The following is a 53593-nucleotide window of genomic DNA, read 5'->3' as shown; positions in this document are numbered from 1 at the left end:
CCTCGGCCGGGATCTGCTCACCCGCGGACGCCAACGCCTCGGCCATCCGGGCCACCGCCCGCTCCCGGACACCCGTCAGATACCCCTCGGTGAGCGCGGTACCCGGCAGACCGACCGCGGACAGGAAAGCCAGAACAGCGGGATCACCCTGCCGGGCGTCGACCCACCCGGCGAAAACCCGCTCGACGGGCACGGCAAGCCCGGCCATGCTCTTGCCCGCCCGAGCCACCCCGGCCAGCAGCCCACCGTAGCGGTCCACCAGATCCTGCTGGAACCGATACCACTGCTCGACCACCGGCGCACCAGCTGCCGCGACCCACTGCGGCGCCGGCGCACCCGGCATCGACATCGACGGCACCGACCACGACGGCACCGACGGGTCCAGGTTCGGCGTGCGCAGGTTCACTGCCGGCAGCGGCGGCGGCGTGGGCGGCGGCGTGGGCGGCGCGGCCTGCGTGCCGGCACCCACAGCCTTCGGATCGTCGACCCCGCTCTGGTAGCCCGTGGACGTGTCCCCACCAACCGGTGTCGACGCCACCGGCAGGACCGGCCTTCCGTCCGGCGTGAAATCGGTGCGAGGCACCTGCACCCGGGGCTGCATCACGGCGCGACTCAACACGAACCCGAGCGCGCTCGCGGCCGACCCCCCCGCCCCCGACAGCGCCCCGGAAACAAGATCCGCACCGACATTATCGAGGGTGACGTCCCCCAGCACCATCCCCTCGGAGCCGATACCGAAGATCACCTCCCCGCCGGTCTCCAGCACGGGCCGCGTCAGCAGATCGGTCAACAGAATCTTGGTGGCATCCGACACGCCCAGCTTGCTGACAGCGCCGGCGACAGCGCCAGCGACCTTGCCCAACGCCGGCCCCGCCACCGTGCTGAGGAACGCCACCGCCCCCGCGAACGCCGCCTGCTTACCGACCGCCGCCCAGTTCACCCCGGACTGCAGACCATCGGTCATCATCGACACCTCGGCCAGCAACGCAGAACCCGGCATGAACAACATCTGCACAGCCGTGCCGCTCGCCGCCGACCGGACCAACGCCGAACGCAGAACCGCCTGGATGATCGACCGTGTCTGGGCGACGTGTGCCGCCGCCCCCACCGGATTCCAGAACCACATCGCGGCCGCGACGGCAAACTCGGCCTGCATGAAGCTGAACATGGCCACCGCCGTACGCTTGCCGGTCTCCGTCTCGAGGAAGAACTTCTTCTCCGCCTCGATCACGGCGAGCAGCAGGTCGGCCGTCTCGGCCATCTTCCTCACGAACGGAACGGTCTGGGCCACGAACCGGTCGAAGACCTCGCCCTCACCCGCCTCACCGACCGCCTTGATCGTCTGCTCCAGCAACGGACCAAGCACCGTACGCACCCGATGCTCCAGCACTTCGGCCGTGCCGATGTCCTGCCACAACAACGGCAGCTTCGTCCGGGACAACTTGAACCCGGTGAACCCTTCCAAAACCCGCATCGCGCTCTCGTCGAGCTCAACGGTCGGAACGGCGGCAGCCAACGCGCAACGCTCCCTTCCCCGCCCCGAATCAGGGCACCCAGCGCGGATCAGTCAACCGCGCTGACCGCCACCCCAGCCCCCGACCACCTCGTCGGCGATGACCTCGGCACTGCCCCCACCCGGCGGCCGAGGCCCCAACTTCCCGCCCCGCAACCCGACCGACGCCTCCACCGCCACCCAAGATGTTGATCACCGAGAGCCACTAACCCCTCACCGTAAAGCGACGGTAGTCGACATCGGCGACACGAGCCATCCCCACCCACACGTGAACCACCACACATCCAGGCCAGCCGGCCGCCTGACCGCCCACCACACCACTCACACCGGCTCACGGCGCAGGTCACGGCCGGTTCTGTCAGCACACCCGCCGCCGGGACAGCCCCGGCCGGCCCGGCGGCGACCATCTGACCGCGAGCCGCCCTCCGCCCCTTCCGTCAGGGCTTCACCACGCCTTCACCACCGCGCACACCCGATCTCAGTGCGACAACAAAACTCCCATCTACGGTGACTCGTCATCACGAACCGGATGTTTGACCACCTGGGGAGCTATCCGCGGCATAGTGCCCGCAGTGCCGTCTTCCGAGATGGCGGGCCGCGGGTCGCTGTCTGCTCACCGAGCGGCGGCAACGTGAGTCGATCCTGATGGCGTACGTGGGTGGTGAGAATCGCCGACGTATGTCATGATGGCTGCTCCGTGTCCGCTCGGACGTCGGCGAACTGACGCGGACGTACGGGCACAAGCCCGGATATAGGACCTCCTTCGGAGGGCTCTTGGGTATCCACCAAGAGCAATATGGTGCCTGGACCTGCTAGGACTTGGCAGGTTGCGGCTGGACCCCGTCGGACGGGGCCGGACGCGTGAAGACCTTCGTAGCTAAGCGGATAGAGCATCTGGTACGGATCAGAAGGTTAGGGTTCGAGTCCCTTCGGGCGCACAAGATCATAAGAGCCTGACCTGCGGAAACGTAGGTCAGGCTCTTTGCTTGTTCGTCGCTTGTGGACGTGTGGCTGCTCGGTGGCTGCTCGTCCGACGAGCATCTCCTGTGTCGCGCCCGGTCCGGCGGGTTCCGGAAGGGGTCGGCCTGGTCCGGCAGGTGGCCGGACTGATGATCACTAAATCAATCGACAAACGTCAACGGCGTTGGGTGACGGAATCTACATGCCCGGGCGACGCGCCAGCAGCGCGCTCCGCGTGTCCCGAGTTGATCATTCCTCCACGCTCGAGGAATCCACGCAAGCAACGACACGTTACGCTGCTCCATCAGAGCATGATCGAAAGTCCCCGAGCTACCGGGGGAACCTCACTAACAAGGCACTACTAGGAACGGGCGCGAGACGACAACTTCGCCGGCCAAGCAGACTACAGGACAAGCCGGAGTCGCTCATGCTTTCGCCCAACGCAACAGACCCCGGCCATCTAACCGCAACCAAAATAGCGATCAGCGTCAATTGTTGATCGACGGTGCGAGCATGCGCCACGTAGACTGAGATTCAGGCCTTTCCCTGTCATCGGAGGGCGTTGTGAGCCTCACGTACTACCTTTACCTGTCGCAACTCAAGATCGGGCTCCTCGCGGCACAGGTCGTCTCCTCCGCACAGCACGAGACCGAGTTCGCCGTGGATCTGAAGGTCGTCCGCTACAGCCGCAAGGCGGTCCTGCCCGAGCGCCACGACCTCGACAAGCTGGAGAAGGTGATCCGGCACCTGCAGGACGCCGACCAGATCGGTACCGCCGCCGAGCCAGGCCCCTACTTTCAGGCATGCCTGGAGATGCGCTGGAAGGTCTTCCCGACCGCCGGGATCGTGGTCTTCGCGGGGACGCTCGACGACCAGGTCATCGTCCTGGGCGGGTCGGCGTCGCACGTGGTCGGCGGCGGCGATGCCGAACCGCTCGGATCGGTCCCGCCGTACCTGTTCCGCAAGCTTCAGGAACTGCAACCGGATCCGGGTGAATTCGACGACGAGCGCTTCCACGAATCGCTGTCGCAGATCGGGGCCGCGCTGCCGGGCCCGACGCAACGAGTCGAGTTCATCGCCAAGCGGCTGGCCGAGAAGTCCGGGCCGAACGGCACTCTGCTGGGCAGCCCGATCTACGTGGCGCTCGTCGACTAGGGCCTCGGTGTGAACGCGGAGCAGGTGATCCAGTGGCAACCGGGGGAGACCGTCCTCAACACATTCCGCATCGAGGAGGTCGTCGCGACGGGCGGCATGGGATTCGTGTACCGGGCCCATCACCTCGCCTGGGGCGTCGACCTCGCCGTGAAGACGCCCCGCCCCGACCTGGCCGTGGCACCCGGGATTCTCGACCTGCTCGCGCAGGAGGCGCAGGCCTGGACCGATCTCGACCCCCATCCCAACGTGGTCGGCTGCAACTACGTGCAGCGCGTCGGCGCGTACCCGGTGATCTTCGCAGAATGGGTCACGGGCGGCGACCTGACCGCGGCGGTGCGGGAGGGTCGGTGCCGCGACGTGCCGCGGGCCCTCGACGTGGCGATCCAGATGCTGCGTGGCATCGGGCACGCCCACGCGGCGGGTCTGGTGCACCAGGACATCAAGCCCTCCAACATCATGTACGACGGCGAGACGGCGAGGGTGACCGACTTCGGAACGGCCAAGGCGAAGGCGTCCGTCGTCCAACCCCCGCAGGGCGGTGCCGAGACCGCGTACGCGACGCTCGGCGGGTTCACGCCGCAGTACTGCTCGCCTGAACAGGTCGATCCGGACAGCAGGATCGGCCGGGCCAGCGACATGTGGTCCTGGGCGCTGACGGTGATTGAGTTGCTGCACGGGCGTCGGCTCTGGGAGTGGGGCCACGACGGTGCGGACGCGCTGGCGGCGCTGCGCGACGATCTCCCGTCGGCGCTGCGCGACCTCCTGACGGGCTGCCTCGCGCGCGATCCCCGGTCCCGGATCAGCGACACCGGTGAAGCGGAGGCGGTCCTCCTGGACGTGTACGCGGACCGTGCCGGGAGCCACTACCCGCATCCCAACCGGGTCTCGCCGTCCCTCAGGGCGGACGGTTTGTCCAACAAGGCGCTGTCGCTGTGGGACCTCGGCGAGCAGAGCCGGGCGATCGAGCTGTTCGAGCGGGCGAAGGCGATCGACCCGCACAACGTCCGCGCGGTCTACAACCACGGGATCATCAGGTGGGCCGACGGGCTCGTCACCGACGAGACGCTGTTGTCGGAACTGCACGCCACCGGCGACTCCTGGGAAGCGGACTACCTGGCCGCGATGGTGCACATGGAACGCGGCGACGGTGTCCTCGCGGCGCAACACCTGGCCGAGGCGAACCGGAAGCATCCGGGCTCGCCCGAGATCGCGGCCGCGAGCGAACGCTGCGCCCAGTTGGAGCCGAGGGGCACGCTCGAGGTGTTCGGGCAGGTGTCCGGCAAGGTCGTGGCGATGGCCTGCGACCACGACGCGACACACGTGGTGGTGGCCGAAAAGTCGGGCCGGGTGCGGATTTGGAACGCGTTCGAGGGCCGGGTTGTCGGTGAACTCGCCGATTCCGGTCGGACTCCCGTCGACGTCGCCATCGACCACGCCGGCGCCCGGGTCCTCGTCTGCTACCAGGATTCGCTGGTCGAGCGGTGGCGTCTCGCCGACGGGACCGCCGATCTCGAAGGCCGGCTGGAAGGAGGAACGGCCGTGGCGCTCAGCCCCGAGGGCGGCTTCGCGGCTGTGGGAACGGCCGACGGCCGCGTCCTCGTCTTCCGCACCGGCGGATGGGAGTCGGTCGTCGACATCCAGCCCCATGAGGGCAGGGTCACCCGGGTGATCCTCGGCCAGGACGCCGAGGTGTGCGTCTCCGCCTCGCTGGGGCTTCACAACTCCGACGTCGATCACCGGGTGGAGCAGTGGTGGCCCCTGCGTCGCACCAGGATGCGGGGCCTGTTCATACCTCCCGACAAGATGGATCTTGACGACCGGAAGGTCGCCCTGGCCGCGGACGGCTCAGTCGTCCTGAGGCTCGGTTTCCGCTCCATGATGATGGTGGACATGAGGGTCTGGGCCGAGCCACGACGGTGGGAGGTTCCCTGGCTCATGGGATGCCGCATGCTCGGCGTCTCGGGCCGTGCGGGTTGGGCCCTGCTCGACCCCGGGACCGGAGACCTCCAGGTCCTCGAGCTCGCCATCCGCCGGTGCGTCCGCACCTTCCCCAAGGACTGGGAGCGGGGTTCGCATCGCGACGCCACGGCGTTCAGCGGCGACTGCGGGTACGCCGTCATCGCCGAATCGGACGGCTACCACCGCGGCCAGACGTCGCTGTCCCGCCTCCCCATGCCGCTCAGCGGACATCTCGCCCCCTGGTCGTATGCGCCGCCCCGCCCGGTCGGTGCCCTCGCGCACGAGGAACGAGCCTTCGAGCAGGTCATGGAACGCATCGAAGGGATGATCGTGGCCGGGGAGGGTCGGCGTGCGGCCGACGCGATCCGCGAGGCGAGGGCCATTCCCGGCTATGACCGCCATCCTCGCCTGCGTCGGGCGTCACGGGCCGCAGGCCGGAACCTGCGGCGGACCGGATTGACCGGCATCTGGGTGGAGCAGGAGTTGTCCAATCTGATGCTCACCCGTGGAACCTTCGACGTCAGCGACTCCGGGCGACTGTTCGCCTTTCCCGCCAACGTCGACGAGGTCGAGATCTTCGACCTGGAGACGCTTGAGAAGGCGGGTTCGGTGATCCAGCAACGGAACCCCGCCACCACGCTGCACTTCGCCAGAGCCGGATGTGACCTGGTCATCGGCTACTCGGACGGGTCGGTCGCCTGCCACGACACCGTGACGTTCCGGCCGCGGTTCAGGGTCGCCGGCGCCCTGCCCCGCGACGAGGGGAACACGACGCTCGACCTCTCGGGCGACCTGCTGACGGTCGGATTCGGGCACGGGCTGGCGACGCTGTGGTCACTGGAGGCGGCGGCCTGCGTCGCGGCGATCCGCACCGGGCGCGGAACGATCGTCGGCGTCACGACCGACGAGAAGTCCCGCTTGATCGCCGTGCAACTGCGAACCGGCAATACGACCACCGTGGAAGTCCGGTCGATGGACACGGGAAAGTCCGTGAAGACCTTCACGCACGTCGACCCGCATACGGAGATCCGCTTCGCCTCCGGCGTGCTGTTGATGGCCGAGATGACCCGCCTCACCGCGTGGCGCCCGGGCGGCAGGCGCCCGCTGTACCACCTCGAGTGGGTCAAGCACAGCTCCTCGGCAAATCTGGCCTTCACCGACGCCCGTCGCCTTGCCGCCATCGCCGGTCTGAAGGGCTTCGTCGTCTGGAACGTCGCGAACGGAGATCTGGTGTTCGACGGGAGAATTCTCGATGATCCCGCCCATCCCACCTACGGGATCGAGGAGGTGGCGGTGTCTCCGGACGGAGGATTCGCCCTTGCCGGGGACCCGGGAGACCAGACCGTCGATGTCTGGAATCTGCGAACAGGACGCCGGATCCGGACGCTGCACGGCCATCCCGCCCGGGTGAACGCGGTACGCGCCGATGCCTCCTTCAGCACCGTCGTCACCGGCGACCACCAGGGCAATGTCCGTATCTGGGGCCTCGACTGGGATTACGGGGAGTGATCGACCGTGCTTAGACGCCGCCGTCAGCACGACGAACTGCGAGCGAAGTTCGTGGCCAACCGGGAACGCGTCAGATCCTGGCTGGAAACCTGGGAAATCCCCGAGGTCGTGTGGACCGACGAGTTCAACGAGATCCCCTCGCCCTGGGTTGTGCTGGAGCGGGACAGGGAGAGCTGGCTCAAGCGCCACGCGCCCTTCATGGATGCGTACGACTGGATGTTCTTCGGCCGGCCGCTGACCCCGGGCGTCCGTGAGGTGCGGGTACGGTGGCAGTTCGGGGCGGCGCACCGGTTCGAGGAGCTCGATCTGACGATCGTCAGCGTCTGCGACCCCGCATACCTGGCCGAGAAGCTGACCCTGGCGGTTCACCGCGCCCGGTTGAAAGGCTGGCGGGACGAGGACGCGCAACCGCTCCACCAGTGGCTCGTCGAGGGCGTGCGCACGACACCCCTCAACAACGCCGTGCGGGGCAGCAAGCGATCGGGATTCGTCCTGCTGAACTTCACCCGCTTCCCGACCTCCGACGGCGACGTGAGCGTGCAACTGACCGCCGTCGAGACCGACCGCGCACTGGACGGCTCGCCCCTCGACGGCGACGGCATCTCCATCCCTGACCAGTAGGCCAGCCGCGATCTACGGATCAGAAAGTTAGGGGTTCGAGTCCCTTCGGGCGCACAAGATCAAAATAGCCGAAAACGCGGGTCAGGCTCTTTGCTTTATCCGTCCGTTGACGGCGACGCGCCGATACCCCGCCGGACCGGGGGTCCACGACATCGGCTCCCGATGATTGATTCGGTGATCATTCAGCCCAGCGACCGCTGGACCGGACCGGAACCCCCCGGAATCCCCGGACAGGCCGGGACGTAGGGGACGCTCGTCGGATGAGCAGCCACCGAGCAGCCACACGTCCACAAGCCCGCCGGTAGACCAGAACCTGTGCATGATGCTGCCTCGACGGGTCACGCGGGCAGCCGCTCCACAAGAAGTGGAGCGGCCTCTTTCATTGGCCACGGACAGCTGACGGGGTCCTGTCGGAGGCAGGCAATCCCGCGCTGCGGAACGGCGAGGTCGCTGCAGCGGCCACGGGTGGATGATCCGGCCTGCCCTCTGCTGGGGTTTACAGCAACCCGTTTTGTCGAGTTCGCCCCACCCTGGCGTAGTACGGGCAAAATAGCCAATGGGAGACACGGGCGCGACTCGCGGAGGTCAACCACCGGTACCAGTCGGGTACTCGGGGCGTCTGCCTGGCCGCGAGCGGTGTGCCGGTCGTCGATGTCACAGCAGTGGAGGGAGGTGTGATCAATGTCGGAGCATGAGCCGCTGACTGCCGAGGACCTCCTAGAACTGGGATACGGCGACGACGAGTTCCTGCTGGAGGACCCGTCACTCTGCACGCTGTGCACGTGGACGATGCAGAGTGAGAAGGAATGAGTAGGGCGATGCGGTGGGGGGCTGCGGAGGCCGTCGTGCCAGATCCGCAGCCCGCCACCGTCCCCATCCGATCCGCCCCCGGTCTGGCCTGATCCTGCCCGAGACCTCACGGAGCCACCATGTCCATCGACGCCGGGCACCTCGTTGGCGACTCCGGCCACCTCGTCGACCCCGTGACCGACACCGCGCACCGCCTCGCTGTGGCGTGGGCCGACACCTACCAACTGCACGCAGACGCCGGCTGGTGGCACTTCGACGCCGTCACCGACCGGCGTCTGGCGCAGCAGGGCTGGAAGCTGCACGTCAGCGCGGTGCCGGTGCACGCCGCAGCCACCCTCCGTGCTGTCGCCGCGGCCGTGATGCCGGTACGGCTACGTTTCAAGGCCGCCCACTCCCTGTCGCAACTGGTGCGGCTGTGCACCCCACCGACGCCGCTGACGCAGGTTGGCAAGTTCATCACCGTCTACCTCGACACCGATGAGCTGCTGGCCACGCTCGCGCAGCAGCTGCACGAGGCGACCTGCCACTTCGACGCCCCCGTCGTGCCTGGTGACCGGCGCTACCAGCGCGGCAGCAACGTGTACCTGCGCTACGGGGCGTTCACCTCGAAGGTCGGGTTCACCGGGGCGCAGCAGCGGCGCAGTGGGTTCATCGTCGATCCGCAGGGTCGGCGGGTGCCCGACGAACGCGCCCCTGGGCGACACCGGCCCGCGTGGGTGGTGCCGCCAGCCGGCCTGGCCGACCCCGGGCCGTCCCACCGGCCCCGCGGCGCTCGCGGCGGCGGGCTGTTCGGTCGTGGCATCGCGATACACCAGGTGCTGCGCCAGTCGGCCAAGGGTGGCGTCTATCGGGGGGTGTGGCGCGGCCGGAAGGTGGTGGTCAAGGAAGGCCGCGCCGGCACCTGCCCCGACGTGCTGGGCCGCGACACCACCGCACGGCTGCGCAACGAATGGGTGATCCTGTGCCGTCTCGCCGGCACCGGCCTGGCACCGCAGCCGCTCAACCTGTTCGTCGAAGAGGGCAACGTCTACCTGGTGGAGGAGTTCCTGCCAGGCGTGACGCTGCGGCGCCGCATCGAGGACATCAACTACCGGCAGCCCGTGAGCGCGGCCGTGCTGCACCACATGTGTCGCCGGGTCGCCGAGTTGGCGCAAGGGCTGCGCGCCCACGGGGTCCACCCGCGTGACTTCACCCCGAACAACATCCTCGTCGACGGTGACCACTACCGTGCGATCGACGTGGAGCTGTTCGAGCTGACGGGCTCACCCGAGCCCCCCTTCGGGGGTTGGACACCGGGCTACGCCCGGCCACGCGGGCCCGGGCGTGACCCCGACAGCGGTGACCACGAGTACGCCTTGGCCGCAGTCACCCACTTCATCCTCACCGGCATCGACCCCTACCTGAGCCCGTCCGCCGGAATCGGCGGGCACGTCGACGCGATCCTCGACGCGTTCGGCCCCGACGACACGGGCTCCGTGGCTGCGGACCTGCAGTACGTCCGCGCCCACCTCGCCGGCCACGTGGCCCCCACGCGGCCGGTGCCAGAAACGTCACCGGAGCAGATCCTCACCGAGGCCGTCGAGGCCGGTGAGGAGCTCGTCGGCCGAGTGGAATGGGACAACAGGACCTGGCCATGGCCGCGGCCCTGGGCGTCGCGGGTGTTCCACCCCGCCTGCCTGCACTCCGGCACCGCCGGCATCGCCCGGTTCTACCTCGACCTGTGGGCGGCCACCGGGCAGCAGCGATGGCTCGGTCACACCGCCGAGTTGCTGGAATGGACCTACACCACCCACCCCTACCTGCCCGGGCAGACGCCAGCCGGCCTGCACTTCGGCCTCGGTGCGCTGCCGTGGCTGATGGATGAACTCGCCGTCGCCGATCCGCACCGGCGCGCCACCTGGCGGCGCCGCGCCGACGCACTGGCCGATGCGCTCGCCGCGCACGACCACGACGGCTTCGACATAACCCACGGCTGGGCCGGGATCGGCCTGACCCAGCTGGCGCTGCTCAGTCGGTGCGGGGAGCAACACCGCCGACGTGTCGTCGCCAGCATCGCAGGGCGGCTGCTCGACCGGGCCGAGGACCACGACGGTCTGCTGCTGTGGCCGAGGGACTCCGCCCTCAGCTACGGCTTCGCCCACGGCAGCGCCGGCATCGGTTATTTCCTGCTGCACGCGGGTGCCGCCACCGACGACACCGCCGCCGTGGACACCGCGTACCGTCTGGCCCACCACCTGCTGAAGCGGGCCGAACCCGTCGCCGGCGGGCGGGGCCTGTCCTGGCGACACGGCCCGCACACGGCCACTGCCTGGACCCACTGGTGCAACGGGGCGGCCGGCGTGGGTATCTTCCTGCTCGCCGCCGCCACCGCCACCGGCGACCCGCTGCTGCGCGACGCGGCAGCGCGTGCCGGACACGCCATCGCCGCCGGGCGTGCCTTCGGCAGCTGCTGCCGCTGCCACGGCCTGGCTGGCGACGGGGACTACCTGCTCGACCTCGCCGATGGCACCCGCGACGAGCAGTTCCACGCCGGTGCCCGCCGTATCGGCCACAAGCTCGACGCCCTCAAGATACGCAGCGGTTTCGCGTGGAAATGGCCGCAGGAAGGCGGCGGGCAGGCCCGACCCAGCTACATGCGCGGCTACCTGGGCGTGCACTCCTTCCGGCTGCGCCTGGCCGGCCTGCTGCCTCGAGCTCCGCTCAGTATCGCCACCACGCAGAGGAGCAAATTTTGACGGCCAGGACCGACACCCGGTCTGCAGGCCGGGCCGCGACGCGCCTGTCGGACGAGGTGAGCTTCGATCTCACCCCCTGCTGGTCGGGGAACACCTGGCAGCTGCGCGCCACCCGCGCCGCCGTCACCGTGTTCAGTGCCGTCGCCGTTCGTTCGTCACCCGAGCAGTGGATCCTCGAGGAGTGCCTGCCGCAACGTCGCGACGCCGCCGTGGCGGGGCTGCTCTGCCAGGCCGCGCGCTGGCTGGCCACCCACAACGGCGTCGGCGGGGTCGTGGCCATCCACCCCGCGTACTGGGACGCCGAACTCGCCGCCCGAGGCGTCCGCCCGCTGCACCGCATCAACGCCCTGGCGACCGTGCTCGACGCCGACCACCTGCGCCTGCATACCCGTACGCTGCCCGAAGGCCACCACACCACCACCCTGCGTGCCGCCCCTGACGAGGTCGACCGCCTGGTGCAGCTGAGCCCGGCGGGCGATCGCGACGGCGACCGGGCGGTGTGGCGCGACGTGCTCGGCGGCTGCTACGGCCCACTCATCTCCGACGCCAGTGCCACGATCAGCACCCAGGACGGTCCCTGCGCCGCCATCGCGGTCACGCAGTACCGGGGCCGGCCGCTTATCGGGCATCTCGTCACAGCCGCGTCGGTGCGCGGACAGGGACTGGGGCGGGCGTTGCTGGTACACAGCATGCAACAGCTGCACCGCGCCGGCTGGAGCGACTGTCGCCTGCAGGTTGTGGAGGACAACTGGATCGCCCACCGGCTCTACCGCTCGATCGGATTCAGCCGCTGTCAGCCGACGCTACGGGCCAGCTACCTCACTCGGGAGGCGCACATCGATGTCCACTGACCTGCGGCCCCTGCCCCGGCCCGTTACCAGTGCTACCGGAGCCGGGCAGCCGGACAGGCCGACGCTGCGCGTCATCGAGGCACCGTCGCCGCGCATCCACGCCATCACCGTCGAGGCGATGGCCGACATCCGCTGCGGCGCGGTGCGCCTGCACCTGTGGACCGGCGCTGACGGCATCGACCAACCTCTGTGGGTGGGCCCCGATGTGCGCCACGGTCACGCCTCGGGCGAAGACCCCGACGCCCGGCTGCTGTCCGCCGTGGAGTCGGTCCTGCACAGCCGCGAGCGACGCGAGGCCGCCGTCAACGACCACCTGGCCGCGATCGACACGTGGCTGGCCGGCACAGAGCCCTCTGCCGACGCCACCTTGATGGCCGAGGTGTTCGGTCCACTCACCCGTGACCAGATCGGCTTCCTGCGCGCCTGCGTGCAGCGGCTGCGCGGGCCCGGGGCCAACCGGCTGCGGCTGGTCCTGTTGCGCCACGCCACCCGCAGTGAACCCCCCGCTGGCGACTGCACCGGCGGGCATCGGCACACCGACGAGGTCCTCTACGCCCTGCACCTGGCCGGCGGCCACGTACCCGCCGCCGCGTTGCAGTCGTGTGCGGCTCAGCGGGGCTGGGACCACGACCACGTCGCCGCCCTCACCGCCCCCCGCACCCTGCACACCACGCAGGTGGTCACCTACGCCGGCATCCAGCAGTGGCGCCGAGCGCGCAGCGCACACACCAGGCTCACCGCGGCGCGCCGCGGTGAGCTGGCCGCCATGGTCACCGCCGCGCAGCCGAGCCCACCGCTACCCGCCGTCGCCGCCAGCGGAGACGCGGTGACGATGCTGGCCGCCCTCAACCGCGACACCTGTGCCACCGCCCGCACCCCCGATGTCCTCCTGGCGTACTGCCGCGCCCTGCTGGCCGCCGCCGCACGGCACGGCTGGCGGACTGTCGCCAAGAGCAGCGCCTACAGCCTCTTCCTGGCCGCGTTCATCGCCGCGCGTCCGCGCCTGTCGGCGCCGGCCGCCGCCAGGGTGCTGCGCATCGCCGAGCGCGCCGGTGTCAGCTCCGAGGCGCTGTCCCTGTTCGCCTACCACCTCGGACAGACCCTGGCCAGAGCCGCCCAGGCCGAGGCCCGTCAGGCCAGCCTGGGCCTCTTCTCCCTGTCCCGCGACTACGTGCGCGACCCCGCCTGGCGGCAACGCAGCGCCAGCCGCATTGCCGCCACCTTCAACGGCGAGGCCCTCGTCCGCTACCGGGACGGGGACCACCAGGCGGCCGTACACGCCGAACTGGCCGGCCTGGACGCCCTCACCGCCCCCAACGTGCCCGCCACCACCGCATTGACCGAGCAGCGTGTCCTGCTGCTGACCAACCTCGCCGCGGTTCACGCCCGTCAACCCGCCACCCGCACCGAGGCTCTGCACTGCTACCGGCAGGCGCTGCACCTCGCCACCGAAACCGACTCGCTACCCAGTCTGGTCTACGTCGTGCCGCCCATGGTTCGGGCGTTGCTGGCCGCCGGGAAGCTCACAGAGGCCGAACGGGTCGCCGAACGGCTGCTGCGCCGCTACGAAACCGACCCCGCGCCACGCCAACGTTTCGAACGCGCCGTGGTGGGGGTGTGCTGCCGGCTGGCCGCAGCCAGGCTGACGGCGGATGACACCCGCGCCGCCGCCGACTGGTACCTCGACGCGGCTCAGCGCATGCGCCAGAGCGCCCCCCAGGCGCTCCAGGCCATGATCGACACCCTACGGGTCCAGCCCGGCGAGCCCGTTGCGGCAGCCCTCACCCGTATGCAGGCGACCCTGGCCGCCCAGCGCGCGGTCCAGGCCGACCTTGCTCCGCTCGCCGCCCTGCCAGTGCGGCGGTGAGCAGGAATGCCCAGCGTCACCACCGGCGCGCCATGGGGTACGCCACCGCGCCACCTGTCCCTCGCCCCCGATCGCAGTCGCGCGGTGACCGTCCACCCCACGCGCGCCGCCACCACGACCGGCGGTCAGGCGCCACCAGGGGACACCTTGTATGTCCTCGCCTGCTGGGCGCTCAACCCAGACGGCACACCATGCCACTCCGTGCCGATCTGGACGGACGCTGACGCCCAGCCCGGATGGCGGATGCTGGGCTGGGCCGATCGCCACCACCTCGCGCGCTGGCGACGCGCCCACCGCAGCCTCGTCGAACTCGTCGACGCGCACACCGGCGCGGTTTCCGGCGCGAGCGTCGAGGTGCTCGGCCGTCCTGTGAGCTGTCGCACCAGCCACCGCGGACATCTCGAGGTCCTGGTGGCGTTGAACCGACCGCAGGGGGCCGCCCTCTACCTGTACCGCAGCGACACCGACTCCTACCTGCCGGTGCCCGACATCTCCCAGGTACGCGGTATCGACGCCTGGGACCCGGCCGCCGCGCTGTTCGCCGTCGGCCTGCTCGACGGCGACCCCACCGTACCCGCTGGCGTGCATCTCTACCGATACGACCACACCGGCTGCACCCCGGTCCCGCTGCCCACCACCGGCGGGATCCGCCCCGTCGCGGCCGCAGGGCAGCGCCACGGACTGCTCGCCCTTACCGGCCTCGACCCGGCCGACCAGCTGGTACCCGGGGTCTACGACACCATCAGCGGCGCCATGCGCTGGTTCGGCGAGCACGTCAAGGGCTCCAGCGTAGAGCTGGCACCGTCGGGTGCGGCGCTGCTCACCACCGCCTGGACCGACCAGCGTCACACCTATACGATTCTCGACCTCACCGGCCGCGCCACCGCCGCCCTGTACCCCGAGCCAGGCCTGGCCACCGACGTGCGCCTGTGCGCCGACGAGCGGCACCTGCTCGGCTGGTACCAGTCCCCGGCCGCAGCGCCGGCCTTCACCCGCTGGGCCCTGCCCACCGGCGAGGCCCGCCCCTGGCGGCCCGCCGCCCGCGCCCGGCGCGCCCCGGCCCTGCGCTGGCAGCACCGCACCATCCAGGACGGCGCCGTAGGCGAGCTGCCCGAATGGGTGTTCCAACCCACCGTCGACAGCCACGGCGGCATCGTGCTGTTCCTGCACGGCGGCCCACGCGGGCTGCTCAAGCAGGAGTACGACCCGGTCATCGCAGCCCTGACCCAGGCTGGCTGGACCGTCATCGGCCTGAACTATCCCGGCAGCTCCGGATACGGCCCTCACTTTCGCGAACGGAGTCGCGGCGACTGGGGCGGCGTCGACGCCGCAGCCGTGACACAGCGCCTGCACACCCTGCATCGGGAGGTTGCCGGACAACCGGTGTGTGTCTACGGGCAGAGCTACGGCGCGTACCTCGCGCTGCTGCTGGCCAGTGAGCAGCCGCACCTGCTGGCCGCTGCGGCGGTCTGGGCGCCGGTGACGGATCTGCCCGCACTCTGCGGCGCCGCACGCGGCGTACGTCAGCGCTGGCTCGCGGCCGAACTCGGCGAGCTACGCCTGGACCCGCAGCGTCTGTGGCAGCGCAGCCCGATCAGCCGCGCACAGGCCCTCGCCCGAACCCGCCTGCTCGTCGGGCACGGACGCCACGACGACCGTTGCCCCGTCGAGCAGTCGCACCGCCTCGTCGAACGCATCAGGGCGCTGCCGCACGCCGAGGGGTACCTCCGATACCTGGAGGACACCGGCGGGCACACGCCGGTGGACTGGCCAGGTTGGTGCGAGGCGGTGCTCACCCACTTCGCGCGCGCCCACATCCCCCGACCCGTCCTGGCCGAATCGGCCGCGCGCCCAGGACCCACCATGTCCCCTCCCGATCCTGCCGGTCAGCCCTGGCGTGGCGCGCCGCCCGCCGCTGGGCGCTGCTGACCCTGCGGTGGCGCGTCGCCGGCCGGCGGCGGCATGGCCGGCTGTGGTGGTTCCGTCCGTATGCGACCCCGGGCGGCTCCGTCATGCCGGGGCATGCGGGTTCGAGCATTGCCGGACGAGCCAGGAGGTCCACTGTTAGCCTCAGAACAGGCAAAGCTACCATTGGACATCTCACGGGCAAATAGCCCAAATGCCATTCGTAAACGTGAAGGAGGCGGAACATGAACACCGGCATGCCTGTGGGGCCATCAAGCGCCCGCGCTCTCGCCACCGCTCTCGCCGATGCTGTTGTGCGTCATCTGGACTCTGCGGCGTTGGCAAGCGCCGTGACTCGCCGGCTGGACCCTTCGGTGATGGCAGGTGTCGTGGCTCGTCGGATGGGGTCACCGGGTGTGATGCAGACGCCCGCTGGCGTCGGCGGACTGGACCCTTCGGCGCTGGCGAGTGCGGTGGCCCGTCGGTTGGCGACACCCGGTGGGCGGCAGGCGTTCGTCTCTCCTGGCGGGAGGGACCCTTCGGCGTTGGCAAGTGCCGTCGCTCGTCGGCTGGACCCTTCGTCGCTGGCACGTGTCGTGGCTCGTCGAATGGCGTCACGCGGAGAGGGTTAGTAGTGCTTTGTTAGGTTTGGACGAGTTGGCGGCAGAGGGAGCAGAACCCGAGCCAGGTCGCGAGTAGGTACTGCAGTTGCCGGAGGGCGGCTGGGCCTGACCCGTCTGCGGCTACCTGGTGCCGTCGCCGACCGACCGCACGCTGGAGTTCTTCGACGCCGCCGGCACCGCGTACGGGCGGCTGCGCCCCGACCAGGAGCGGGTGACCGCGTGGGAGGAGGACCCGGGACGGTCGGCCACGCTGGGTGCCGCGCCGAGGCGGTTCCTGCCGAACCCCGACCTGGGCCGTTTCGCCGACGGACTGCTGGCGGCCGACAACGCGCTCGCCGCCGCCGGACGCGACGTGCGCGCCGCAGGCGTCGGGCAGAGCGCCTTGGAGGCGCTGCTGCGGGCGTTGGACACGACCCGGTGGACGGTGGACCTGACCGGCCGCTCCGGTGACGAGCACCTCGCGCTGCTGCTGGGCCGCCCGGTCGCGGTCGTGCGCGCGTACGTGCCGTTCCCCTCGTAGCGTGGAGGCCAGAGCTTGAGGGATAGAGGTTCATGGCTGAGACGCGACGGCAGTTCGATCCGGAGTTCCGGGCCGGTGCGGTGCGCATCGTGCGTGAGACGGGTAAGTCGATCGCTCAGGTCGCCCGTGACCTGGGGATCAACAGCGGGACCCTGGCCAACTGGGTGAAGTACAACAATACGGCAGTCAAGGCCTGACCACGGCGAGGATGTGGAGCGGCCCGGACCATCCGCAACAAGGCCCGGGCCGCCAGTTCAGGGCGGCTCAGTCCGTGCCGGTGATCGGCCGCCGCGCCCACCACAGGTGCTTGCACCGACAGGTGCCCGTGCAGCCTTCCGAGCACGGCCAGCTGGTCTGTTGCTTCCGGCCCTCAGTGTCAGTGATATCTCGGTGTCTACGTCCGGGCTCGGCGCGGTGGCCGCCCCTGGGCCAGGCCCGCACCGAGAGCATCAGCCGCCTGCACACCCCTGCTGGAACTCGTGTCAGGCGGGGCGAAGGAATGTCTGTCCGCCCCGCAGGCCCGCTCCCTGCTGAACACGGTCCGCCCGCGCGACATCGTCGGCCGTACCGGACGGCAGTTGGCCTCCGAGTTGATCACCGAACTCGCGGTCTTCGACAAGAAGAAGGTGCCAAGGAAGGTGGTCAGCTGCTCAGCGGTCCACACGGCCACGGCGGGCCGCTCGCCATCCTGTTTCCATTGTTCGACGCGGGCGTCGATCCACACCTTGGCGTGAGGCTGCTGGTAGTGCCCGACGGGAACGGCCAGTGCTCCGACCGCCTGCCCGTCGGTGAGTGACCTCGACCGGTTGTCGGCGCGCGCCCCGGAGTGCCCAGTGTCGTGCCGCCGAGTCCTGGCCATCTTGCCAGCTCGATCGGTCAGGACTCGCGACGACAGCGTGCCGCTGCAGGAACGACGCGCGCAACGGCGGCTGCGGCTGAGACTCGTGTCCGCTGGCTGGCCTGTAGGGTGCCCAAAACTCGGTTCCAGTTGCTGACCTGCGAATTCAAAGATCCGGTTAAGCGGCCCGGTGGTACTCGTTGATGACCCCGCCCAGTCGTCGTCGGCGTCGGACAACGCCGTCGATCGGCATCACGATGCCCGGCTCACGGTTGGGTGGTACCTGCCCGCGCCCCTGGTGCGGCCGATGGTGATTGAAGTGTCGGACGTACTCGGTCAGTACCACCCTGACATGCCGCTGGCCGTAGATCAGGACGTGGTCGGTGCACTCCTCGCGCATGCTGCGGCCCCATCGTTCGACGAAACAGTTCGCCTTCGGTGTGCGCGGCGGTGTCTTCACCACCTGTACGCCCTCATCGGCGAGTGCGGCGTCGAACGATGCGGCGTATTTGGTGTCGCGGTCGCGGATCATGAACCGGAAGTCGCTGGTGCGTTCTCCGAGGTCCATGAGCAGGTTGCGGGCCTGCTGGGTCACCCACGCCTGGGTCGGGTGCTCGGTCACGCCGAGCAGGTGGACCCGGCGGGTGGCGATCTCCATGACGACCAGCACGTACAGGCGGCGCAGCCATACGGTATCGACGTGGAAGAAGTCGGCGGCCAGCAGGCCGGTGGCCTGGGTACGCAGGAATGTCCGCCAGGTGGTGTCGGTGTCGCGAGGTGCGGGGCCGAGGCGGCCACGGGCCAGGACTCGGCGGATGGTGCCGAGACCGACGCGGTGGCCAGTCCGAGCAGTTCGCCCTGGATTCTCTTGTGGCCGCGGGGGTTGTCCCGGGCCATTCGGCGGATGAGCTGGCGGGTCTCGTCGCTGACGGGCGGTCGGCCGCCGCGGTGGGGGTAGGTCCAGCGACGTTGGACCAGCCGGCGGTGCCAGGCCAGCAGGGTCGCCGGGGCCACGATCCGGTGGGCGCGGACCGCACGGGGCAGCCGCCGGGCCAGCGCGGACAGGATCGCCCGGTCTGGCCAGGACAGGCGTGGTCGGCCGTGGACCTGGCGGCGCAGCACCGCGACCTCATGGCGAAGGGCCAGCAGTTCCGCGAGCACGACGTTGTCACTTCGGGCCGCGCGCAGCAGGGCGTCGAGCACGCGGATCGTGACCAGATAGATCAATCGAAACACCATGGTCACGAAGGTGCCCCGAACTCACGAAGCCCTAGCTCACACCAGGTGCGACAGGTATTGGCACCGTACAGGTTCGAGTCCCTTCGGGCGCACAAGATCGTAAGGGCCTGACCTGCGGAAACGCGGGTCAGGCTCTTTGCTTGTCCGTCCCTTGTGGACGTGTGGCTGCTCGGTGGCTGCTCGTCCGACGAACATGCCAGGCGTCCTGCCCGGTCCCGTGAGTCCCTGGGTGTCCGATCCGGTCCAGTGGGCGCAGAGGCTAACGACCATCGACTCAATTGATGATTGTAGATGATAGGTGTGGGTGTGTGGACGCTGACCTCTGGGATGGAGGTCGCCTCGGCGCGCCTGATCCTGAACCCGCAGGCCAATCTCGCCGTAGTCCTGGCGGCGTCCCGGCAGACGTTGCAGGGTCGCTTCTCCATTGGGCATGCCAATCTGTAGGCCGAACCCGCCGGCGCTGACGGCGTCTGCGACGGCGCACAGTGGTGACCCGGCCGGGAACCATCTGCCGCCCGCCAACGATTACCTGACGAGTCGTTGCCCTTCCGGGAGTTGTTCGTGAACCGCCCATACTGTTTGTCCATTGCTGCCCGAGTGGCGGCCGGGTGTTGCCTCGCCCTTGCCATCCTCGTGGTTCCGGCTGCGCCGGTGTGGGCGCACAACGCCCTGCGGGAATCCACGCCCGCGCAGGGGGGCCGGTTGGCGTCCGCGCCCGAGCGGGTGGAGTTGGTCTTCGCCGAACGGCTTGATGCCACCTTCACCACGGTCGCGGTGACCGCCGAAGGCGGCGCCCCGGTGACCGCCGGGAAGCCGACAGTGACCGGCGTCAGGGCCACCCAGCCCCTGGCCGGCGGGCTGGCGGCAGGGACGTACACGGTGGCGTACCGGGTGGTGTCCGTCGACGGGCACCCGGTGCAGGGCTCCTACGACTTCACGGTCACCGCCGCGCCTACCGGCACGGCGTCCTCGTCCCCGTCGTCCGCGCCGACCGGCGACGCTCCGTCGGCTGCGGCGGCGCCCTCCCTGGCCGCTGCCGACGGCCGGGGCGGAGGAGTGAGCCTCGCTGTGGTCGGGGCGCTGGTGGCTGCGGTACTGGCGGGCGGGGTCCTGGTGTTGCGGCGGGTGCGGGCGGGCCGGCGATGAACGTGGGTGCGATCCTGCGGAGGCCGGTGCTGGTGCCGGGCGCCGCCGTGCTGGTCGCCGCGGGTGTCGGCGCCGCATCGCTGTGGTGGGGCGGCGCTGCGGTGTCGAAAACGCAGCCTGGGTTGCCCGACCCGGGGCCGGCCACGGCGTGGCTGCTGCCCACCGCCAGGTTGGGCGTGCAGGTCGGCGCGGTCACCACGGTCGGGCTGCTGCTGGCGGTGGTACTGCTGTCGCCTCGCGACGACGGCGGCAGGTTGTCCCCGGTGGGCTACCGGCGGTTGCGCGCCGCAGCGGCCAGCGCCGGGCTGTGGGCGCTGGCTGCGGCAGTGGTGGTCTGCTACACCCTGGTCGATCTGTTCGGTCTGCCCGCCTCGCAGGTGCTGTCGGTCCGGGCGGTGCTGAACTTCGCGTTCACCATCCCGCTCGGGCAGGCCCTGGCGCTCAGCGGCGCCCTCGCGTCGGTGGCGTCGGTGGTCGCGGCGAGGAGCCTGCGCCCCGGCGGCGCCGCGGTGGCGTTGGTGCTTGCCCTCGCCGCGGTGGTGCCGCCGGTGTTCACCGGGCACGCCGCCGCGGCCAGCAACCACCAACTGGCGGTGTCCGGGCTGTTGCTGCACGTTCTGCCGGTCACCGTGTGGGCTGGTGGGCTGCTCGCTTTGGCCGTCACCGCTCGCGGCAGCACCGCCGATCTGGCCGTGGCGGTGCGTCGCTTCTCACCCCTCGCCCTGGCCAGTCTCGTCTGCGTCTCTGCGTCCGGGGTGTTGTCGGCCGCCGTCCGGCTGAACGGTCCCGCTGACCTGCTGAGCACCCGCTATGGGCAACTGCTGCTGGTCAAGGCCGCCGCCCTCGCCGCGATCGCCGTGACCGGGCTGGCGCACCGCCGCGGGGCGATTCCCGCCCTGGCAGCCGGGCGGCGGATGCCGTTCCTGCGGGTCGCGGTCGTGGAGACGCTGCTGTTCGCCGCAGCCGTCGGCGCCGCCGTGGCACTGTCGCGCACGCCCGCCCCCCTCGGCGACGGCGAGGAGAACCCGCGACGGCCCTGCTCGGATTCCCGATGCCACCACCGTTGAACATCGGCACACTGGCCACCGCGTGGCTGCCGGAGCCACTGATCATCGCCGCAGTCCTGGCCGCCGCCGGCCTGTACGTGGCCGGGGTGTGGCGGCTGCGCCGCCGCGGCGACACCTGGCCGCTCGCGCGCACAGCACTGTGGCTGGCCGGCTGTGCGGTGATCGTCGTGGCGACCTCCAGCGGTCTGGCCCGCTACGGTCCGGTGCTGTTCTCGGTTCACATGGTCCAGCACCTGCTGCTGATGATGGTCGCGCCGATCCTGCTCGTGCTCGCCGGACCGGTCACCCTCGCCCTGCGCGCCCTGTCCCCGTCGACGGACCCGCGCTGGCCAGGCCCCCGCGAGTGGCTGCAGGCCGCCCTGCACTCCCCGGTCTCCCGCACGATGACCCACCCGGTCGTGGCGCTGACCCTCTACGTCGCCAGCCTGTACGTGCTGTACTTCACCGGCCTGTACGAACTGGCGGTCCGCTCGCACGCCGCGCACCTGGCCATGGTCACGCACTTCCTCGGCGTCGGCTACCTGTTCTTCTGGGTGGTCATCGGCACCGACCCCGCCCCTCGGCGCGTCCCGCACCCGCTGAAGCTGGTCTTGGTGCTCATCAGCATGGTGTTGCACGCGTTCCTCGGCGTCGCGCTGATGCAGTCCACCGCCCTGGTCGCCGGGGACTGGTGGATCGCCCTGGCTCGCCCCTGGGGACCCACTCCCCTGGAAGACCAGCGCGTCGTGGGCGGCGTCGCCTGGTCCTTCGGTGAGCTGCCCACCGTCCTTGTGCTGGGCGCGCTGATGCGCCAGTGGATCCAGGTCGACCAGCGGGAAGCACGCCGCCGCGACCGGGCGGCCGACCGCGCCGAAGCCGAAGGACGCGAGGACGCCGAACTTGCCGCGTACAACCGAATGCTGGCCGCCCTGGCCGAACGCGACCGCCAGCATCAGGGGTGAGGACCCGGCTCGGCGCTGGTTCGCTACGCGGTCCAAGGCCCCTATAGCCCCGAGGGCGGGCGTTGTGGTGTCCCAGCCCAAGCCCGCCCGCCCCCGGTGCTCCTTGTACTCCAAGGAGCGTCACCAAGTGTCTCCCATCTGGCACCCGATCGTCACCATCGTCGGCGGTCCCCTTGACGGGTCTCGCCCCTTGTCGATGGTTCTGGCCAACCTGGTCCCGGACCTATTCCCTCCTAGTCATCACAATCCCTTCGGCGTGGCGTCACTACGCCGGGCCGTCTGCTCGCTGTGGTCCTTCGGCCGCGCACTCGTTCCCGAGCTGGACGCAGGTGGCCGGGCCAAGGTCGTTTGGGTGGTCCGGGCGGGCTGGTGGCTGGCCCTGACCCACCTCGCCGTTGGCGTCGCGCTGCCTCACCACATCGGGATTCCGTTCGCCGTCGCCGATTTCACGCTCGTCGCCGCTGGCTTCTAGGCCGCGTTTCAGAAGCGGGGTGGCCGCTCGTTGATCGCTGCGCCTGCACGGCTGCGTCAGCCTCTACTGGCTGACCAGATGGAAGTCCGGACATTCCGATTGAACGGACATGGACGTCACGCTCGCCGAGACTGTCCGTACCGCGAGTCAACAGCGCAGGTAGGTGAGGTCTTGGCGAACGTCGTATCGATTGTGTTGCTGGCGTTCCTGGCTGCGGCATATCGACGAGGTGTGAACGAGCTGTGGCGCCGGCGGGGTGTCGGCGCGTTCGTGCCGGCTTGGCGCATGCTCGCCTTCACCATCGGCATTGTGTCGCTTATTGCGGTCCAGCTTCCTGCCGTGGAAGGGTTGGCACAAGGCTCGTTGACCGGTCACATGGCTCAGCACATGATTCTGCTGCTGCTCGCCGGTCCGCTGCTGGCGGCGGGTGCCGCCGGACTGCCGCTGGCCTTGTCGGTGCCGGTCTCACTGCGTCGCAGGTTAGCCGGTGCGCGGGCGAGGCCGGTGGCACGATGGCTACGCCGTCCGGTGATCCTCGCCGTTGTGGCGGCCGCCGCACATGCCGCCGTGGTGTGGGCCTGGCACCTGCCCTCCCTGTACATGCTCGCGCTCACCAATTCAAGCGCCCATGTCGCCGAGCATGCCAGCTTCGTCGCGGCGGCCTGGCTGCTGTGGTCGCTCGTGCTGGGCCGCGCACCGCACCGGCTTGCCGGCCCCGTCGCCTTCCTGCTGCTGTTCGCCACGATGATGCCGGCGTCCGCACTCGCCGCTGTGTTCACCTTCGCGCCGACCACCATCTACCCCGTCGAAGTGGTGGCGGCACAAGGCGGGGATCCGCTGATCGACCAGCAACTCGCTGGCCTGGTGATGTGGGTCCCGATGGACGTGGCGGTCCTGACCGTCGGAACGGCCGTGCTCCTGCGGTGGCTGCGCCAGCTCGAGCGGACGATGCCCTCAGGACAGAACCTGGTGCCGCAGGGTGGACCAGCGCAGACAGGCCCGTGAGAAGTGCGTCGCGCTCGGTGCGGGCTGCTCGTCGTTGTCCTCGCCGGCGGCCCGTTGCTCGCCTGTCGTCTCCTGTGCGTTGGGGTGGCGTCGGCGCTCGGTGACCTGAGCCTCGTCGTCGCCCACGAAATCGCCGCTGACGCCGAACACCAGCTCACCCACGCCGTGCCGCGACTCACCACCGTCACCGTGCACGCCGATCCGGACAGCCATCCCGGGGTCCATCACCACGCCGATCTGTCCCACCAACGCCGCAACCTGCCGCCGACGAGCTGAACGGCGGGGATCGCCATCGAGGTGACTAGCCTTCCCTGAGCACGTACGACGGGAAGGCGGTCGAGGAATGGGCGCAGCCCACGAGCATGGGGATACACGACCGGCGTCCCGGCGGGTACGCCGAATCGTCGCGGCGGTGATTGCCCCGATGTTGGTGGCGACCGTGGTCGCCCTGGTGGCATTGTGGCCGCGCGAAGCCACCCCGACCGACCCGTCCGGCGCGAACGACCGCAGGCTCGGTACCGTCACCGCCCTTCAGGTGCGCGAGTGCGCACCGGACGAGGTCGTAGAGGCCCCGTCCGGCCTGACGGTGAGCCGCTGCGGAACCGTGACCGTCCGCATCACCGAAGGCCCCGAGGCTGGCCGTACCGTGCAGACCTCGGTGCCCGACGGGCCCGGCGCCCCGCGCGTGGACGTCGGCGACGACGTGGTGGTGCTGGTGCTGACCGATCCGGCCGATCCGTCCAGCCAGCAGTACACGATCAGCGACCACCAACGAGGCGTCCCGTTGGCCTGGCTCACGGTGCTGGTCGCCGTCGCGGTGATCGGCTTCGGCCGGCTGCGCGGCGCCGCCGCCCTCGCCGGGCTGGCGGTGACCTTCGCCGTGGTGCTGCTGTTCGTCCTGCCCGCCATCCTCGCCGGCCAGCCGCCCCTGCTGGTGGCGGTGGTCGGCTCCGCCACGATCATGTTCGTGGTGCTGTACCTGACCCACGGAGTGTCGGTGCGTACCTCCGTGGCGGTGCTGGGCACCCTGGCCAGCCTGGTTCTGACCGGGGTGATGGCGATGCTCGCGATGGACCTCACCCACATGACCGGGTACGGCAGCGAGGACGCCAGCACCCTGGGCATCTTCTATCAGAACGTCGACCTGCACGGCTTGTTGCTGGCTGGCATCATCATCGGCTCCCTCGGTGTGCTCGATGACATCACCGTCACCCAGGCGGAGACCGTGGCGGCACTTGCGGCGGCCAACCCCGCCATGTCCCGGATACGGCTCTACCGCGCGGCCACGAGGGTCGGCCGAGCACACATCGCCTCGGTGGTCAACACCATCGTCCTGGCGTACGCGGGAGCCTCGCTGCCCGTCCTGGTCCTGATCCTCGGCAGCGGCCGGGGGATCGCGGATACGCTCAACAGCGAGTTCATCGCCCAGGAGATCGTCCGGTCCCTGGTCGGCACCCTCGGCCTGGTCGCCGCGGTGCCGCTGACCACCGCCCTGGCCGCTCTCGTCACGGCCAACCCCGGTCCGAAGCCGCTGGCCGCCCCGCCACGGGAGACGCCGCCACGCCCCCGCCCCGCGGAGCCGGACCAGCCCGCCGCCGGCGTCGATCGCGCGCGACTGGCCAACCCCTGGGACGAGCCCGAACAACGCGAGACCGCTTGGCAATGAACGTTGGCGGGTCGACGATGCCGCCGTGGCGACCGTCACCGGGTGGCGGGAACCAACCGCGACCGCCAACTACCAGAAGGAGACCTGGCGTCGCCGCGTCCCGCGCGGCATCAAGAAGGGACCCTCGTGGTGCGAGGATGGACGAGGACCGGCCTGCTGGCTGGCGGCGCGGTCGCGGCGTTACTGCTGACGACGGGGCCCGCGTCGGCGCACGTGGAGGTGTCGGCGGACAAGGCAAGGGCCGGCGCCACTGACAGCGTGCTGACCTTCGTCGCCGAGTCGGAGTCGACGACTGCAGGCATCACCGCCCTGCGCGTGATCCTGCCGGCCGGTATCGCACCGACGGACGTGACCTGGGTCAGCGGGCCCACCGGGTGGGCCCTCAAGACCGGCGCCGATGGCTACACCGTCTCCGGTCCGGCGGTGCCTGCCGGCCGGGACGCCGAGTATGCCGTCCGGATCCGCCAGCTGCCGACCGATAGCCGTCAGCTGGTGTTCAAGACGTTGCAGACCTACAGCGACGGCCGTGTGGACCGGTGGATCGAGGCACCGAACCCCGCAGGCGCCGAGCCGGAGAACCCGGCACCGGTGCTGACCGTGGCCGCCGCGCCCGCAGGCACCGTGACTTCCCCGTCCACCGCACCCACCCCGAGCGCTGCGCCGACCACCGAGGCGGCTGCGACCGCGTCCCCCACCCCGGCCGCCGCTCAGGACGAGCAGGACTCCGGAACCTCGGCATGGGTGTGGCTCCTCGTGGTGGCGGTCGCCGCCGCGGCGTTCGGCGGACTGTGGTGGGTCCTGCGTCGGCGACGCGCATGACTTGTACCGGCCGGGCGGCCCGTGCGACCCCGCCCTCAAGCGAGTCCTGAGCTGAGGGCGCCGTGCATGCGGGCGAGGCAGGCCGGCGAGCCCGCCTGGCTGTTCAGCTCGCCGTGCGGGCTCGCCTGGCCGCCATGCGGTGGCCGCCAGGTCGACGGCGGGGAAGGCGAGGAGGGGGGACGCCGCGCAGCGGCATCGCCCAACCGTTGGTGACGACCAGTACGCCGATGGCGATGCCTCAGATGGGTAGCCGCTGCAGCCTCCGCGGAGAGGCCTTGTAACGGGACAAGTTGCTCGTCCTCCGCGGCGGCCTCGGCCCGCTTCCGCGCGTGCGATAACCGGATCACGTTGGTCAGGCCGCCCACCGGTCAGGGGAACGGGCGGAACCGGGATACGGCGGGAGCACGCGCAGCGCCGGTGGAGAGACGTCCTCCTCGGCGGGCAGACGCCAGCCGGACCGATTCGTCCGGTTACGGCGGGACGGATCGTCGGGCCTCAAACGAGGGCGGGTCAACGCGACCACGATCGCGTACCCGGCGAGCAGGAAACCGTGGCTGACCAGACGGCTGGTGTCGACTCGCCCAGTCAGCAGGTCGTTGACCGACAGCAGCACCAGCGTCCCGACGAACGCGCTCAACATCGGCACCAGGCCGGTCGGGGGCGTGCGTCGCGCCGCCACGAACAGGAACCCCGTACCGACGGCCACGTTCCATGCCGCCGACTCATGCCAGAGGTGCCCTGAGGTGAAGGTTCCGAGGTGGTCGTGCCCACCGGCCGGACCGCGGCCGACTTGCGCCAGACCCAGTACAAGCTGCAGCGCCCCGATCAGTCCCAACAGCGCACGCAGGCTGAGCGCGATTCGGCGCCGCAGGCGGTGCGGTGCCGGCGCGGGTAGGGCGGAAAGGATGACATCGGTAAGGTCGTCCCTGGCAGGCGCCACGGACAGCCGCGCCCGGCGGGTCACTGCGGCGGCCGCATGGAACCACGCACGGCAGTCGTCACATCCGCTCAGGTGAGCATCCGCCGCCGTGCGCTCGGCCGTGGTCTCCTCCCCGTCCAACTGGGCGGAGAGCACCTCACGCCACTGTTCACACCCCATGTTCCGGTAGTCGGTCCGCCGACCGTGTTAGTTCCCGCCAGGGTCCATGATCAGCTTTGTTGGCCTGTTCATCGGCGACGCCGCGTTGCCCGGAGAAAGTCACCGTGATTCCGTCGGTGAACTGTCCCCAGACGGACGGTCAGCCGCCGACGCAGCGACGGCGGGGCGAGCGGGAACGGAGGTTGTGCGTTCGGCGAAGCCGGTCGGCCAATCCTACGACCGTTCTGGGCAGGGCCGGCGCGGTGGCGATCCGATCAGGTGACGCACGAGCGAGTGCTGTCTGGGGATCTTGAAAGCGCAGGGCGATGCCGGGGAACTTTTCCGGCTCGGGCGGCGACTACCCGATACCACCGCGGCGGGCGGGTGCCGTGCCTCCACGACCGGGGCATAGGTGAGGAAGGGGCGAGGCGATGTCAACGGCAGGCCAGCGAACGGCAACGGTAACTGCGGCGGTGATCACATGCCTCGTCGTGGCGCCCGGCGTCGCCTGGGCGCACGGTGTCGGCGGATCGAGCGACACGGTCGGGGGATTCGTCTGGCTGGGCACCAAGCACATGCTCGCCGGCTGGGACCACCTGCTGTTCGTCGGTGGGATCCTGCTGCTCGCGCGTGAGGTGCGGCGAGCGGCGAAGCTGATCTCCCTGTTCGCGCTCGGGCACAGTGTCACCCTGTTCACCGCGACGATCGCCGACTGGCACGTCAACCCGGTGCTGGTGGACATCGTGGTGGCGTTGAGCCTGGTGTTCGTCGGCGTGGTTGGCCTGCTCGCACGGCCGAAGAACTGGACATGGTTCGCTGCGGCGGTGCTCGGCTTCGGTCTCGTGCACGGGCTGGGCCTGTCCACCCGCCTGCAGGAACTCGGGCTGCCGTCCGACGGGCTGATCCCCCGGGTGCTGGCCTTCAACATCGGGGTGGAGATCGGGCAACTCGTCGCCGTGGTCGGCATGTTCATGCTCGGTGACGTTCTGCGCCACTATGTTCCCCGGCTGCGGGATGCCCGCCTGTCCCACGGGGTGCTCGTCGCTGCGGGTCTGGTGGCCGCGGCGGTGCTGGTGATCACCGCAGGCGGTGACGTGCTGCGACCGGTCCAGGCCCAGGCGGAAACCACCGGCGGCTGCGAGGTCCGAAACCGCACCGAGGCTTTTCCGGCCGGCGGCAGCCACCCCTTGAAGGACTTCTTCGAACCGGGCGAGACGGTGCCCGAGACGTCGTTCGGGCATGTCATCGGTGACGGGTTCGTGATCGTGCAGTACGCCCCAGGTCTGCCCGCCGACCAGGTCGCCCAGCTCCGCGAGTTCGTCACCGACCCCGCCTCGGGCCGGGTCGTCGGCGGCCCCGCCCTCAACCAGAGCGAGACGGTCAAGGCGGTCAACGCCTACCGCACCGTCACCTGCGACATCCTCGACGTCGACGCGTTGCGCCAGTTCACCCGGGACTGGTTCGACGACCCCCGGTCCAAGCCCGCCGAGTAGCCACGACCGCTCATCCGCTCGAAATCCCGGCGCCTTCAGCAGGCCGGGCACGAGTGCCCGGCCGTGTGCAGCGATCGCTTGCCGGAAGGGGCACATGTCCGCCGGCTGTCCCGGCGAGGCCGCTGCTGCGGCGACGCGCCGGCCGGCGCCTGCCGCCAGTGGTCCAATGCCCAGCGGCGCGCAGGATGACGTGCAGGCCAGGGCAGAGCAGTGCGGCGACGGCGGCGGTGCCGACGAAGGGACGATCGCTGCGGCGGCCGGAGTTGCGGCGAGCAGGGCGGACAGCGCCGGGCTGTTGACCATGCTCAGCATGCTGGCCCCACCACCGTATTGCGGCCGGCGTAACCACGGTTACAGTATCCGGGTTGGGGAGGGGGTCGTGGTGGACGAGGCCGGAGAGGAGCCGGGGTGGTGGGTGCTGCTGGCGTACCGGATCCCGCGGGAGCCGTCGCGGCCCCGGATCGCCGTGTGGCGCAAGCTGGAGCGCCTCGGTGTGGCCCGGCTCGGTGACGGGCTGGTGGCGCTGCCCGCGGACGCGCGGACCCGGGAGCAGTTCGACTGGCTCGCCGAGGAGATCGGTGAGGCGGGCGGGTCGGCCACCGTGTGGTTGTCCGTGCCCTCGACGCTGGCGCAGGAACGCGAGATCGTCGTGGCGATGCGCGACGCCCGCGCGGCCGAGTACCAGGCGGTGCTCGCCGAGGCCGCCGCTGCGGCGACGGCCGGCGAGGCGGAGCAGGTGCGGGTGGTACGCCGGCTGCGTGGCGAGCTGCGGCGTATCACCCGCCGGGACTACTTCCCGCCCCCGGAACGCGACGCCGCGAAAAGCGCGGTGCAGGCATTGGCGGACACCGCCGCGGTGGGCGGCGACAGTCTGCAGGAGCGGCCATGAGGTGGGCCACCCGCGCCGGCGTGCACATCGACCGGGCGGCCTGCGCATGGCTGATCCGCCGCCACATCGACCCGGAGGCCGTGTTTGTGTTCGTCGAGGACCCGGCCGCGGTGCCGCACGACGCGACACCGTTCGACATGCGCGGCGTCGACCTCGGACATCACGGCGGCGACTGCACCTTCGAGACGATCCTGCGCCGGTACGAGCTGACCGATCCGGTGCTGTGGAAACTCGCCGAGATCGTGCACGAGGCGGACGTCGACGACGAGCGCTACGACGCGCCGGAAGCCCCTGGCATGGACGTCGTCCTGCGCGGCCTGTCGATGATCTGCGACGACGACCGCGTCCTCGAGCTGACCGGACCGCTGTTCGACGGGTTGTACGAGTACCACCGCCGAGCGCTGTTGCTGGACCGTCCACCCGCCTGACCTGCCCGATCCGTATCCGATCACCGGAGCGAGCCGCATGCTGACCCCAGCCGACAGGATCCGCGCCACAACACCCGGCCAGGACACGGATGCGCCGTCGGCGACCGCCGCGCCAGCTACCGACGTGGTGCCGTTCGGGCAGGCCGTCAAGGCGTGGTTCACCATCTCCCTGCAGACCTTCGGCGGCCCGGCGGGGCAGATCGCCGTCATGCAGCGACACCTGGTCGATGAGCGCCGCTGGATCGGCCAGCGACGGTTCCTGCACGCGTTGAACTACTGCATGCTCCTGCCCGGTCCAGAGGCACAGCAGTTGGCTATCTATGTCGGCTGGCTGCTCAACGGCGTGCGTGGTGGGCTGGTCGCCGGCACTCTGTTCGTGCTGCCCGGCCTGGTCGCCCTGCTGTTCCTGTCAGCCATCTACGTGAGATTCGGCGACACCACGGCGGTCACGGCGGTCTTCGCCGGCCTCGCGCCGGCAGTGGTCGCGATCGTCGCCCAGGCGGTGTGGCGGGTCGGAACCCGCGCCCTGACCAATCCGACCCTGATCGGCTTCGCCGGCGCGGCGTTCGTGGCCCTGGCCGTGTTCGGAGTGCCCTTCCCGGTCGTCATCGCCGCCGCGGCGGCTGCGGGCTGGGCGCTGCACCGGCGACACCCGCACCTGGTCACCACCGGCCACGCACACCGCGAGAACGACGGCCCGCCGCCGCTGATCCCGGACCACGCCCTGCACCACGAACGGCCCTCGGCGCGGCGTACCACCACCATCCTGACGATCGGCTTGCTGGCCTGGTTCCTCCCCGTCGCCGTCGTCGCCGCGACCACCGGCATCGACAGCGTCTACACCCAACAGGGCCTGTTCTTCTCCGGCACCGCCGTGGTCACCTTCGGCGGCGCCTACGCCGTGCTCGCCTACGTCGCCCAACGCGCGGTCGAACACTACGCCTGGCTGTCCGCCAACGACATGGTCCGCGGCCTGGCGCTCGCCGAGACCACACCCGGACCGCTGATCATGGTGGTGCAGTTCGTGGCGTTCCTCGGCGCCTACCACCACCCCGGCGTCCTCACCCCGTGGGCCGCAGGCGTCCTCGCCTCATTGCTGACAACCTGGGTGACATTCGTGCCGTGCTTCCTGTTCATCCTGCTTGGCGCCCCCTACGTGGAGCGCCTCCGCGGCAACCACACCCTGTCCGCCGCGTTGACCGGCATCACCGCCGCCGTCGTCGGCGTCATCGCCAACCTCGGCCTGTACTTCGCGGTGCACGCCCTGTTCCGATCCACCCGGGCGGTCACCGCCGGGCCACTGCATCTGCAACTGCCCGAACTGGACACCGTGCGACCAGTACCAATCGCGATCGCCGTGATCGCGGCAGCGCTCATCTTCGGGCTGAAATGGTCGGTCCTGCGGGTCCTCGGCGTCGCTGCTGCCCTCGGCCTGGTCGCTGGCCTGAGCGGGTTACCCGGAATCTGACCATTCACGTGGGTTCATGCTCGTCGACGTGTCGCGTCACTGCATGCCCGTGTTGCGGAACCCACGCCGGCCTCCGCCATCTGTTGGCCACGGGCGCGGTGGCCGCGGTGTTGCTTGCTGTGACCGCTGGCGGGCAGGCGTTGGGTCCTGTCCAAGCGGTGCGTGGCAATGGCGGCAGTGGCAGCGGTGAGGCGGAGGCGAGCATCGCGCAGGCCATGATCGGCTCGGCAGTGAGTGCAGCGGTAGCCCTCTTGCGGCGGTGACGACGATCAGTCGTGCTCTGGGGCACCGGTGATCCGGTGCGAGGCGGCGTGCATGACCTCTGATACCAGCCGGCGTACGTGCCCGCCACGGGCGCGGTAGAGGGCGCGTCGACCGTCGCGGCGCACCGTGACAAGGCCGGCCAGCCGGAGCTTGCCCAGATGCTGCGACACCGCCGGCCGTGCGACGCCGACCGCCCGCACCAGAGCAGTCACGTCCTGCTCGCCGGCGCTGAGCAGACACATCAGCCGCAGCCGGGTGCCGTCAGCGAGCATGCGCAGCATGTCCGTTGCCGCTTCCACCTCATCGTCCAAGGGAAGGCGTTGTTGCAGGTCATTGGCATCTGCAACGTTGTCGCGTGCGTACACGAGCACATATTATCCGCCTGACACTCGGCGAGGGCGAGTCCGCCGGTCGTTTTCTGAGGGAGCCTGAGGCAGTGCCCGATCAGCAGCACGACAACCACAACCACCACCACGGTCACCGTCACGGCCACGGCGGCGAGCACGGTCACGAGCACCCGGCCAGCCAGCACCACCACGACCACGATCACCATCACGATCAGGCACACAGCCACGATCACGGTCGGGGGCCCGGGTCGTGGTGGCACAAACTCCGCCACATGCTCGTCCCGCACTCACACGACTCCCGCGCGAAGGTGGACCCGGCACTGGAATCCTCCCGTGAAGGCCTGCGCGCCCTGTGGATTTCCCTGGTCGGCCTGGGCATCACCGCCGCCGCGCAGGCGGTGATCGTTGTCCTGTCCGGGTCCGTGGCCCTGCTCGGCGACACGCTCCACAACGTCGCCGACGCCCTGACCGCCGTGCCCCTCGCCATCGCCTTCCTGCTCGGCCGGCGCGTGGCCACCCGTGCCTACACGTACGGCTTCGGCCGAGCCGAGGACCTCGCCGGCATCGTCATCGTCGTGGTGATCGCCGCGTCCGCGGTCGCAGCCGCATGGACCGCGATCAGCCGCTTGCTGCATCCGACCGAGATCACCCACCTGCCGTGGGTGCTCGCCGCCGGAATCATCGGGTTCGCCGGCAACGAGCTCGTCGCCCAGTACCGCATCCGGGTCGGCCGGCGGATCGGCTCGGCAGCGCTGGTCGCCGACGGGCTCCACGCCCGTACCGACGGCTACACCTCCCTCGCCGTCGTCGCCGCAGCCGCAGGCGCCTGGGCGGGCTGGCGATGGGCCGACCCCGTCGTCGGCCTGGTCATCGCCGTGGCCATCGCCTTCGTGCTCAAGGACGCCGCCCGTGAGGTGTACCGGCGGCTGATGGACGCCGTGGACCCGGCAATCGTCGACCATGCCGAGACGACCCTGCGGGGAGTCCACGGAGTGCGTGATGTGGCCGCCGTTCGCCTACGGTGGATCGGCCACCGCCTGCACGCCGAAGCCGACCTGGTCGTGGACGCGGACCTGAGCCTCATCGCCGCGCACGAGATCGCCGCCGACGCCGAGCACCAACTCACCCACGCGGTACCCCGATTGACCAGCGCCACCGTCCACACCGACCCAGACAGCCACGCCGGCGCACACCACCACCCCGACCTGTCCCACCAACGCCGCAACATCCCGCCGACGAATTGAGCGTGCGCCAGGCAGCTATTCCTGGTGATGATGCACAACGGCAGCGGTGACCGACAAGACGGCCGTGTCGGCACTCCCGGCCGCGCCGGGGATCTGTTGACCCTATTTGATAATGAGGTTGCCGGCCAGCTCCGACCTGCGGCTCCTGCCCTTCCAGAGGAGCCAGCCGCACGAGCGTCCAGTACTGCTCGGACTGGCCGGTGATGGCTGAGGATCGGCCGCCGCAGCGAAGCGTTCCGGTTACGCAGCGGATATCCTGGTTCTTGGCGCTGCCCGTTCCCCCGTGCGGGCAGCGTCGCCTTGTGCTTATGGGCGGTTGTCGACCGGCTGGTGCTGGTAGGGCGTGCGGTGCGCAGCATCGTGCAGGACGGTCGCCTCACGTCACATGGGCGGGGTGCAGTCGCTGCGGATGCCCTTTCTGGCCGGACGAGCCCGATTCGAATACGAAGTATTCAGCCGGGTGTCCCCGTCCCGGCTGGTCGGGCTGCTCGTGCTGGCCGTTTCCGCACCCGCGATGGTGCTCGCACCCGCACTGGTGGCCGCCCTCACAGGAACCCTCGTGCTGGCCGGGATCGCCGTCTCGGACGCCGTTCGCGCCCACGGAAAGCCACCCGAGCCACCCTCCCCCGCCATGTAGGCGCAAGCGGCCCCAATCATCCGCTCGGCAGCTACGTCGGGGAGGAAGCCAGCCTGATGGTCGCGCGCAGCGACCGGGCGCTGTGGAAGCTGTACCTGGTCGACGCCCAGTACGGCAGTCGGCTATCTGAGCTGCTACGACGGACTGCGGGCGGTGCGGCTCACCGGGCTAGACAGTTCGGGCGACAAGATCGGCAGCGTTGGCCAGGTGTGGGCCGACGCTGCGGGCTACCCGACCTGGGTCAGCGTGCGGACCGGCGGTCGGCGGGAGGCGATGGCCCCGCGGGCAACGCCCAGATGCAGGACGGGCAGTTGATAGTCGCCTAGGGCAAGGCGACGGTCAGCAGCGCCCCGAGCGTGGACGCCGGCACCGATGTCCCGTTGGACGCCGACCAGACCGCGCACCTGTATTGGCACCTCAGATGCAGCCGCAGCAGGAGCCGCAGCGCGCACCGCGCAGCGGTGAGGAACTGAATCGGTCCGAGGAGCGGATGCGGGTCGGCACGGAAAGCCAGCCGGTCGGCAAGGTGGTGTTGCCCAAGTACATGGTCACCGAGAACGTGCACACGAGCGTGCCGGTCGAGCACGACGAGCTGTATGTCGAGCGCGAGCCGATCACGGTAGAGAACGCCGGGCAGGTTCGTGCCGACATGGGTGAGGCGCAGCAGGAGATGCCGCTGCGCGCCGAACGCCCTGTGGTGGCAAGGACCAGGTGCCGGTCGAGTCTGTCCACTTGGCCAAGGACGAGGTGGTTGAGGACCAGCCGATCGACGAGCACGTCCACCACGAGGAGGTCGAGTCGAACATTCCCGAGTCCAACCGCCGACGCCGGTGACGGCCAGTGTCGCCCTAGCCGGGGGGCGGGTCATCATCGATTCGCCCGCCACGGTGGCTGTCAGGGCGGGTTCTGACAGCACAGCCGGCGAGGCCGGGATTCTCCGCAAACGTTCCCCGGTAGGGGCATGTCCGGGGCGATCCATCGTGTGAAGCCCGTTCCTCGCCCGGCGTGCGATGCACGAACGAGGTACAAGCCTTCTTAACGCCACTCCTTGTCTCTTTCTGGACTGCACGATGGGTGGGGCCCAGGCTGAGACGCGAGGAGGGCGAATGAGACGTAGAGGAAGTGCGAATGAGACGTAGAGGAAGCAGGAAACGACCGCTGCTGCAGGCAGCGGCGATGGTCCTGACAGCGGCGGCGGCTGCGGTGGCCGTTGTGCGTGCCAGCCGGCGACCCGCCCTAGGTGACGCGACGATGGACGATCTTCCTACCCTGGACAGCGCTTCCTCCGTCGCCGAAAGCGGAGTAACGGTCAGCGCCGCGACCAGCGCCAGCGGACACGCCGCCTCTCCGGCAGCAGCCATTCGCTGACTCGCGGCGCCTCCTCTCTGCCCGAGCCGGATTGCACCGAGGCCGGGCGCGACGTGGATTTGGCACCGCGCCTGATCGGCGCAACTCCGCTCGGCTCGCAACCCCCCTGTTAGTTGAGGAGGTGACGACACATGACTGGCGCACCCGATGGCGACCGGAAAGCCCAGGAGCCGGCGGCGCAGGCTACGGTGGCGCAACTCGTTGAGCGTGCCACCGACCAGATCAGCCGGCTGGTGCGCGACGAGCTTGCCTTGGCCCGCGTGGAGTTGACAGGCAAGGGTAAGCGCGCTGGTGCCGCTGCGGCGATGTTTGGCGGGGCGGGCGGGGTGGCGCTGTACGGCGGGGGTGCCCTCGTCGCCGCGTTCGTCCTGCTGCTGGCCACGGTGATGTGGGCGTGGCTGGCCGCCCTGATCGTGGCGGTGGTTCTGTTCGCGGTGGCGGGTCTGCTCGCGCTGTCCGGGAAGAAGCAGACCAGCCGCGCGATGCCTCTTGCGCCGCAGTCGACGTTGGGCAGCGTGCGCAAGGACGTCGATTCGGTGCGCCAGGCGGCCAAGGAGGGAAGACGGCGATGACGGCGAACGACAGCAGCGACCCGGACCGCACCCTCGAGAGCATTCAGCGGACCCGAGCTGATCTGGCCGACACGGTACACGCGCTGGCAGCCAAAACGGACGTGAAGGCGCGGGGCCGAGACAGCGCCAACCAGGTCAAAGGCCGCGTCCGGCAACAGCTGACAGATGCGGCCGAGGCGATGCGCGGCAAGAGGTCAGCAGCGCTGCGGACAGCACGCCAACGGGCGGACAGCACCGGCCTCACCCGCGCCGCGCGCCGCTTGCAGCAACGCGGCACAACACTGGGCCAACGCGCCATGCGCAACACAGGGAAGCTTCGTAACAGCGGCGAAGCTGCCGCAAAGCAGGCTGCCCCGGCCGCCGTCAGCGTGATCCGGGACGTCACCGTACGAGTTCCGTCCGCAGCACGCCGCCCGGCAGTCCTCGTTATCGCCGCCATGACCGGCGTCGGCGTCGTCGTGGCAGCGCGGCAGCTCCGACCGACCAGACGCGCTCGTCGTCGGCGCTGACAGGTCGTCTTCCTCATCAAGGTCGGCCAACTCGCCGGGCCCGATGGAAGTAAGCGGCCACGACTGCATTGGGCCGTCGCCACAGCCGAAGGCGGAGGGTACTCGGGACGGTGAGAAGGTCCTGCGAGTGGTCCCAGGCCGCGTGTCAGGCTCTGTGGGGCGGGGTGGTTTCTGCGTCGTCGGGCTCGAGTAGGGGCAGGACGCCGGTGACGGTGAGGACCCTGCGGACGTGGCCGGTGGGGTTGATCAGGTTCAGGGTGCCGCTGGCGGCGGTGGCGTCCTGGTGGGCGGTGACGAGGACGCTGAGGATCGTTGCGTCGAGGAAGCTCACCCGGGCCAGGTCGACGTCGATGACGGGGTTGGCTCGCAGGGTGTTGGTGAGCAGGTCGCGTAGCCGGTCGACGGCGGTGAGGCCGAGTTCTCCGGACAAGGTGACCACGGCACGGTCGGGGTGGGTTTCGGCGCGCGCCTGCCACAGCTCGTTGCTGTTCATCGCGCGCTTCCGTCGGAAAGTGTGGCGGTGACGGTGGCGGTCAGCCCGGTCGGGGTGTTGTCGAGTACGAGTCCCGCGGTGAGGTGCTGGGCGAGCCACAGGCCGCGGCGGCCGGGCCGGGTGGGCTCGGGCAGGGCGGGCACGTCACCGGTCATGCCGGTGCCGTGGTCGCTGACCTGGCAGGTGAGCTGATCGCCGAGTCGGCACAGCGTCAGCTGCCCGCTGCCGCCGCCGTGGCGCACGGCGTTGGTCGTCAACTCGTTCACGGCCAGGACGAAGTCGTCCAACTCCTCTCCGGCGAGACCTGCGGCAGCGGCGGCGGCCGTGACGGCGTGCCGCAACTCAGGCACCCGATCGGCCGTGATCATCGCCGCCAGCAACGTCAGATCGTCGCCGCCAGTGTGCCACGGCCGGGCGGTACACCACCCGGTGTACCTGTGCTGAGGACTGCAATTTCAGTCATGGAGACAGAGGGCTCAGCATGTCTTTGTCGCCGATGGTCCGGCGCTGACGGTGCCAAACCCTGGTGCCTGCGGTGGTGCTCGGCCGGGTGATCAACGAGTACCGCCGAGCGGTATGACTGCCGTATCGGTCATCCCCGGTCACCTGCAGCGCGGAGGTTTCGGCGCGGTACAGCTCCTCAGCTCCTGGCCGGCGGCACAGCAGCTCAGCGCGTGCCGACGCTGGTCGCAGGTGCGGGGGCTCCGATGTCGTGCAGGTGGCGCAGTGCCTCGGCCCAGGAGCGGCCCAGCGTGGTTTCGTGGTAGTCGATGTCGTGCTCGGCGCAGAACCGCCTGATCAATGGTCGGGCGCGGCGCAGGTTGGGACACGGCATGCTCGGAAACAGGTGGTGTTCGATCTGGTAGTTCAGGCCGCCGAGCACGCTGTCGAGGAACATCCCGCCGCGCACGTTGCGGGAGGTGAGGACCTGCCGCCGTAGGTAGTCGAGGTTGTCGTCGGCGCCGACGATCGGCATGCCCTTGTGGTTCGGGGCGAAGGAGCAGCCGAGGTAGAGGCCGAGCACGCCCTGGTTGACGAGGATGAACGCGACCGCCTGCGCCGGGCTCAGGACCAGGAACACGGCGGCGAGGTAGCCGCCCAGGTGCAGGGCCAGCAGTCCCGCTTCGACGGGTCGGCGGGCGATGCGGCGCTGGCCAAGGACAGCCTTCACGCTGTTGGCGTGCAGGTGCAGGCCTTCCAGCAGAAGCAGCGGGAAGAACAGATATGCCTGATACCGCACGACCAGCGCGCTGAGGCCGCGCCGCCGTCGGGCCTGGCCGGCGGTGAAGGACAAGGGTGCCACGGTGATGTCGGGGTCCTTGCCTTCGGTGTTGGGGTGGGCGTGGTGCCGGTTGTGCTTGTCCACCCACCAGCCGTAGCTGATCCCGGTCAAAAGGTTGCCGTGCACGATGCCGATCAGGTCGTTCCCCCGGCGCGAGCGGACTATCTGCCGGTGCCCCGCGTCGTGACCGATGAACCCGGCCTGCGCGAAGACCACCGCCAGGGCCACCGCGACGCCGAGCTGCCACCACGATTCACCCAACCAACCGAATAGGGCCCACAGTCCGGCGAAAGAACCGACGACGAGGCCGGTGCGCACGGCGTAGTATCCTCGCCGCCGCCCGAGTAGACCCGCTGCGCGGACCAGCCGGGACAGGTCCGCGTAGTCACTGCCCCGCTGCCGGTCGGCGCCGAGGTTGGTGTCACTCACGATGGCTGCTCCCACTGCTCCTTCTCCATCGGCTTGTTTCAGCGGCGGCGGCTCGACCAGCGGGTCAGGCGGGCCCTGAGCTGTTGAAGCCTCCGCTGAATGCCGGGCATGGCCGCGCCGTGGCGGGCCACGCCACATCAGGCCACGCCCTCCGGGGCTGTTGAGCAGGCCCTTGGTCCGTTGACTCACCGATCCCGACGTCACGGTGCGCTCCCTCTCTGGTCGGCCCTGCGTCGGCTTGACTCTGGTGCCTCTTCACCTTGGATTTTCGGCGATCTGCCAACCCGCTGCAGCGGATTGGGCTCCATTCCGCCAAAGCACGGGCCCGCGGTGCGAGGTGTGCGCCTGGGGAACAGTCCGGGCAGAGCGACCCTCACCGGGACGCCGCGTCGGCGAGATCGGCCGGATCGAGACGCAGGATGGCGAGCAGCCCGGCGTGCTCGTCCGGGTCCACCTGCTCAGGTAGCTCGCGCTCCTTCGGAGTGAGGTGTTGTGCCAGGTCCCGGCCGAGCGGCGGGTCGGGCCTGTGCGGTGGCGGGTGGCGACAGGCCTGGTCTTGCGGCGGAGTGTTGGGCGGGGCGCGGGCTTACTCGCCTGGGTGTGAGGCGTTGGGTCCGCTTTCGCGTGCGGCTTCTTCGAGGTGCAGGAACTCGTCGATGACCCGGGCGAGGCTCTTCCTCGATCTGGGGTTGAGCTTCTCGAAGGACCTGGCCATGATCCGCACCTCGCGGCTTGCCGGTTCGGGTTCGTCGTCGCCGAGGAGGCAGCCGCCCGGTCCTCCTCATCGCCGCGACCCTGCTGACGTGCGGTGCCCTGGTTTGCTCCCTCGCGCCCACTCTGGCCGCTGTGGTCACCGGCCGCGTCCTGCTGGCGGTGGGCTCCGGGGCGGTCACCGCCACCGCGCTCGCCGGCACCGCCCGGCTGCCCGCCGCCCGCCGCCCAGCCGCGCTGGCCGCCTTCGGCGCCTGCCTCGCCGGGTTCTCCGCCACCGCGCCGCTGGCAGGCGCGGCGGCGACGCACTGGTCGTGGCGGGCGGCGCTGGTCCTACCCGTGCTGTCCATCGCCGTTATTCCCCTGTGCTGGCCGCTCACCGTCTGTCTGCCACGACGGGAACGGGTGGACTGGCCTGGTGCGGGACTCCTCGCGGCCATCGCCGCAGGACTGCTGCTGACCGCGCAGACCGCTGCCCAGCAGACCGGTGCGCTCACCACCGCGAGCGTCGCCGCCATCACGACAGCCGCCGCCCTCGGCCTGGCCGCGCGCACCCGAGCGCGCCGCGGCGGGTTCCTCCCGCGCGGGATTCTGTCCACTGCCTGGTTCCGACGCGCCGCAACCGCTGGAGCGGGCGTGTACGCGGGCCTGTTCGCCGTCCTCTACGCAGCCCCGCACCTGCTGACCCGGCAGGGCTACAGCACGACGGAGATCGGTGTGCTCCTGCTACCCGGTGCCGTGATCGCCGCGGTGCTGGCCCGGGCTGCCGGCCGCGCCGTGCGCCGCGTGGCCGCCCGCCATGTGCTGGCCGCTGTGAGCCTGCTGCTCGCCGCCGCACTGTGCTACACCGCGCTCGATCCTCAACCCTGGGCGGTCGCGGTGGCCACCACCGCGGCGTTCACCGCCTCGGCCATCGCGCAGACGCTGCTCACCGCCGAAACCACCACCCGCGCCGAAACCACCACCCGCGCCGGAGCCGGCGCCCGCGGCGGCGCCATCGGCCTGCTCACCCTCGCCATCTTCATCGGCGGCGGCAGCGGCACCGTGCTATGCGCGGCACTGTGGCAGCCCTGGCAGCCAACCGCCGCGCTGGCGACCGCCGCCATCCTGCCCGCTGGAGCAGCTGCGGCGGCCTGGTGTCGGCTGCGCACCGACGCCTTACTGTACTCGGCTGACTGTTCATGGCTGCTCCGAGATAGCACACCCGGCCCCGGGAACACGCCGAGCAGATACGCGGCGACGTCGCCGAGGTGCTGGCACCGATGGGCTTACGCCTGTCGGAGGAGAAGACATTGATCACCCACATCGACGACGGCCTCGTCTTCCTCGGATGGCACATCCAGCGCCACCGCAAGCGAGGAACCGACCGGCACTACATTTACACCTATCACTCGCGCAAGGCCGTCAAGGCCGCGATGGACAAGGTGCGCACGTGGTGCCGGGAACTGGACATCAACCAGCCGCTCGACGCCCTGCTGCTCAACTCAACCGGCAACTGCGGGGCTGGTGCGCATACTTCCGGCCCGGGGTCTCGCACGCCGCCTTCCACTACCTGAGCCACTACACCTGGGCACGGGTCATCGGATGGCTGCGCCGCAAGCACCCCAAGACCAACTGGAAGGACCTCCGCCGCCGCTACTGCGACGGACGGTGGTGGCCACACGGCCAGGAACGGGAACTGTTCGATCCAGCAAAGGTACGCACCACGCGCTACCGCTACCGGGGAACAGCCATCCCAACCCCCTGGACGGCGACCGGATGAGGACAGACCACACGACCACCACGGGACTTGTGGAGAGCCCGTTGCGTTGAGAGGCGCACGGCGGGTTCGGCGAGCGGCCTGGAGAAACGGGCTGGTGGCAACACCAGCACCGCGCTCCAGGCCGACTCAACCGGCACTCCGGCATCGCCCTGCACGCCCCGGCATCGGTCCATCACGGCACCGCCGAGCAGATCCGTGAGCAGCGGCAACGCACCCTCGACGCCGCCCGAGCCGCACACCCGCACCGATTCGGCAGCCGCCGACCCGTCGCACCCCGGGTTCCCGAACAGGCATGGATCAACAAACCCGACAACCAGGCCACCGACCAACACTTTCACCAGGTCAGCCGAACCACCCGCCTACCAGCAAGCTAACCAAAATCAACTAGCTGTCTCGCTGGACTTGACAGGTTCCGGCAGACCACACCCGGCAAGCCGGAGTCGATCATGCTTTCGCCCAACGCAACAGACCCCCTGGTGGCCAGTGGACAGCCGCTCATAGATGTAGCGAAGCAGATCGCGCTGCGCCTTGGCTGCAGGGCTCGTCCAGCAAGATCATCCGGCGGTCTCCCTTGGCGTACTCAGAGAACGCGGCGAGGAAGGAGAAGAACCAGCGTCGCGGCTGAACAGCAAAGCGGCGTTCTGGCCGCCGAACCCGCAGGAGTTGTTGATGGCGAGGCTCATGGGCCGCAACTGGACCGCGCCCGTCGCGATTTCCACCGGAATATCCGGATCCAGCTTTTCCACGTTCGCCGTCGGAGGAACACACTGGTTCTTCAAAGCCAGCAACGTGTAGACAGCCTCGACCGCCCCCGTCGCGCCGAGCATGTGCCCGGTCACACCCTTCGTGGAGGTGACGACGACGCCGTCACCGAAGATTCGCCAGAGCGCCAGGGCCTCCGTGAGGTCGTTGAGTGGGGTGCTGGTGCCGTGTGCGTTGACATGTCCGACGTCACCGGGCTCTGCACCGGCGTCAGCCAGCGCAGCGCGCATCGCCTGCTCGGTTCCCCGCCCGTCCGGCTCTGGCGCGGTCACGTGGTGGGCGTCGGCGGAGGCTCCATATCCGGCCAGGTAGCCATGGACGCCCGCTCGGCGTGCGTGCGCATCGTCCACACGTTCCATCACGAGCACTGCGGCACCTTCACCGGCGACGAATCCGTCACGGGCGGCGTCGAACGGACGCGACGCTCGCGCCGGCTCGTCGAGCCTGCGGGACAGCGCGCCCAACCGCGCGAAGCCCGCCATGAACAGGGGGTTGACCGCAGCTTCGGCACCACCGGTGACGGCGACGTCGCACGCGCCGGACAGTAGCAAGTACCGCGCCATCCCGATTGCGGTGGTGCCGGCGGCGCAAGCCGTGCACGTGACCAGATTCGGGCCGGTGGCATGGAAGTCGATCGCGAGCTGGCCCGCCACCATGTTGGGAAGCAGCATTGGCAGGGCGTGCGCTGACACCTTGGCGGAACCGTGATCGATCAGCCGTTGGTGCTGGGTGTAACTGGAGCCGGGACCGCCGGCTCCAGTACCCATTACGACGGCCACTCGGGCACCATCCCACGTTTCATGATCGAGGCCGGCGTCCACCAGCGCCTCGGCCGCCGCGACGAGGGCGAACTGCACGTGCCGGTCCAGCCGGCGTGCGTGGGTGGCGCCGAGCCTCGCCACCGGCTCGAAACCCGGCACCCGGCAGCTGATATCGACGGGAAGGCTGGCGAGTTCGGGATCGCGTGCTGCCGCGGAGCGGCCGCCGCAGATGCGCTGCCAGTTCTCACCGACTCCGATACCGGCGGGAGTGACCAAGCCAAGGCCAGTGACCGCCACGGTGCGGCTGGACATTAGGCGCTTGTGCCCTTGCTCTCGATCCGTCGCAGCAGATCGCCCACAGTGGTCAGCTCACTCATTTCCTCGTCGCTCAGGTGGACATTCAGGGCCTCGCCGAGTGCAGCCCCGAACTCCACCATGTCGAGCGAGTCCTGCAGCAGGTCCTCAAGCTCGGCATCCGGGTGGACGTCCGTCGGCTGGGCCTCGAACTGCTCCACAAGCAGATTGCGAATCGTGTCGAGCATTACTACCTCCCGTAACTGTTGCGAAGGCTGATCTGTGGCCAGACCAGCGTGGTTGATCCCCAGGTCAGGCCACCGCCGAATCCGGTGACCAGCACGCGATGACCGGGTTGAATGGTGCCTTTGGCCATGGCGTCGGCGATGGCGATCGGGATCGAGGCGGCCGCCGTGTTGCCGAGTCGGTCGATGTTGACAATCACGTGGTCCATGGGCACGGCGAGGTGCTTGGCGACGGCCTTAATAATGCGGATATTGGCCTGGTGGGGGACTACCCGGTCGACGTCGGCCGGTGTCCAACCAGCGCGCCGCAGCGCCAGCAGGGCGGAGGAGGTCATCCGATCCACGGCGTGGCGGTACATGTCCTTACCCGCCATCGAGAGGAAATTGTCTCCGGGCTTTTCCGCCGCCTTTTGTCGTGATCCGCCGGCCGGGACCGCCGCGAGGTCGCTGTTGTGGCCGTCGCTGCCCAGGTCGAACGGGCCGAGGGCCCCGGGCTCGCTCGACCTGCCGCGCCGCAGCACGAACGCGCCCGCGCCGTCGCCGAAGATCGGCGCAGTTGACCGGTCGAGCGGATCGACAATGGTCGAAAAGGTGTCGGCGCCGATCATGAGGACGCTGCCGGAAACGCCAGCGGCGATCAGGCCCGCCCCGGTGGCAAGCCCGTACAAAAAGCCGCTGCAGACGGCGTTGACGTCGAACGCGGCGACGCCGGTGAGGCCGAGGCGTGATGCGACTTCGGGGGCGGTGGACGGACAAACGCGGTCGGGTGTGGTGGTGGCGACGACGACTGAGCCGACTTCGTTCAGACCCGCTGACTCCATGGCCAGCCGTCCCGCCTCGACGGCCAGATCAGACGTCGCTTCGCCCGGCTTGATGATGTGCCGCTGCCCGATTCCTGTTCGCCGCCGGATCCACTCGTCGGAGGTGTCCATCCGGCGCGCCAGGTCGTCATTGGTCTCGACGTGCAGCGGCACCGCCGCGCCCGCACCGCACACCACCGCCGCGCGGCTTTCGGCTGGGTTGAATACTTCCTCAACGGACATGAGGGACACCTCCGTACTGGCTGAGCCTGTCCTCGTAGTAGGCGACGTAGTCTGATGCCGCGATGGGCGCCTGCAGCATGCTGTTCGGTATGCCGAAGGCCTCCACCATGGCGGCTGAGTGCGGAGTGACGTCGGCGCACAACGCGTCGACGAAGTCCGGGATCTGCCGGACGTGGTCTGCGGTGATCAGGCCTTCGGCGAGGAACCAGCCAGAGTCCCGACCGAGTTCCTGCACCGCGTACAGCCGAGCGAGCAAAGCCAGGGCGTACTGTGCCGCGGGGTCTGACGTCCGTTCGATCGCGGCGCAGAATTCCCGTAGCGCCAGACGACCGCCGTAGGCGCGTCCTAGCCGCAGCGCCAGGTTGGCCGAGTCGTTAGCGACCTCGAAGCGGGTGCGGGACTTGTCGCGCTGGTGCCGGGTGCGGCGGTTCAGTTCGCGGTGCAGCAACGCCTCGCGTTGCTCAAACAACGACAACAGCCAGTCAAGGTCGTCCAATTGCCGGCCCTGCGGAGGCAGTGAGCTGATCGGCGGGGGCTGGTAGGACCTGCCTCGGGTCATTTCTTGCGCCGCTTTGAGCAGGATGACCTGGTTGTCACCTTCGGCGGTGACGGCGCCTTGATTCGTGATGATGTAGTCGGCGACCCGGTTGGCCGCGAATAGTCCTTGGGCCCCGCACCGTTCCCGGCACTCCCGGAAGACGTCGGCAGCGCCCCAGGTGCAGAGTGCCTTGGTTGCGGTCAGGATCCGCTCGATCTCGGGGTCGAGGTCGTCGGCGCGCCCTAGCCAGGCGTGCTTGGCGTAATTGACAAGAAAGGTCATCGCGTAGGTGAGCGCCAGGGCGCCGAACAGGCTAGCTTTGTGCGTCCGGTAGGCGATGACCGGCACGGTTTCCCCGGAGGCGCCGAACGTCATTCGCTGGTGCGCGTACCGGAGCGCGATATAGGTGCTGGCCCGGGCCATGGCGACGTTGGCCGCGGACAACATGAGCTTGCCAAACCCCACGCGTCGCATGGAGCTCAGGAAACGACTGCGGCGTAGAGCGAGCGTGCTGGTGAAGGTGCCGCCCGCGGTGAACTCGCCGTGCGGTCCGGCGAGCAGGTTGGCGCGGGGAACGCGCACCTGGTCGAAGGAGGTGATTGCGTTGTCCAGCGACCATCCGGACTTCTCCGGTAGCGGAAAGATCGTGATGCCCGGGCGCGGTCCGTCCACGTCGCGGATTCGTACTATGAAGGGGAAGACTCCGTGGTTGTGTCCGTCCACAATCAACTGCGCCATCACTACCGCAATTTTCGGTACGCCCGGGTGTGCGGTGTTGGGCATGAATTTCCGGGCCTGTGGGCTCGGGGTGTGGATGACGAACTCCTCGGTGTCGCGGTCGTACACCGCCTTGGTTTCCAGCGCCGCAACGTTGTTGCCATAGCCTAGTTCGGTGGCGAGGAAGACGCCCGTCGAGCTCATGTTGTCCAGCTCGGTGAGGTATCCGTCGAGTTCGGGCCGGCCATCCCCGGCGTCGAGCATGGTGCCGATGCAAAGGTTGTAGTGAATGCTTCCCAACGCGAGTAAGCTGCCATCGACGATGCCACTCCACTCGGTCACCGCCAACAGCCGGGCAGGGTCTTGGACCAGCGCCCTGCCAGGTCCGGTGTGAGTGTTGAGGAATCGCAGGCGGTCGTAGGTGATCTGACACTGTTGCGCCGTGGTCAGCCCGTCGCTGCGGCGAAGGATGTCGTCGTGGAAGAGTTTGCAGAGCGGGCCGTGAAGCTTTTCGTAGCGTCCCTCGTAGAGGGCGTCACGTAGTCCGTCTTCAAGTGACCGAAACAAGGTGTTTCCTCAGCTTGGTGCTTCCCGGCTATGCGACTTTACTGTGGGCTGTTGTCGAGGCAGCCGCTTGGCATGCCAGGACAGCCTCTACCGCGAGCCGGAGAAGTGCACGGTGGCGTTGTGCTTCTGTGGTTAGAGTTCGCGAGCCGGGCCGGCAGCGCCAAAGCTGGCGCAGGGGCATCACACGCGCGATTAGCCGGCTGCGACATTGATTTCAGGCCTATGGCACTGGGGCGTCCCTATAGGATGGACCAATACGAGTTCGCGGTTCGCGAACCGGCTGGGGACTAGTCCGCCCTGACGCGTGTGGCTGCCCCGATGAGGGACGTCGCCGTGCGGCGGGCCAACGGGTTGCGGCAGCGGGCCGGGTGGAGACACCAGACGACGTTAGTACACGGTGGTCATGGCCTGGGTCGATCAGAAACTGGAACGGATAACGGAGCGGTGCACCGGCGGTGCGGGGTGGTGCTAGGGCTCGCGCACGGAGGGGGCGGCGCATGGACGAGACAGTAGCCACGGTCGATTTTGCTCCGCATCCCCAGTTTGGAGGACTCTTGTCGCCAAAAGGGGGACGCGCCCGATCCGTCCGTGCATGATGGACACGACTTCGGATCTGCGGTGGCCGCGCGCCACCGCCTAGCGATCTTTGGTCGCTAGTAGTGCTTTGTCATGCGCGCGCCGGCCAGTACTACTTCACCGGCGAGTACTTCATCTGCTGGTCATGAGGACAACGCGGCGACTCTGCTTGGGAAGACCGCCTGGCTGCAGACCGCGCTCGTGCTCACGCTGACGACGCGCGCGGAGGCCCACGGGCCCGGATTACATATACATACTCATCGTGAATGACGCCAGACGGCTTCTACATCCTCATCCAGCGCGCCGTCCAACACGTCGTCCCGAAGTGCGATAGCCCCCTCCTGGGGAGACGAAACGCGATCCGTCTCCCCAGGTGACCCGTGGCCGGAGGCGCACATCACCCCTAGGACGAGCGGGTGTGGGACTGGCCGCACACCGAGCTTTTAGGTGATCTTGGTCTTTTGTTGGTGGCCAGTTGAGATTCCCCGCTGGCGGCCACGTAGCGGGGAGGTATCTGGCCGTAGATGACTACTCAGCGCTGATCCCTCCCGGTGCTGTGCCCGTGCATCTGGCCGAGCTATAACGACGTGATGGGAACAACGCCGACCCTTGTCGTCATCAGCGGACCATCGGGGGCTGGCAAGACGACACTCGCCCACCTGCTCGCCCAGAGAATCGGTTGCCCGGCGATCTGCCGGGACGAGATCAAGGAGGGCATGGTTCACGCGGCCGGCGACTTCATCGCCGCACCGAGCGACGAGCTGAGCCTTCGGACCCTGCCCACGTTCTTCAAGGTGCTTCACCTGCTGGTCACCGCAGGTGTCACCACGGTCGCCGAGGCGGCCTTCCAGGACCGCCTGTGGAGCCCCGGCCTGCAGCCATTGATCGGGATCGCCGACATTCGGGTCGTGCAATGCCAGGTCCCCGCGCAGACGGCCTTCGACCGCGTCCAGCGACGGCAGGACGAAACCGCGACCCGGCGTGCCCACGCCGACGCGTACCTCGGCGACCATCAGACCCATGCCGTCGGCCACCACGGCTTCCAGCCCGTCCGGCTCGACGTGCCCGAGATCGAGGTGGACACCAGCGACGGCTACCGTCCCGGACTCGACGAGATCGTTGCCTCCGTGAACGCCGGGCGATGAGCCACCCATCGTTACCCTCCGTAGTTTCGGAACTGGCCGTCCACGGGGAATTCCAGCTGGCCGCCGACAGTCTTTCTGTAGGTGCCACACCGTGACATCTTGGTTCGTTGCCTGACCCTCCGCGGCCTACAGGCCTCCGCTCTGCGTGGTTCGGAGTTCGCAGTCGGGCGCGCTTGACCAGGATCACGGCCGTGAGCTATCTGCTGTTTGACCTTCGCGCCCGGCTTGGCAGCAGCGACGAGGAACGAGGCTGTGGCTTCGGCTGCCGCCCGCGCGGTTGCCGGCAGGACCGTGGTGTAGACGTCGGCGGTGAGGCGGATGTTCGCGTGCCCGAGCTGGTCTTGGATGGTCTTCATGTCCGCGCCCGCAGCGTGCGCCAGCGTGGCGGCGCCGTGCCGCAGGTCGTGTAGTCGGATTGGTGGTAGTCCGGCCCGGTCGACCAGGACCCGCAGGCGCTGGGTGAGGTAACCAGGGTGCAGCGGTAGCCCGTCGGGGCCGGTGAACACGTAGCCGCTGTCGTGACACACCTTGCCCGCGCCGACGCGTCTGGTGCGCCGTTCCTGCTGCCGGGTCCGATGTTGCCTCAACACCTGCACGGTGCGCCTGTCGAGCGCGACGGTGCGGCGGCTGGCCGCCGACTTGGGTGGGCCCTCGTGCACGTCGTATCCGGCCGTGGTCCGCTGCCGGACCACCGACAACTGTCCCTCGTGCAGGTCGACGTCGGCCCATCGCAGCCTGGCCGCCTCGCCGCGCCGCAGCCCGCGGAGGGCAATCAGCCACCACAGCGCGAACATGGTGTCGCCGCGGACGTGGTCCAGGAAGCTGGCGAGCTGCGCCGGCGTCCACACCGCGACCGGTGGGCGCTCGCCAGTGGCCTCCCACTCGGCGACCCGGGCCTCGGTCCACACCACCGCGTGGGGCCGCTCCCGGGCGAGCAGTGCCACCCGCCGGGCCGGGTTGTCCACGATCAGCCTCTCCCGGTTCGCGGCGTTCAACGCCGCCCGCAGCGTGGTGTGGACGTGCTGCAACGTATAGGCCGTCTGCGGCTGCCCGGACCGGTTGCGGGTCACGGCGATCCGCGCGAACGCCTTGTTGAGCTGCCGCGCGGTCAGATCACCCAGGATCAGCTGCCCGATGTGCGGAACCCGGACCTGCTCGACATCACGCGTGTAGTGCATCCTCGTCGTCGGACGGATCCGCGTCCTGGTCGACAACCAGTACCGCAACCATCGGGCGACGGTCCACGACCGGCCAGCCTGTTCCTCCCGCGACAGCGCCAGCAGGTCATCGCGTGCCCGGCGGGCCGCTTCCTCCGACGGGTAACCACCCCGGCGTACGCGTTCGACCTGACCCAACCGGTTCCTCGTCGAGCAGTGGAAGTACCAGCTTCCATGATCGCGCTCCGACAGCTTCGAGCACGCCTTGCCCAGCGGACGATGGGTTGCCGGACTCAGGCAACCACCGCTTCGCGAGCACGCCCTGACTCTTCATTTCCTTCGTCCTTTCCGGTTCGGTGTAGGCACACCCTGCCGGCGCGATGACCAGTGAGCGTCTCATTTGGGGTAATGTTGAAGGTATATGCCGAATTGTCTCGACATCGGAAGGGTTCGCGCGCAAGCGGCAAGGATCGGGGCTGCCCTTGAGGGCGACCGTCGCACTTGCCCGGTTGCCGCACGCGCAGTTCGTGTCATCCGCGCAGCCGCCAGCCGCCCGGTCGGCCAAGGGGGGCGCGCCCATGACCCACTGTTCGGGTGGCATTCTCTGCTTCCGAGGGCGACCGCTGCGGACGAACGTGTCCGCGCTGCACGTACCGCTGGTTGCAGGTGGGCAGCTTCGAGCGGCACGGCGAGTATCTTCCGCTGATCACCGACACGGTGGTGGCGTATCTGATGGCGGGGCGCATTGCGGCCGATCACCGCGGGCTGCTGCTGCCGTAGATCACGATTTCCTGCTCGCATCAGCATGCCGGGTTTGCTGGCACGGTGAGCATCAGCGCTCGGACGCTGATGGCGGTGATCGAGGACAACGATGCCTCGCTGCTGCCGGCGGGGTCGAGAATCTGGTGATCGTCAACGGCCTGGCTGCAGTGCAGTGGGCGACGACTCGTGCTGCCCAGTCAACGCCGGCTGGAGCTTCCCCCTACGGATTAGAGGTTGGGGGTTCGAGTCCTTCCGGGCGCGCAAGATTACAAGAGCCTGACCTGCGGGGACGTAGGTCGGGCCTCCCTTCTTCACTGCCCAACTAGCTGGTCGGTGCCACGCAGGTGACACGCGGGTGGTGGGATCGGAGGCGCTACGTTCGGTAGGAGCGCCCCTTGAGGATCTTCTGGGCGCGGGCCGGTAGCGGCGTGTTGATGTTTACCGCGAAGTCCAGCATTTCCTGATGGCCGGGCAGTCTGTCGAGGGCGGCTGTTATGAATGCGCCAGCCGCGGCGGCGTCGCCTCGTTGGTGGGCCAGGCGGGCCCGTAGGAAGTCCAGTTCGGGGCCGCCCAGCAGGCGATGCTCGATCAGTCGGTCGAGTAGGTCCTCCGCCTCGGTATCAGCCAGCCGCCGCAGGAGCATGGCGTGCCATTCGGCGAGGTCTGCGGTGCGCTGGGCACGTACGTGATCACCCGACCGCCACGGCTGGTCGCGGCCGTTGTCGCCGGCGACGGTGCGGTCCAGCGCGTCGAGGTAGTGCCCGGCGAACGTCACCCACACATCCGGCACGGTGAGCATCCCGTTCAGCACCGCGGCCAGCGAGGTTTCCTTCTGGCTGATCTGCCCGTACCCGCGGCGGGTCCACCCGTAGCGTGACTCCCATCGCACCAACTGCGGGGCAGCGGACGCGGCGAAGGCGGTGAAGCCGTACCGGTCCCGGCGGTGACCCCATAGCAGGGCTGCGGCCTCCGACACCACGAATCGGGCCGCCTCCATGGGATCCTCAGAGCGGAAGTAGTCGTAGTCCCGGGTCTCGCGGGCCAGGTCGATGAGCTGTTCCAGCGCCTCGGCCGCCGGGTCGGGCTCAGGCGCGCGCAGCGCCTTGCGCGCCTCGGCGGCCAGGCGCGCGAACTCGGAGCGCCAACGGGTGCGGTGCCTGGGCGATACCCGCCGGTCACCGGCGATGTATGCGCCACTGCGAGCCAGCGTGACGAACTGGATCACCTCGTCCCGTACCGACCTCGGGTCCACCGGCGTAGCGGCCGGACGTCTGGGCTGGCCGGCCGAGCTGGGGTGCAGCTGCGACTCGATCCGCTCCCGCACCGCCGCTGTACCGCGCCAGTACAGGTTCCACAGCGCGGTCTTCAGCTGCTGCTCGTCAAGCCCGGCCAACTTGTCGAAGAACTCCGTCCGGTTCATCCGGTTCATCGCCACGGCCGCGATGGTATCGATGCCAGCAGCGGCTACGTCGCCAGTACCGGGGTCTGCCTTGCCAGGTTGGGTCTCGGGCGCGGCTGCTCGGTGGCTGCTCGGACGTCGGGAAACTGATCCGGACGTGCAGGGACTGGTTCGGATTCCGGGGCCTCAGCTGACGGGGGCTAGTTGAGTCGGCCTGGAGCGCGGTGGCGCGTTGCCGCTGGTCCGTTTCTCCAGGCCGCTCGCCGAACCCGCCGTGCGCGTCTCCGCGCAACGGGCTCTCCGCGGTTGCTGTTCGTCAGGCGTTGTCGGGTGTGGGCCAGGGGTTGGGGATCGTGCGTTGCCGGTAGCGGGTCACCGGGGTGGCCGCGATCGGCTGGTGCTCGGTCCCGTCCGCGGTGATGGGCAGCCACCTGCCGGTCGGCGTGGTGAACTGTTTGCGGACGGCCTTCCAGTTCCAGCGGTGTCGGTGCATGAGCATCGTGATCAGCCGTTGCCAGGCGAACCGGTCCATGGTGTGGAAGGTGTGCTTGGCGACGGCGTGCCGGAAGTAGTTGGCCCAGCCGTGCGTGACCTGGTTGAGCCTGGTCAGCACGGTTCTCAGGTCCTGCTGTGATGTCCTGCGGGTCAGTGCTCGGATCTTCGCCTTCAATGACCGGATCGGCCGGTCGGCGATGAACGTGTACACGTACCAGCGGTTCGAGCCTCGCTTGCGCTGCCACTGGATGTGGAAGCGTCGGGTAGGACCGCCGCATTGCTGCGGCGGCCCCCCCCAGAACCGGGCATGCCCGATTTCCAGGCACCACGGCTCAGGCAAGCCCCGAGGGCAGCGAGGATTCCACGTCGGCGTCATGGCTGGTGCACCGCCGCTCCGGCGAGGTTCCGCCGTCGGCATTGTGCGTGGAGGAGTCGGTAGATCGTCCGGTCTTGGCCGTCGACCTGTTCGACGATGTGCTGTTTGGCCAGCCCTCGTCGGACGGTCATGAACCATTGTTCCCACTCGCGCGGGCTGCGTGGTTCGTGCTCGGCATGCAGAAGAAGTTCCCCGCAGGCAGGACAGCGTCCGCCCTGGTCTCGTAGAAGCCGGGCGGTGTGCTCGTCCACGGGCGGGGCCTTCTTCTTGCGTCGCCGATCGGCCCAGTAGCCGGTCAGGGCGGGGTCATCCGGAGAGGCTCCGCCATGGACCGGGACGTGTCGGACGATCTTCGTCCAGGCGAACTTGGTGAGGTAGGCGCCGCTGTCGCGGTCGCCGAACACCCACCGGTCTTGCCGGGACTTGTGGAACTTGCCGAAGTAGCGGGTCGCGACCCAGCCCCTCGACTTGTTCGGGTGCGAGCGTCTGGCCCACCGGTAGGTGAGGTGCCAGACGTGGTGGTCCAGGCCGGTGAAGACCCGGCCGGAGACCACGCTCCGGTAGTAGGCCGACCATCCCCGGATGACCGGGTTGAGCCGGAACACCACCGCGGCCGCGTTCGCGCCGTGCATGGAACGCACCTCGGCGGACAGCCGCTTCCGAAGCCGCTTGACCGACTCCTTGCTGGGGGTGATGAGCAGCTTTCCGCTGCCCTGCCGATCGCCGCGGCGGCGGATGTCGAAGCCCAGGAACGAGAATCCGTCCTCGACGTGGACGATGCGTGTCTTGTCCTCGTTGAAGCGGAGTCCTCTCGGCTTCAGCCACGCCGTGAGGTCAGCCTTGACTTGTTCGGCCTGCTCACGGCTGTGGCACATCGCCACGTAATCGTCGGCGTATCTGACCAGCACAGGGCATCCCTTGACCGTCTCAGCGTCACTACGGGCGCTGGGCCGGTAGCAGACCCCTGCCGCTTTCTCCATTCCGTGGAGGGCCACGTTCAACAACACGGGGCTGATCACGCCGCCTTGAGGAGTTCCCTCGTCGGTCGGCGTGAACTTGCCGGCCTCGATCACGCCGGCCTTCAGCCAGGCCCGGACCATGCTCCGCCCGGGGAAGGTGCCGAGGCTGTCGAGAAGGTGCTCGTGGTCGATCCGATCGAACGCTCCGGCCAGGTCCGCGTCCAGGATCCATCGGCGCTGGCTGCGGTTGCCGCACAGCGTCTTGAAGATGGCCTCTATCGCGTCGTGGCAACCCCGGCCGGGCCTGAAACCATAGGATCTCGGCTCGAACCGGGCCTCCCACTCGGGTTCCAGCGCGTTCTTCACCCGTGCCTGCTGCACGCGGTCCGCCAGCACCGGAATCCCCAGAGGGCGTTGTTTCCCGTTCGCCTTGGGAATGAAGACCCGCTTGACCGGCAGGGCCTTGAGCGGCGAGGGGCGCGGCCGGCGAGGAACAGTGCCGGTCCGCCGAGGATGACCAGGAGCCACGAGATTGGCGTGTGCCCGTTCGGCTGGTCGATGAAGGCCCGGTAGCTGACCGAGGTGATGATGACTCCGGCCAC

At 69.3% G+C, this 53593-nt stretch carries 44 protein-coding genes and 3 pseudogenes; 29 read left to right on the top strand and 18 right to left on the bottom strand.

The features are described from left to right. Nucleotides 1–1474, bottom strand: a pseudogene (locus ABGB16_RS22250) (hypothetical protein); the annotation flags it as partial. A gap of 1563 nt (nt 1475–3037) precedes the next feature. Between ABGB16_RS22250 and ABGB16_RS22245 the strand changes: the two are divergent. The 10 genes from ABGB16_RS22245 (at nt 3038) to ABGB16_RS22200 (ending at nt 17225) form a co-directional block, all read left to right on the top strand. Further along, entirely contained in the window at nt 3038–3628 is a 591-nt protein-coding gene (locus tag ABGB16_RS22245) for an SAVMC3_10250 family protein (RefSeq protein WP_347670027.1), read from the top strand. Nucleotides 3629–3637: 9 nt separating this feature from the next. Next, nucleotides 3638–7096, top strand: coding sequence for a protein kinase (locus ABGB16_RS22240; protein ID WP_347670026.1), 3459 nt, complete (start codon nt 3638–3640; stop codon nt 7094–7096). A 6-nt stretch (nt 7097–7102) separates the two neighbouring features. Then, entirely contained in the window at nt 7103–7717 is a 615-nt protein-coding gene (locus tag ABGB16_RS22235) for a hypothetical protein (protein ID WP_347670025.1), read from the top strand. A 681-nt stretch (nt 7718–8398) separates the two neighbouring features. Next, nucleotides 8399–8527: a hypothetical protein gene (locus ABGB16_RS22230; RefSeq protein WP_347670024.1), complete on the top strand. Its 129-nt coding sequence runs from the start codon at nt 8399–8401 to the stop codon at nt 8525–8527. A 119-nt stretch (nt 8528–8646) separates the two neighbouring features. Further along, nucleotides 8647–11262, top strand: coding sequence for a lanthionine synthetase LanC family protein (locus ABGB16_RS22225; RefSeq protein ID WP_347670023.1), 2616 nt, complete (start codon nt 8647–8649; stop codon nt 11260–11262). Further along, nucleotides 11259–12113, top strand: coding sequence for a GNAT family N-acetyltransferase (locus ABGB16_RS22220; protein ID WP_347670022.1), 855 nt, complete (start codon nt 11259–11261; stop codon nt 12111–12113). The genes ABGB16_RS22225 and ABGB16_RS22220 overlap by 4 nt, the downstream gene beginning before the upstream one ends. Beyond that, nucleotides 12103–13980, top strand: a complete 1878-nt coding sequence (locus ABGB16_RS22215) for a hypothetical protein (RefSeq protein WP_347670021.1) — start codon at nt 12103–12105, stop codon at nt 13978–13980. The genes ABGB16_RS22220 and ABGB16_RS22215 overlap by 11 nt, the downstream gene beginning before the upstream one ends. A 201-nt stretch (nt 13981–14181) precedes the next feature. Then, nucleotides 14182–15909 (top strand): alpha/beta fold hydrolase, encoded by a 1728-nt coding sequence (locus ABGB16_RS22210; RefSeq protein WP_347670020.1) that lies wholly within the window; start codon nt 14182–14184, stop codon nt 15907–15909. 726 nt (nt 15910–16635) lie between these two features. Next, nucleotides 16636–17028: a hypothetical protein gene (locus tag ABGB16_RS22205; RefSeq protein WP_347670019.1), complete on the top strand. Its 393-nt coding sequence runs from the start codon at nt 16636–16638 to the stop codon at nt 17026–17028. Between the two features lie 32 nt (nt 17029–17060). Further along, nucleotides 17061–17225 (top strand): transposase, encoded by a 165-nt coding sequence (locus ABGB16_RS22200; RefSeq protein ID WP_347670018.1) that lies wholly within the window; start codon nt 17061–17063, stop codon nt 17223–17225. A gap of 197 nt (nt 17226–17422) precedes the next feature. Here the strand turns inward: ABGB16_RS22200 and ABGB16_RS22195 are convergent, their stop codons facing one another. From ABGB16_RS22195 to ABGB16_RS22185, 3 genes are all read right to left on the bottom strand, one after another. After that, a complete protein-coding gene (locus ABGB16_RS22195; protein ID WP_347670017.1) occupies nt 17423–17887 on the bottom strand; it encodes a hypothetical protein in 465 nt (154 codons plus the stop codon). 157 nt (nt 17888–18044) lie between these two features. Then, nucleotides 18045–18524: an integrase core domain-containing protein gene (locus ABGB16_RS22190; RefSeq protein WP_347670016.1), complete on the bottom strand. Its 480-nt coding sequence runs from the start codon at nt 18522–18524 to the stop codon at nt 18045–18047. Continuing rightward, complete coding sequence (locus ABGB16_RS22185; RefSeq protein WP_347670015.1) at nt 18485–19105, bottom strand: hypothetical protein; 621 nt, start codon at nt 19103–19105, stop codon at nt 18485–18487. The genes ABGB16_RS22190 and ABGB16_RS22185 overlap by 40 nt, the downstream gene beginning before the upstream one ends. 306 nt (nt 19106–19411) lie before the next feature. Here ABGB16_RS22185 and ABGB16_RS22180 point away from each other — a divergent pair. From ABGB16_RS22180 to ABGB16_RS22145, 8 genes and pseudogenes are all read left to right on the top strand, one after another. Next, nucleotides 19412–19549: pseudogene (locus tag ABGB16_RS22180) on the top strand (cation transporter); the annotation flags it as partial. Nucleotides 19550–19738: 189 nt separating this feature from the next. Further along, a complete protein-coding gene (locus ABGB16_RS22175; protein ID WP_347670014.1) occupies nt 19739–20251 on the top strand; it encodes a copper resistance CopC family protein in 513 nt (170 codons plus the stop codon). Next, nucleotides 20248–22259, top strand: a pseudogene (locus ABGB16_RS22170) (cytochrome c oxidase assembly protein). The gene ABGB16_RS22175 and the pseudogene ABGB16_RS22170 overlap by 4 nt, the downstream one beginning before the upstream one ends. A 196-nt stretch (nt 22260–22455) precedes the next feature. Next, nucleotides 22456–22731 (top strand): YccF domain-containing protein, encoded by a 276-nt coding sequence (locus ABGB16_RS22165; protein WP_347670028.1) that lies wholly within the window; start codon nt 22456–22458, stop codon nt 22729–22731. 171 nt (nt 22732–22902) lie between these two features. Then, nucleotides 22903–23736 carry a cytochrome c oxidase assembly protein gene (locus ABGB16_RS22160; protein ID WP_347670013.1) on the top strand — a complete coding sequence of 278 codons (834 nt, stop codon included), beginning with the start codon at nt 22903–22905 and terminating at the stop codon, nt 23734–23736. Nucleotides 23737–23739: 3 nt separating this feature from the next. Further along, complete coding sequence (locus ABGB16_RS22155; protein WP_347670012.1) at nt 23740–24012, top strand: cation transporter dimerization domain-containing protein; 273 nt, start codon at nt 23740–23742, stop codon at nt 24010–24012. Nucleotides 24013–24079: 67 nt separating this feature from the next. Further along, complete coding sequence (locus ABGB16_RS22150) at nt 24080–25402, top strand: YibE/F family protein (protein WP_347670011.1); 1323 nt, start codon at nt 24080–24082, stop codon at nt 25400–25402. 42 nt (nt 25403–25444) lie between these two features. Then, nucleotides 25445–26221: a DUF1775 domain-containing protein gene (locus ABGB16_RS22145; protein ID WP_347670010.1), complete on the top strand. Its 777-nt coding sequence runs from the start codon at nt 25445–25447 to the stop codon at nt 26219–26221. Between the two features lie 352 nt (nt 26222–26573). Here the strand turns inward: ABGB16_RS22145 and ABGB16_RS22140 are convergent, their stop codons facing one another. Next, a complete protein-coding gene (locus ABGB16_RS22140) occupies nt 26574–27320 on the bottom strand; it encodes a zf-HC2 domain-containing protein (protein WP_347670009.1) in 747 nt (248 codons plus the stop codon). A 452-nt stretch (nt 27321–27772) separates the two neighbouring features. On the opposite strand from ABGB16_RS22140, the gene ABGB16_RS22135 reads away from it, so the two are divergent. The 4 genes from ABGB16_RS22135 (at nt 27773) to chrA (ending at nt 31577) form a co-directional block, all read left to right on the top strand. After that, the gene (locus ABGB16_RS22135; RefSeq protein WP_347670008.1) at nt 27773–28792 is read left to right on the top strand and encodes a HupE/UreJ family protein; all 1020 of its coding nucleotides are present in this window, start codon (nt 27773–27775) and stop codon (nt 28790–28792) included. A gap of 379 nt (nt 28793–29171) precedes the next feature. Beyond that, nucleotides 29172–29681: a Chromate resistance protein ChrB gene (locus ABGB16_RS22130; RefSeq protein ID WP_347670007.1), complete on the top strand. Its 510-nt coding sequence runs from the start codon at nt 29172–29174 to the stop codon at nt 29679–29681. Further along, entirely contained in the window at nt 29678–30109 is a 432-nt protein-coding gene (locus tag ABGB16_RS22125; protein ID WP_347670006.1) for a chromate resistance protein ChrB domain-containing protein, read from the top strand. The genes ABGB16_RS22130 and ABGB16_RS22125 overlap by 4 nt, the downstream gene beginning before the upstream one ends. Before the next feature lie 37 nt (nt 30110–30146). Continuing rightward, complete coding sequence (gene chrA / locus ABGB16_RS22120; protein WP_347670005.1) at nt 30147–31577, top strand: chromate efflux transporter; 1431 nt, start codon at nt 30147–30149, stop codon at nt 31575–31577. 269 nt (nt 31578–31846) lie between these two features. Here the strand turns inward: chrA and ABGB16_RS22115 are convergent, their stop codons facing one another. Then, the gene (locus tag ABGB16_RS22115; RefSeq protein ID WP_347670004.1) at nt 31847–32206 is read right to left on the bottom strand and encodes a metalloregulator ArsR/SmtB family transcription factor; all 360 of its coding nucleotides are present in this window, start codon (nt 32204–32206) and stop codon (nt 31847–31849) included. Nucleotides 32207–32460: 254 nt separating this feature from the next. Between ABGB16_RS22115 and ABGB16_RS22110 the strand changes: the two genes are divergently transcribed. Beyond that, the gene (locus tag ABGB16_RS22110) at nt 32461–33432 is read left to right on the top strand and encodes a cation diffusion facilitator family transporter (RefSeq protein ID WP_347670003.1); all 972 of its coding nucleotides are present in this window, start codon (nt 32461–32463) and stop codon (nt 33430–33432) included. 460 nt (nt 33433–33892) lie between these two features. Further along, nucleotides 33893–34069 carry a hypothetical protein gene (locus ABGB16_RS22105; RefSeq protein WP_347670002.1) on the top strand — a complete coding sequence of 59 codons (177 nt, stop codon included), beginning with the start codon at nt 33893–33895 and terminating at the stop codon, nt 34067–34069. A gap of 417 nt (nt 34070–34486) precedes the next feature. Here ABGB16_RS22105 and ABGB16_RS22100 read toward each other — a convergent pair whose 3' ends face one another. Continuing rightward, entirely contained in the window at nt 34487–34852 is a 366-nt protein-coding gene (locus ABGB16_RS22100) for a hypothetical protein (protein ID WP_347670001.1), read from the bottom strand. A 716-nt stretch (nt 34853–35568) separates the two neighbouring features. Between ABGB16_RS22100 and ABGB16_RS22095 the strand changes: the two genes are divergently transcribed. Next, nucleotides 35569–36009, top strand: coding sequence for a phage holin family protein (locus ABGB16_RS22095; protein WP_347670000.1), 441 nt, complete (start codon nt 35569–35571; stop codon nt 36007–36009). Next, complete coding sequence (locus tag ABGB16_RS22090) at nt 36006–36518, top strand: DUF3618 domain-containing protein (protein ID WP_347669999.1); 513 nt, start codon at nt 36006–36008, stop codon at nt 36516–36518. The genes ABGB16_RS22095 and ABGB16_RS22090 overlap by 4 nt, the downstream gene beginning before the upstream one ends. Before the next feature lie 145 nt (nt 36519–36663). Here ABGB16_RS22090 and ABGB16_RS22085 read toward each other — a convergent pair whose 3' ends face one another. The 3 genes from ABGB16_RS22085 to ABGB16_RS22075 all read right to left on the bottom strand — a co-directional run bounded on the left by ABGB16_RS22085 (nt 36664) and on the right by ABGB16_RS22075 (nt 38722). Beyond that, a complete protein-coding gene (locus ABGB16_RS22085; RefSeq protein ID WP_347669998.1) occupies nt 36664–37011 on the bottom strand; it encodes an STAS domain-containing protein in 348 nt (115 codons plus the stop codon). Continuing rightward, nucleotides 37008–37379, bottom strand: coding sequence for an ATP-binding protein (locus ABGB16_RS22080; RefSeq protein ID WP_347669997.1), 372 nt, complete (start codon nt 37377–37379; stop codon nt 37008–37010). Before ABGB16_RS22080 ends, ABGB16_RS22085 begins: the two co-directional genes overlap by 4 nt. Nucleotides 37380–37678: 299 nt before the next feature. Next, nucleotides 37679–38722, bottom strand: a complete 1044-nt coding sequence (locus ABGB16_RS22075; RefSeq protein ID WP_347669996.1) for an acyl-CoA desaturase — start codon at nt 38720–38722, stop codon at nt 37679–37681. 732 nt (nt 38723–39454) lie between these two features. Here ABGB16_RS22075 and ABGB16_RS22070 point away from each other — a divergent pair. Together ABGB16_RS22070 and ABGB16_RS22065 are read left to right on the top strand one after the other, a co-directional pair. After that, nucleotides 39455–40729, top strand: a complete 1275-nt coding sequence (locus tag ABGB16_RS22070) for an MFS transporter (protein WP_347669995.1) — start codon at nt 39455–39457, stop codon at nt 40727–40729. Further along, complete coding sequence (locus tag ABGB16_RS22065) at nt 40726–40989, top strand: hypothetical protein (protein ID WP_347669994.1); 264 nt, start codon at nt 40726–40728, stop codon at nt 40987–40989. The genes ABGB16_RS22070 and ABGB16_RS22065 overlap by 4 nt, the downstream gene beginning before the upstream one ends. 760 nt (nt 40990–41749) lie before the next feature. Here the strand turns inward: ABGB16_RS22065 and ABGB16_RS22060 are convergent. From ABGB16_RS22060 to ABGB16_RS22045, 4 genes are read right to left on the bottom strand one after another with little or no spacing between them, the layout of a single operon-like run. Continuing rightward, nucleotides 41750–43030 carry a beta-ketoacyl-[acyl-carrier-protein] synthase family protein gene (locus ABGB16_RS22060; RefSeq protein ID WP_347669993.1) on the bottom strand — a complete coding sequence of 427 codons (1281 nt, stop codon included), beginning with the start codon at nt 43028–43030 and terminating at the stop codon, nt 41750–41752. Next, complete coding sequence (locus tag ABGB16_RS22055; RefSeq protein WP_347669992.1) at nt 43030–43260, bottom strand: phosphopantetheine-binding protein; 231 nt, start codon at nt 43258–43260, stop codon at nt 43030–43032. The genes ABGB16_RS22060 and ABGB16_RS22055 overlap by 1 nt, the downstream gene beginning before the upstream one ends. Before the next feature lie 2 nt (nt 43261–43262). Beyond that, the gene (locus tag ABGB16_RS22050) at nt 43263–44300 is read right to left on the bottom strand and encodes a beta-ketoacyl-ACP synthase III (RefSeq protein ID WP_347669991.1); all 1038 of its coding nucleotides are present in this window, start codon (nt 44298–44300) and stop codon (nt 43263–43265) included. Next, on the bottom strand, nt 44290–46122 hold the full coding sequence (locus tag ABGB16_RS22045) for an acyl-CoA dehydrogenase (RefSeq protein WP_347669990.1): 1833 nt from the start codon (nt 46120–46122) through the stop codon (nt 44290–44292). Before ABGB16_RS22045 ends, ABGB16_RS22050 begins: the two co-directional genes overlap by 11 nt. Nucleotides 46123–47288: 1166 nt before the next feature. Between ABGB16_RS22045 and ABGB16_RS22040 the strand changes: the two genes are divergently transcribed. Then, nucleotides 47289–47843: an AAA family ATPase gene (locus ABGB16_RS22040; protein WP_347669989.1), complete on the top strand. Its 555-nt coding sequence runs from the start codon at nt 47289–47291 to the stop codon at nt 47841–47843. An 11-nt stretch (nt 47844–47854) separates the two neighbouring features. On the opposite strand, the gene ABGB16_RS22035 is transcribed toward ABGB16_RS22040, so the two are convergent. The 4 genes from ABGB16_RS22035 to ltrA form a co-directional block, all read right to left on the bottom strand. Beyond that, entirely contained in the window at nt 47855–49021 is a 1167-nt protein-coding gene (locus tag ABGB16_RS22035; RefSeq protein WP_347669988.1) for a site-specific integrase, read from the bottom strand. Nucleotides 49022–50135: 1114 nt separating this feature from the next. After that, on the bottom strand, nt 50136–51197 hold the full coding sequence (locus ABGB16_RS22030; RefSeq protein WP_347669987.1) for a hypothetical protein: 1062 nt from the start codon (nt 51195–51197) through the stop codon (nt 50136–50138). 280 nt (nt 51198–51477) lie between these two features. Beyond that, complete coding sequence (locus tag ABGB16_RS22025; RefSeq protein WP_347669986.1) at nt 51478–51996, bottom strand: group II intron maturase-specific domain-containing protein; 519 nt, start codon at nt 51994–51996, stop codon at nt 51478–51480. A gap of 32 nt (nt 51997–52028) precedes the next feature. Then, the coding region (gene ltrA / locus ABGB16_RS22020) for a group II intron reverse transcriptase/maturase (RefSeq protein ID WP_347669985.1) at nt 52029–53593 on the bottom strand (1565 nt) is incomplete at its 5' end.

It is taken from the genome of Micromonospora sp. B11E3, from assembly GCF_039871625.1.
Lineage (GTDB): Bacteria > Actinomycetota > Actinomycetes > Mycobacteriales > Micromonosporaceae > Micromonospora.
This window is presented reverse-complemented; position numbering and strand designations above follow the sequence as displayed.

Excerpts from the sequence above, each read along its gene's own strand:
- ABGB16_RS22230 (WP_347670024.1), top strand. The coding sequence starts at position 8,399 with ATGTCGGAGCATGAGCCGCTGACTGCCGAGGACCTCCTAGAACTGGGA.
- ABGB16_RS22225 (WP_347670023.1), top strand. The coding sequence starts at position 8,647 with ATGTCCATCGACGCCGGGCACCTCGTTGGCGACTCCGGCCACCTCGTC.
- ABGB16_RS22215 (WP_347670021.1), top strand. The coding sequence starts at position 12,103 with ATGTCCACTGACCTGCGGCCCCTGCCCCGGCCCGTTACCAGTGCTACC.
- ABGB16_RS22200 (WP_347670018.1), top strand. The coding sequence starts at position 17,061 with ATGGCTGAGACGCGACGGCAGTTCGATCCGGAGTTCCGGGCCGGTGCG.
- ABGB16_RS22195 (WP_347670017.1), bottom strand. The coding sequence starts at position 17,887 with ATGGCCAGGACTCGGCGGCACGACACTGGGCACTCCGGGGCGCGCGCC.
- ABGB16_RS22190 (WP_347670016.1), bottom strand. The coding sequence starts at position 18,524 with ATGGAGATCGCCACCCGCCGGGTCCACCTGCTCGGCGTGACCGAGCAC.
- ABGB16_RS22185 (WP_347670015.1), bottom strand. The coding sequence starts at position 19,105 with ATGGTGTTTCGATTGATCTATCTGGTCACGATCCGCGTGCTCGACGCC.
- ABGB16_RS22165 (WP_347670028.1), top strand. The coding sequence starts at position 22,456 with ATGGTTCTGGCCAACCTGGTCCCGGACCTATTCCCTCCTAGTCATCAC.
- ABGB16_RS22150 (WP_347670011.1), top strand. The coding sequence starts at position 24,080 with ATGGGCGCAGCCCACGAGCATGGGGATACACGACCGGCGTCCCGGCGG.
- ABGB16_RS22140 (WP_347670009.1), bottom strand. The coding sequence starts at position 27,320 with ATGGGGTGTGAACAGTGGCGTGAGGTGCTCTCCGCCCAGTTGGACGGG.
- ABGB16_RS22125 (WP_347670006.1), top strand. The coding sequence starts at position 29,678 with ATGAGGTGGGCCACCCGCGCCGGCGTGCACATCGACCGGGCGGCCTGC.
- chrA (WP_347670005.1), top strand. The coding sequence starts at position 30,147 with ATGCTGACCCCAGCCGACAGGATCCGCGCCACAACACCCGGCCAGGAC.
- ABGB16_RS22110 (WP_347670003.1), top strand. The coding sequence starts at position 32,461 with ATGCTCGTCCCGCACTCACACGACTCCCGCGCGAAGGTGGACCCGGCA.
- ABGB16_RS22095 (WP_347670000.1), top strand. The coding sequence starts at position 35,569 with ATGACTGGCGCACCCGATGGCGACCGGAAAGCCCAGGAGCCGGCGGCG.
- ABGB16_RS22090 (WP_347669999.1), top strand. The coding sequence starts at position 36,006 with ATGACGGCGAACGACAGCAGCGACCCGGACCGCACCCTCGAGAGCATT.
- ABGB16_RS22085 (WP_347669998.1), bottom strand. The coding sequence starts at position 37,011 with ATGAACAGCAACGAGCTGTGGCAGGCGCGCGCCGAAACCCACCCCGAC.
- ABGB16_RS22080 (WP_347669997.1), bottom strand. The coding sequence starts at position 37,379 with ATGATCACGGCCGATCGGGTGCCTGAGTTGCGGCACGCCGTCACGGCC.
- ABGB16_RS22060 (WP_347669993.1), bottom strand. The coding sequence starts at position 43,030 with ATGTCCAGCCGCACCGTGGCGGTCACTGGCCTTGGCTTGGTCACTCCC.
- ABGB16_RS22055 (WP_347669992.1), bottom strand. The coding sequence starts at position 43,260 with ATGCTCGACACGATTCGCAATCTGCTTGTGGAGCAGTTCGAGGCCCAG.
- ABGB16_RS22050 (WP_347669991.1), bottom strand. The coding sequence starts at position 44,300 with ATGTCCGTTGAGGAAGTATTCAACCCAGCCGAAAGCCGCGCGGCGGTG.
- ABGB16_RS22040 (WP_347669989.1), top strand. The coding sequence starts at position 47,289 with ATGGGAACAACGCCGACCCTTGTCGTCATCAGCGGACCATCGGGGGCT.
- ABGB16_RS22035 (WP_347669988.1), bottom strand. The coding sequence starts at position 49,021 with ATGCACTACACGCGTGATGTCGAGCAGGTCCGGGTTCCGCACATCGGG.